The organism is Bradyrhizobium sp. USDA 4451 (genome assembly GCF_054822585.1).
Genome location: NZ_JBTRCH010000001.1, coordinates 1706154 through 1763647 on the forward strand (window position 1 = coordinate 1706154; position 57494 = coordinate 1763647).

General features: G+C 64.3%; 51 protein-coding genes, 1 tRNA gene and 2 pseudogenes (2 of these 54 cut by a window edge). 32 read left to right on the forward strand and 22 right to left on the reverse strand.

Annotation, left to right across the window (positions count from 1 at the left end; translation table 11 throughout):
- From ACVMB0_RS07830 to panE, 4 genes are all read left to right on the forward strand, one after another.
- Positions 1–318: the 3' portion of a DUF2239 family protein gene (locus ACVMB0_RS07830; RefSeq protein WP_456797009.1), read on the forward strand. The gene continues 270 nt to the left of window position 1, outside the view; the window shows 318 of its 588 coding nt (coding positions 271–588); its start codon lies off the left edge, out of view; the stop codon is at positions 316–318.
- 134 nt (positions 319–452) lie between these two features.
- Complete coding sequence (locus ACVMB0_RS07835; protein ID WP_456798936.1) at positions 453–1751, forward strand: MATE family efflux transporter; 1299 nt, start codon at positions 453–455, stop codon at positions 1749–1751.
- 106 nt (positions 1752–1857) lie between these two features.
- Complete coding sequence (locus tag ACVMB0_RS07840) at positions 1858–2472, forward strand: DsbA family protein (RefSeq protein WP_461345845.1); 615 nt, start codon at positions 1858–1860, stop codon at positions 2470–2472.
- Between the two features lie 96 nt (positions 2473–2568).
- Positions 2569–3489, forward strand: coding sequence for a 2-dehydropantoate 2-reductase (gene panE / locus ACVMB0_RS07845; RefSeq protein WP_461345846.1), 921 nt, complete (start codon positions 2569–2571; stop codon positions 3487–3489).
- Between the two features lie 113 nt (positions 3490–3602).
- Here panE and ACVMB0_RS07850 read toward each other — a convergent pair whose 3' ends face one another.
- The 4 genes from ACVMB0_RS07850 to ACVMB0_RS07865 all read right to left on the reverse strand — a co-directional run bounded on the left by ACVMB0_RS07850 (position 3603) and on the right by ACVMB0_RS07865 (position 6919).
- Complete coding sequence (locus ACVMB0_RS07850; RefSeq protein WP_461345847.1) at positions 3603–4181, reverse strand: c-type cytochrome; 579 nt, start codon at positions 4179–4181, stop codon at positions 3603–3605.
- A gap of 202 nt (positions 4182–4383) precedes the next feature.
- A complete protein-coding gene (locus ACVMB0_RS07855; protein ID WP_461345848.1) occupies positions 4384–5661 on the reverse strand; it encodes a PQQ-dependent sugar dehydrogenase in 1278 nt (425 codons plus the stop codon).
- A 268-nt stretch (positions 5662–5929) separates the two neighbouring features.
- Positions 5930–6442 carry a DUF2865 domain-containing protein gene (locus tag ACVMB0_RS07860; RefSeq protein WP_461345849.1) on the reverse strand — a complete coding sequence of 171 codons (513 nt, stop codon included), beginning with the start codon at positions 6440–6442 and terminating at the stop codon, positions 5930–5932.
- Positions 6443–6844: 402 nt separating this feature from the next.
- Positions 6845–6919: transfer RNA gene (locus tag ACVMB0_RS07865), tRNA-Gly, on the reverse strand.
- A 439-nt stretch (positions 6920–7358) separates the two neighbouring features.
- On the opposite strand from ACVMB0_RS07865, the gene trxA reads away from it, so the two are divergent.
- Both trxA and ACVMB0_RS07875 read left to right on the forward strand, forming a co-directional pair.
- Positions 7359–8279, forward strand: a complete 921-nt coding sequence (gene trxA / locus ACVMB0_RS07870; protein ID WP_461345850.1) for a thioredoxin — start codon at positions 7359–7361, stop codon at positions 8277–8279.
- A gap of 30 nt (positions 8280–8309) precedes the next feature.
- Positions 8310–8984 carry an LON peptidase substrate-binding domain-containing protein gene (locus ACVMB0_RS07875; protein ID WP_461345851.1) on the forward strand — a complete coding sequence of 225 codons (675 nt, stop codon included), beginning with the start codon at positions 8310–8312 and terminating at the stop codon, positions 8982–8984.
- Between the two features lie 169 nt (positions 8985–9153).
- Here ACVMB0_RS07875 and ACVMB0_RS07880 read toward each other — a convergent pair whose 3' ends face one another.
- The 4 genes from ACVMB0_RS07880 to ACVMB0_RS07895 all read right to left on the reverse strand — a co-directional run bounded on the left by ACVMB0_RS07880 (position 9154) and on the right by ACVMB0_RS07895 (position 13400).
- Complete coding sequence (locus ACVMB0_RS07880; RefSeq protein ID WP_461345852.1) at positions 9154–9711, reverse strand: cytochrome b/b6 domain-containing protein; 558 nt, start codon at positions 9709–9711, stop codon at positions 9154–9156.
- Positions 9712–9721: 10 nt separating this feature from the next.
- Positions 9722–10003, reverse strand: coding sequence for a PepSY domain-containing protein (locus ACVMB0_RS07885; RefSeq protein ID WP_461349618.1), 282 nt, complete (start codon positions 10001–10003; stop codon positions 9722–9724).
- A 327-nt stretch (positions 10004–10330) separates the two neighbouring features.
- Complete coding sequence (locus ACVMB0_RS07890; RefSeq protein WP_456751381.1) at positions 10331–12865, reverse strand: bifunctional diguanylate cyclase/phosphodiesterase; 2535 nt, start codon at positions 12863–12865, stop codon at positions 10331–10333.
- A gap of 184 nt (positions 12866–13049) precedes the next feature.
- Entirely contained in the window at positions 13050–13400 is a 351-nt protein-coding gene (locus ACVMB0_RS07895; RefSeq protein WP_461345853.1) for a hypothetical protein, read from the reverse strand.
- Positions 13401–13493: 93 nt separating this feature from the next.
- On the opposite strand from ACVMB0_RS07895, the gene ACVMB0_RS07900 reads away from it, so the two are divergent.
- From ACVMB0_RS07900 to ACVMB0_RS07910, 3 genes are all read left to right on the forward strand, one after another.
- Entirely contained in the window at positions 13494–14030 is a 537-nt protein-coding gene (locus tag ACVMB0_RS07900; protein WP_461345854.1) for a TetR/AcrR family transcriptional regulator, read from the forward strand.
- Positions 14031–14076: 46 nt separating this feature from the next.
- Positions 14077–14274, forward strand: coding sequence for a Trm112 family protein (locus ACVMB0_RS07905; RefSeq protein ID WP_018269337.1), 198 nt, complete (start codon positions 14077–14079; stop codon positions 14272–14274).
- 225 nt (positions 14275–14499) lie between these two features.
- On the forward strand, positions 14500–15414 hold the full coding sequence (locus tag ACVMB0_RS07910; RefSeq protein ID WP_461345855.1) for an alpha/beta hydrolase family protein: 915 nt from the start codon (positions 14500–14502) through the stop codon (positions 15412–15414).
- A gap of 115 nt (positions 15415–15529) precedes the next feature.
- Here the strand turns inward: ACVMB0_RS07910 and ACVMB0_RS07915 are convergent, their stop codons facing one another.
- Positions 15530–16750, reverse strand: coding sequence for a ubiquinone biosynthesis hydroxylase (locus ACVMB0_RS07915; RefSeq protein WP_461345856.1), 1221 nt, complete (start codon positions 16748–16750; stop codon positions 15530–15532).
- Between the two features lie 206 nt (positions 16751–16956).
- Between ACVMB0_RS07915 and tesB the strand changes: the two genes are divergently transcribed.
- Positions 16957–17817 carry an acyl-CoA thioesterase II gene (gene tesB, locus ACVMB0_RS07920; RefSeq protein ID WP_456797008.1) on the forward strand — a complete coding sequence of 287 codons (861 nt, stop codon included), beginning with the start codon at positions 16957–16959 and terminating at the stop codon, positions 17815–17817.
- 30 nt (positions 17818–17847) lie between these two features.
- On the opposite strand, the gene ACVMB0_RS07925 is transcribed toward tesB, so the two are convergent.
- Together ACVMB0_RS07925 and ACVMB0_RS07930 are read right to left on the reverse strand one after the other, a co-directional pair.
- Positions 17848–18444: a GYF domain-containing protein gene (locus ACVMB0_RS07925; RefSeq protein ID WP_461345857.1), complete on the reverse strand. Its 597-nt coding sequence runs from the start codon at positions 18442–18444 to the stop codon at positions 17848–17850.
- 111 nt (positions 18445–18555) lie between these two features.
- Positions 18556–19467 carry a DUF4339 domain-containing protein gene (locus ACVMB0_RS07930; RefSeq protein WP_456797006.1) on the reverse strand — a complete coding sequence of 304 codons (912 nt, stop codon included), beginning with the start codon at positions 19465–19467 and terminating at the stop codon, positions 18556–18558.
- Between the two features lie 280 nt (positions 19468–19747).
- On the opposite strand from ACVMB0_RS07930, the gene ACVMB0_RS07935 reads away from it, so the two are divergent.
- From ACVMB0_RS07935 to ACVMB0_RS07990, 12 genes are all read left to right on the forward strand, one after another.
- Positions 19748–20086, forward strand: a complete 339-nt coding sequence (locus ACVMB0_RS07935; protein ID WP_021082522.1) for a P-II family nitrogen regulator — start codon at positions 19748–19750, stop codon at positions 20084–20086.
- Between the two features lie 75 nt (positions 20087–20161).
- Positions 20162–21478 (forward strand): ammonium transporter, encoded by a 1317-nt coding sequence (locus ACVMB0_RS07940; RefSeq protein ID WP_461345858.1) that lies wholly within the window; start codon positions 20162–20164, stop codon positions 21476–21478.
- A gap of 134 nt (positions 21479–21612) precedes the next feature.
- Positions 21613–21927 carry an ArsR/SmtB family transcription factor gene (locus ACVMB0_RS07945; RefSeq protein ID WP_212019742.1) on the forward strand — a complete coding sequence of 105 codons (315 nt, stop codon included), beginning with the start codon at positions 21613–21615 and terminating at the stop codon, positions 21925–21927.
- The gene (locus ACVMB0_RS07950) at positions 21924–22274 is read left to right on the forward strand and encodes an SRPBCC family protein (protein WP_461345859.1); all 351 of its coding nucleotides are present in this window, start codon (positions 21924–21926) and stop codon (positions 22272–22274) included. Before ACVMB0_RS07945 ends, ACVMB0_RS07950 begins: the two co-directional genes overlap by 4 nt.
- Positions 22275–22324: 50 nt before the next feature.
- Positions 22325–22927, forward strand: coding sequence for an ATP-dependent Clp protease proteolytic subunit (locus ACVMB0_RS07955; RefSeq protein ID WP_456751370.1), 603 nt, complete (start codon positions 22325–22327; stop codon positions 22925–22927).
- 317 nt (positions 22928–23244) lie between these two features.
- The gene (locus ACVMB0_RS07960; protein WP_024583097.1) at positions 23245–23583 is read left to right on the forward strand and encodes a P-II family nitrogen regulator; all 339 of its coding nucleotides are present in this window, start codon (positions 23245–23247) and stop codon (positions 23581–23583) included.
- Positions 23584–23622: 39 nt separating this feature from the next.
- Entirely contained in the window at positions 23623–25071 is a 1449-nt protein-coding gene (locus ACVMB0_RS07965) for an ammonium transporter (protein ID WP_456751369.1), read from the forward strand.
- Between the two features lie 244 nt (positions 25072–25315).
- Positions 25316–25720, forward strand: coding sequence for a GFA family protein (locus ACVMB0_RS07970; protein WP_456751368.1), 405 nt, complete (start codon positions 25316–25318; stop codon positions 25718–25720).
- Between the two features lie 366 nt (positions 25721–26086).
- Positions 26087–27313, forward strand: coding sequence for an aminotransferase class I/II-fold pyridoxal phosphate-dependent enzyme (locus ACVMB0_RS07975; RefSeq protein ID WP_461345860.1), 1227 nt, complete (start codon positions 26087–26089; stop codon positions 27311–27313).
- A gap of 16 nt (positions 27314–27329) precedes the next feature.
- Positions 27330–29807 carry a DNA translocase FtsK gene (locus ACVMB0_RS07980; protein WP_461345861.1) on the forward strand — a complete coding sequence of 826 codons (2478 nt, stop codon included), beginning with the start codon at positions 27330–27332 and terminating at the stop codon, positions 29805–29807.
- Between the two features lie 100 nt (positions 29808–29907).
- The gene (locus ACVMB0_RS07985) at positions 29908–30717 is read left to right on the forward strand and encodes an outer membrane lipoprotein carrier protein LolA (RefSeq protein WP_456751365.1); all 810 of its coding nucleotides are present in this window, start codon (positions 29908–29910) and stop codon (positions 30715–30717) included.
- 157 nt (positions 30718–30874) lie between these two features.
- Complete coding sequence (locus tag ACVMB0_RS07990) at positions 30875–31690, forward strand: exodeoxyribonuclease III (RefSeq protein WP_461345862.1); 816 nt, start codon at positions 30875–30877, stop codon at positions 31688–31690.
- A gap of 130 nt (positions 31691–31820) precedes the next feature.
- Here ACVMB0_RS07990 and ACVMB0_RS07995 read toward each other — a convergent pair.
- The 3 genes and pseudogenes from ACVMB0_RS07995 to ACVMB0_RS08005 all read right to left on the reverse strand — a co-directional run bounded on the left by ACVMB0_RS07995 (position 31821) and on the right by ACVMB0_RS08005 (position 34545).
- Positions 31821–33153 (reverse strand): annotated as a pseudogene (locus ACVMB0_RS07995) (IS1182 family transposase).
- 207 nt (positions 33154–33360) lie between these two features.
- Positions 33361–33801 (reverse strand): Crp/Fnr family transcriptional regulator, encoded by a 441-nt coding sequence (locus ACVMB0_RS08000; RefSeq protein WP_050627983.1) that lies wholly within the window; start codon positions 33799–33801, stop codon positions 33361–33363.
- Positions 33802–33858: 57 nt separating this feature from the next.
- On the reverse strand, positions 33859–34545 hold the full coding sequence (locus ACVMB0_RS08005) for a response regulator transcription factor (RefSeq protein WP_016841446.1): 687 nt from the start codon (positions 34543–34545) through the stop codon (positions 33859–33861).
- A gap of 240 nt (positions 34546–34785) precedes the next feature.
- Between ACVMB0_RS08005 and ACVMB0_RS08010 the strand changes: the two genes are divergently transcribed.
- A complete protein-coding gene (locus ACVMB0_RS08010; protein WP_461345863.1) occupies positions 34786–35325 on the forward strand; it encodes a L,D-transpeptidase family protein in 540 nt (179 codons plus the stop codon).
- Positions 35326–35476: 151 nt separating this feature from the next.
- Positions 35477–36262 carry a 2-keto-4-pentenoate hydratase gene (locus ACVMB0_RS08015; protein ID WP_461345864.1) on the forward strand — a complete coding sequence of 262 codons (786 nt, stop codon included), beginning with the start codon at positions 35477–35479 and terminating at the stop codon, positions 36260–36262.
- Positions 36263–36523: 261 nt separating this feature from the next.
- Here ACVMB0_RS08015 and ACVMB0_RS08020 read toward each other — a convergent pair whose 3' ends face one another.
- Positions 36524–37228, reverse strand: a complete 705-nt coding sequence (locus ACVMB0_RS08020; protein ID WP_461345865.1) for a YggS family pyridoxal phosphate-dependent enzyme — start codon at positions 37226–37228, stop codon at positions 36524–36526.
- A 109-nt stretch (positions 37229–37337) separates the two neighbouring features.
- On the opposite strand from ACVMB0_RS08020, the gene ACVMB0_RS08025 reads away from it, so the two are divergent.
- The 5 genes from ACVMB0_RS08025 (at position 37338) to holA (ending at position 46636) form a co-directional block, all read left to right on the forward strand.
- Entirely contained in the window at positions 37338–39029 is a 1692-nt protein-coding gene (locus tag ACVMB0_RS08025; protein ID WP_456751360.1) for a sensor domain-containing diguanylate cyclase, read from the forward strand.
- Positions 39030–39388: 359 nt separating this feature from the next.
- A complete protein-coding gene (locus ACVMB0_RS08030) occupies positions 39389–41992 on the forward strand; it encodes an MASE1 domain-containing protein (protein WP_461345866.1) in 2604 nt (867 codons plus the stop codon).
- A gap of 306 nt (positions 41993–42298) precedes the next feature.
- The gene (gene leuS, locus ACVMB0_RS08035) at positions 42299–44923 is read left to right on the forward strand and encodes a leucine--tRNA ligase (protein WP_456751358.1); all 2625 of its coding nucleotides are present in this window, start codon (positions 42299–42301) and stop codon (positions 44921–44923) included.
- Positions 44910–45467, forward strand: coding sequence for an LPS assembly lipoprotein LptE (gene lptE / locus ACVMB0_RS08040; RefSeq protein WP_456751357.1), 558 nt, complete (start codon positions 44910–44912; stop codon positions 45465–45467). The genes leuS and lptE overlap by 14 nt, the downstream gene beginning before the upstream one ends.
- Before the next feature lie 137 nt (positions 45468–45604).
- Positions 45605–46636, forward strand: coding sequence for a DNA polymerase III subunit delta (gene holA / locus ACVMB0_RS08045; protein ID WP_461345867.1), 1032 nt, complete (start codon positions 45605–45607; stop codon positions 46634–46636).
- Positions 46637–46755: 119 nt separating this feature from the next.
- Here holA and ACVMB0_RS08050 read toward each other — a convergent pair.
- The 7 genes and pseudogenes from ACVMB0_RS08050 to hemJ form a co-directional block, all read right to left on the reverse strand.
- Positions 46756–47647, reverse strand: a pseudogene (locus ACVMB0_RS08050) (ParB/RepB/Spo0J family partition protein).
- A 144-nt stretch (positions 47648–47791) separates the two neighbouring features.
- Positions 47792–48643 carry a ParA family protein gene (locus tag ACVMB0_RS08055; protein WP_456751354.1) on the reverse strand — a complete coding sequence of 284 codons (852 nt, stop codon included), beginning with the start codon at positions 48641–48643 and terminating at the stop codon, positions 47792–47794.
- A 33-nt stretch (positions 48644–48676) separates the two neighbouring features.
- Positions 48677–49342, reverse strand: a complete 666-nt coding sequence (gene rsmG, locus ACVMB0_RS08060; RefSeq protein WP_461345868.1) for a 16S rRNA (guanine(527)-N(7))-methyltransferase RsmG — start codon at positions 49340–49342, stop codon at positions 48677–48679.
- A gap of 132 nt (positions 49343–49474) precedes the next feature.
- Positions 49475–51358, reverse strand: a complete 1884-nt coding sequence (mnmG, locus tag ACVMB0_RS08065) for a tRNA uridine-5-carboxymethylaminomethyl(34) synthesis enzyme MnmG (RefSeq protein ID WP_461345869.1) — start codon at positions 51356–51358, stop codon at positions 49475–49477.
- A gap of 196 nt (positions 51359–51554) precedes the next feature.
- Positions 51555–52880, reverse strand: a complete 1326-nt coding sequence (gene mnmE, locus ACVMB0_RS08070; RefSeq protein ID WP_461345870.1) for a tRNA uridine-5-carboxymethylaminomethyl(34) synthesis GTPase MnmE — start codon at positions 52878–52880, stop codon at positions 51555–51557.
- A 310-nt stretch (positions 52881–53190) separates the two neighbouring features.
- Positions 53191–54456: a transcription termination factor Rho gene (gene rho, locus ACVMB0_RS08075; RefSeq protein WP_021078151.1), complete on the reverse strand. Its 1266-nt coding sequence runs from the start codon at positions 54454–54456 to the stop codon at positions 53191–53193.
- A gap of 251 nt (positions 54457–54707) precedes the next feature.
- Entirely contained in the window at positions 54708–55130 is a 423-nt protein-coding gene (gene hemJ, locus ACVMB0_RS08080) for a protoporphyrinogen oxidase HemJ (protein WP_456756368.1), read from the reverse strand.
- 463 nt (positions 55131–55593) lie between these two features.
- Here hemJ and ACVMB0_RS08085 point away from each other — a divergent pair, with 463 nt between their 5' ends.
- The 3 genes in view from ACVMB0_RS08085 to coaE are tightly spaced (at most 44 nt apart) and all read left to right on the forward strand, a layout consistent with a single transcriptional unit that may run on beyond the window.
- Positions 55594–56430, forward strand: coding sequence for a pyruvate, water dikinase regulatory protein (locus ACVMB0_RS08085; protein WP_461345871.1), 837 nt, complete (start codon positions 55594–55596; stop codon positions 56428–56430).
- A gap of 10 nt (positions 56431–56440) precedes the next feature.
- Positions 56441–57049 (forward strand): Maf family protein, encoded by a 609-nt coding sequence (locus ACVMB0_RS08090; RefSeq protein WP_461345872.1) that lies wholly within the window; start codon positions 56441–56443, stop codon positions 57047–57049.
- Positions 57050–57093: 44 nt separating this feature from the next.
- Positions 57094–57494, forward strand: the 5' portion of a protein-coding gene (gene coaE / locus ACVMB0_RS08095) for a dephospho-CoA kinase (RefSeq protein ID WP_456751348.1). It continues 199 nt past the right edge of the window; the window shows 401 of its 600 coding nt (coding positions 1–401); its start codon is at positions 57094–57096; its stop codon lies off the right edge, out of view.

A 57494-nucleotide genomic window follows, 5' to 3' on the forward strand; every position in this document is an offset into this window, starting at 1 on the left:
GTCGTCGCGCGCGAGATCACGCTGCTGCCGCGGCACTGGGACTGGCTCGCGCAGCAGAAGGGCGGCGCCTCGGTTGCGATCCGCAAATTGATCGACGAGGCCCGGCGCTCGAGCGGCGACAAGGACCGCACGCGCGCAGCACAGGATGCCTCCTATCGCTTCATGACCACGATGGCCGGCAACCGGCCGAACTACGAAGAGGCGATCCGCGCCCTGTTCGCGCATGACCGGCGTCGCTTTGCGACGCTGATCGCGGACTGGCCGGCCGACATCCGCGATCACGCGATCAGGCTCGCCCATAGCGATCAAGCGGACTAGCCCGCTCTCGCGCGACATGGTGGCCGCGCGGGTCGTGATTCGACCTGCGCGCCGTCCTGGCAACTCAGATCTGGAAGTTCAACGTGTCCAAGCCCCCGTCCCTGCGCAAAGCCTTCCTGTCGTTCCTGGCGCCGATGCTGCTCAGCAACGTGCTGCAGTCGCTGTTCGGCACCATCAACGGCATCTATCTCGGCCAGATGATCGGCGTCGACGCGCTCGCGGCGGCGTCGGTGTTCTTCCCGGTGATGTTCTTCTTCATCTCCTTCGTGATCGGGCTGAGCGCCGGCGCCTCGGTCATGATCGGCCAGGCCTGGGGCGCCGGCGAGCCCGACCGCGTGAAGGCGGTCGCCGGCACCACCATGACCGTGACGCTGCTGCTGGCGCTGGCGATCGCGATATCAGGCGGCCTGTTCACCCGTCCGCTGCTGATCGCGCTGGCGACGCCGCCTGACGTCCTCGACGCCGCGGTGTCCTATGCGCGGATCATGATGATCGCGATGCCGGTGACGTTCGCATTCCTGCTGCTCACCGCGATGATGCGCGGCGTCGGCGACACCGTGACGCCGCTGGTGGCGTTGACGGTCTCGACCATCGTCGGCCTCGTCGTCACGCCGGCGTTGATCCACGGCTGGCTCGGCCTGCCCAGGCTCGGCGTCGCCAGCGCGGCGGTCGCCTCCGCGGTTTCGGGCGTGGTCACGCTGCTGTGGTTGCATGTCCATATGCTCAGGCACAAGCATGCGCTCGCCTTCGACGCCGCATTCCTGCGCGCGATGCGGCCGAACGGCGGCCTGCTGCGCATCGTGCTGCGGCTCGGCATTCCCACGGCGATCGGCATGGTTGTGGTCTCGCTCGCCGAATTGGTGCTGCTCGGCCTCGTCAACGGCTTCGGCTCCGACGCCACCGCGGCCTATGGCGCGGTCAACCAGGTGATCGGCTATGTGCAGTTTCCGGCAATCTCGATCGCGATATCGGTCTCGATCTTCGGCGCGCAGGCGATCGGCCGCGGCGAGCCCGCCCGGGTCGGCGCGATCGTCAGAACCGGCATCGAGATGAATCTCGCGCTGACCGGCGGACTCGTCCTGCTCGGCTATCTCTTTGCACGGCCGCTGATGGGCTTCTTCATCGTCGACGGCGCGGTGCTCGCACTGGCGCAGCAGCTTTTGTACATCGTGCTCTGGAGCATGGTGCTGTTCGGCATGGCGACCGTGTTCTCGGGCGCGATGCGCGCCGGCGGCACGGTGTGGATGCCGCTATTCATCTCGATCCTGGCCATCGCGCTGGTCGAGGTGCCGGTCGCGATCCTGCTCAGCCGCACCATCGGCATCAGCGGCATCTGGATCGCCTATCCCGCCACCTTCGCAACCATGTTCGTGCTGCAGATGGCCTATTACGCCCTGGTATGGCGCAAGCAGACCATCGAGCGGCTGATTTGACATCGCTCGCCGCGGCTCACATGATGAGTATCATATTCTCCGGACGACGCCTGCCGCAGCAGGCTCATCCTGGAGAAATGCCCAACAAGCCGAGGGAGAAACCGCCGTGAGCCAGAAACCGCAATTCCTGTTCGATTTCGGCAGCCCCAACGCCTTCCTCAGCCATGAGGCGATCCCCGCGATCGAACAGCGCACCGGCGTCAAGTTCGAATATGTCCCGGTCCTGCTCGGCGGCATCTTCAAGGCCACCAACAACAAGTCGCCGGCCGAGACGCTGGCGGGCGTCAAGAACAAGCCCGAGTTCATGAAGATCGAGACCGAGCGCTTCCTCAAGCGGTTTGGCGTCAAGCCCTACACCTGGAACCCGTTCTTTCCGGTCAACACACTGAACCTGATGCGTGCGGCGGTCGCGGCCCAGTTCGAGGGCGTGTTCGAGAAGTATGTCGAGGCCGCCTTCCATCACATGTGGGTCGAACCGAAGAAGATGGACGACCCGGAAGTCGCCGGCAAAGCGCTGGCGTCCTCCGGCCTCGATGCGGCAAAGCTGTTCGCCCGGGCGCAGGACGCCGACGTGAAGGGCAAGCTGATCGAATACACCCAATCCGCCGTCGAGCGTGGCGCGTTCGGCTCGCCGACCTTCTTCGTCGGCAAGGAGATCTTCTTCGGCAAGGAGCAGCTGCGCGAGGTCGAGGAAATGATCAAGGGAGCGAATGGCGAATAGCCAGTAGCGAATGGTGCGCCGGCATCTATATCTATTCGCTACTCCCCATTCGCTATTCGCCCGCGGGCAGCGAACAACAAAGAAGGACAAATTCCCATGCGCGTTCTCGTGGTCGGCGCCGGTGCGATCGGCGGTTATTTCGGCGGCCGGATGCTTCAGGCCGGCCGTGACGTCACCTTCCTGGTGCGCCCCCGCCGCGCCTCCGAGCTCGCCTCGGCCGGGCTTGTGATCAAAAGCCCGAACGGCGACGTCACGCTGACCAATCCGCCGACCGTGCAGGCCGACAAGCTCTCGGACAAGTTCGACGTCGTGCTGTTGAGCTGCAAGGCGTTCGATCTCGATGACGCGATCAAGTCGTTTGCGCCAGCGGTCGGCGACAACACCGCGATCATCCCGCTGCTCAACGGCATGCTGCATCTCGATGCGCTCGACAAGGCATTCGGCGCCCGGCATGTGCTCGGCGGCCTCTGCGCCATCGCGGCGACGCTGAACGAGAAACGCGAGGTGGTGCAATTGCAGCCGATGCAGTCGCTGGGCTTCGGCGAACGCGCCGGCGGCACCTCGGACCGGGTGCGCGCGATTGCCGAGACGTTCTCCGCGATCAACGGTGCCAACGCCAGCGAGCACGTGATGCAGGACATGTGGGATAAGTGGGTGTTCCTGGCGTCGCTCGCCGCCTCCACCAGCCTGATGCGGACCTCGGTCGGCAACATCCTGGCCGCGCCCGGTGGCAAGGAATTCCTGCTCGGCATCCTCGACGAATGCAGCGCGATCGCCGCCGACGCCGGCCATGAGCCGGGCGGTCCGTTCTTCCAGCGCACCCGTGGGCTGCTCACCACCGAGGGCTCGCCGATGACCGCATCGATGTTCCGCGACATCAAGGCGGGGCTTCCGGTCGAAGCCGACCACGTGATCGGCGACCTGATCGTGCGCGCCGACGCCGCCAAGATCCCGGTGCCGAAGCTGCGCACGGCGTATACGCATCTCAAGGCGTATGAGAAGCAGCGGAGCGCTTAAGTCCTGTAGCCCGGATGAAGCGAAGCGAAATCCGGGTACGGTCGTTCAACTGAGACAGCGGCCCCGGATTGCGCTTCGCTGCATCCGGGCTACGCACGTCCCCGTCGTTGCCGCTACAAATGCGCCAGGTAATGCGCGAGCGCGGTGATCTCTTCATCGCTCAGCGGATAGGCCACGTCGGCCATCACGGCTTGCGCACCGCCGGAGCGTTGTCCGGACTTGTAGTCGTGCAGCGCCTTGACGAGATATTCCTCGCGCTGGCCGGCGATGCGGGCGACCGCCTTGGTACCGGCAAAGGTATCGCCGTGACATGAGGCGCAGCGGCGGCCGGCGGCGGCCTGCTTGCCCTTCTCGGACAAGTCCGGATTGTCGTCCTTGCCGCCCTTGGGCGGCGTCAGCGAGGCGAAATAGGCGCCGAGATTGCGGATGTCCTCATTGCTGAGCTGCTCGACGATCGGCTGCATCTGCTCGTTCTTGCGCGCGCCGGCGCGGAAGAACACCAGCTGCCATTGAATATACTGGTCGAGCTGGCCGGCCAGCGAGGGAATGTTCTCGGTCTGCGAGATGCCGTTGTCGCCGTGGCAGCCGGCGCACATCTCAGCCTTCTCCTTGACGGCGGCATTGTCCGCGGCTTGGGCGGACGACGCCAGCAGGATGGCCGCTGACAGAATTCCAAGCGACGCATGACGCATTGTCAGTTTCTCCGGCTGTCATTGCCGGGCGCCTGTCCTCGACCCGATCGAGGATGCTCCGACAATCCATCTGGTTTGAAAGGGTTTTTGTTTGGATGGCTGCCCGAATCAAGTCCGGGCATGACGGCTGGTTCCGTCATCTGATCGCAAGCGAGGCTGCGATTGCCTCATCGGCCACCGCAGCCCCGCATTGGCTCGACCGTTACTTCTTGTTGTAGCTGATGCGATAGATCGCACCGGCCCAATCGTCGGCGACGAGGATGGAGCCGTCCTTGTCGAGCAGGATATCGGCGGGACGGCCGAGATATCCCTGGTCACCCTCGATCCAGCCGGAGGCGAAGATCTCCTGCTTGGCATTCTTGCCATCGGGGCTCGCAGTGATCTTCACGATGCGGCCACCCTGGTACTTGTGCCGGTTCCAGGAGCCGTGCTCGGCGATCAGGATCGCGTTCTTGTAATCGGCCGGGAATTGGCTGCCGGTATAGAACTTCATGCCGAGCGGAGCCACGTGTGCACCGAGATTGTACACCGGCGGGGTGAACTCCGAGCACTTGTGACCCATCGCGAACTTGGTGTCTGGCAAATTGCCCTGGTGGCAATAGGGATAGCCGAAGTGCTCGCCGATCTTCGAGATCATGTTGAGCTTGTCGCTCGGCAGATCGTCGCTGATCCAGTCGCGGGCATTTTCGGTGAACCAGTACTTGCCGGTGCGCGGATCGACGTCGCCACCGACCGAGTTGCGCACGCCAAGCGCCCAGATCTCCGCATTGCCGGTCTTCGGATCGACACGGCGGATCTGCGACACCGAGGTCGGCGGGATGCCGATGTTGAAGGGCGGTCCGAACGGAATGTAGAACCAGCCGTCCTTGTCGACGGCGATGTATTTCCAGCCATGCGCCGCGTAGGACGGCATGTCGTCATACACCACCTTGCCGCTGCCGAGATTGTCGAGATTGGCTTCGGCATTGTCGTACTTGATCAGCTTGTCGACCGCGATGACGTAGAGTGCGCCGTCCTTGAAGGCGAGTCCCGTCGGCATGTTGAGGCCCTTGAGGATGGTCTTGACCTCTTTCTTGCCGTTGTTGTCCTTGATCGCATAGACATTGCCGAGGCCGAACGAGCCGACGAACAGCGTGCCCTTGTCGCCCCAGGCCATCTGGCGCGCCGCGAGCACGTTCGAGGCATAGACCTCGATCTTGAAGCCCGGCGGCAGCTTGATCTTCTTCATCATGCTGGCGAGTTCGGCGTCGGAGGCGCCGGTCGGCGGACCGGAGGGCGGGGCAAGGCCCTTCTGCGCCTCGGTCTCATCGCCGAGGAACCAATCGTCCGGCGGATGGGTCCAGAATTCCTTGGTGCCCGATTCGTACTTCTTCAGCGCACGGTTCTTGTCTGTTTGTTGCTGCGCACCGGCGAAGGTGGTCCCCGCCAGCAGCGCTATCGCCGCGAACGCAAGTATTGATCGATTGAAAGCGGACTTCATCGCGTCACTCCCCTACGCAAGCCGTTGCAGCTTGCCTGTTATTGATTTTGAACGCCCTGAGAGATGATGGTGGCGGTCTGTGAGGTAGGTCAGACGGCAAAATGGTAGCACATCCATCGACGCTGAAAAGCGCATGCCGCGGTGTGCGCTGCGTCAAAACAAGGTGAGACGAAAATTGAGACGAAATTTTCCCGCGCGCCCTGCCTGATAACAAGGCATTCTGCACCGCAACGTAATATCCGAATGAAGCTAACGCTCGCGATCGCCGCTAACGTGATGAAAGCCGCGCCAGGCCGAGCGCTTGCGCCTTGGCCGTCGGCAGCGGCCTAAACAATACGCTGCGCCCTTGTCCGCTGGAGATCGCCGCGACTTTGAAGCCGTCATCGGCGGCGATGATGTCGCCGGTCCGCAGCGTCATGTCGTCCTCGATCGGAATCGGCGACAGGCCGGTGGATGCGCTGGCGCTGCACGCGCATTGCGGCACGATCTCGCGCTGGAATCGGAATGCATTGGCGAGCTCCTTGTAGGTGTCGCCCGCTTCCGTCCTGGCGCTGTCGATATCGGAGCCGGAATACAGCTTCACCTCGGCGGCGGGACAGGCCGCCTCGCATGCCCTGAGATCCGCCGCCTCGCTGACGCGCGGCAGCGGGAAGAACCGGCCGTCGCAGGTCCGGACGCAGAACTGCTGTCGACCGCCCCAGTGCGACCGCGTCGTGATGTAGACCCGGGGCCGCGGCCGCCGTTCGGGCTCGAAGTCAGGCGCCGGCGTAAAGCCGGGCATGGCGGGAAAACTGGGTGCGGGCGTATATGCCGAATCGCTCGGCAACATCTGTGCCGGGGCCGGCGCGCATATCCAATTGCCGGCGAGCACGGCCAGCGCTGCAACAGATGCGCGCGCCACGCGGCGGTTCAACCCGGGATCTGGCGTCCAATTGATCGACATCATTCACTTGCGTGCCGCATCGAAGGACGAGCGGCAGCCATTCCGACACCGACACAACCACAGATTTCTTTCAGTTTTGAGAATGCACCGTTCGGTCATTGACGAAAGCCGGAACGGCCGTCGCCGGCCGCGGCATCTTGACCCCGAGACCGCGGCAATCACCAGAACCGCCGAGCAGCAAAAAGCCCGCACCAATGGGCGGGCCTTCATCAGACTGTCAGCTCGGTCAGCGAGATATTTTGGAGCGGGCGAAGGGGCTCGAACCCTCGACCCCGACCTTGGCAAGGTCGTGCTCTACCACTGAGCTACACCCGCATCCGAAATGGCGGCGATCGCTCGCCGGCAACGGCAGACCTATGCCAAAAGCCGTCTGTGAATGCAACACAAGAGCGCGGTCCGAACCTCACGAAATCGTCCGGTTTCCCTAAAAATTGACCCCAAATCGGCCGAAACCGACCGTGGCGACGATTTCTTTTTATGTTTCGGTCAGAACCGGCCCCAAAGCCATCTCATCGCGGAGCGATTCGAGCCGGCTCCCGACCGGCCAGCAGGCGCCAGGTCGCCGCGGCAAGCGGCGGCGTTCGATTTGGGCCGGGTCGTCAGGCTCACCCGATCGCCGATGGAACGGGACGGGCGGCAAGCGATTGAATTTTGTCTTCCGACCGCCATTTAGCCTGACAGAACGGCTGAACGTGCCGACCGGAGCGTGCTAGAACGCCCCGGATTTCCGACCTCAGAAGCAGGCGAGGACAACGTGACGATAATGGAGCAGGGCGGCCCCACGCCCCAGGCAGCGCCCGATCTGATCAAGGAGACGACGACCCAGACCTTCGTCAAGGACGTCATCGAGGAATCGCGCCGCCAGCCGGTGATGATCGACTTCTGGGCGCCGTGGTGCGGGCCCTGCCGTCAGCTGACGCCGATCCTGGAAAAGGCGGTCAAGAACGCCAAGGGCCGGGTCAAGCTGGTCAAGATGAACATCGACGAGCATCCGCAGATCCCCGGCCAGATGGGCATCCAGTCGATCCCGGCCGTAATCGCCTTCGTCAACGGTCAGCCGGCCGATGGCTTCATGGGCGCGGTGCCGGAGAGCCAGGTCAACGCCTTCATCGAGAAGATCACCAAGGGTGTGCCCGCCGCCGGCGAGCCCAATCTCACCGAGATCCTGGCCGAGGCCGAGGCCGTGCTGGCCGAGGGCGACGCCGCCCAGGCCGCACAGATCTATGCCGAGGTGCTGGCGCACGACGCCACCAACATCGCCGCACTCGCCGGCCTCGCCAAATGCTACATGACGACCGGTGCGGTCGAGCAGGCCAAGCAGACGCTGGCGATGGTTCCGGAAACCAAGCGCAACGATGCCGCGGTGAAGGCGGTGCAGGCCGCGATCGATCTCGCCGAACAGGCGCAGTCGGTCGGTCCGATCGCCGAGCTGGAACAGAAAGTCGCCGCAAACCCGCTCGATCATCAGGCCCGTTTCGATCTTGCGACCGCGCTCAATGCGATGAACAGGCGCACGGAAGCGACCGAGCAACTGCTCGCCATCGTCAAGCGCGACCGCAAGTGGAACGACGACGGCGCGCGCAAGCAGCTGGTGCAGTTCTTCGAGGCGTGGGGCGGCACCGATGAGGCAACCGTCGAGGGGCGCCGGCGATTGTCGACGATCCTGTTCTCGTAAAGCACGCCCGTCACAGCAGCGGGACCGCAGATGCCGATCAATGCCGAATATCGCGGGCCCGGCGAGCTCCCGGAGATCATCCCGGTGTTCCCGCTGCCCGGTGCGCTGCTGTTGCCGCGCGGCCAGATGCCGCTCAACATCTTCGAGCCGCGCTATCTGGCGATGGTCGACGACGCGCTGCGCGACGGCCATCGCCTGATCGGCATGATCCAGCCCGATGTGGCGCATTCGCAGAAAGAGGCCAAGCCGGTGCTGTTCCGCATCGGCTGCGTCGGCCGCATCACCCAGCTCGCCGAATCCGGCGACGGCCGCTACATCCTCGAACTGACCGGCGTCGCACGCTTCAAGGTGGTCGAGGAATTGAACGTGCAGACGCCGTATCGGCAGTGCAAGGTCGACTTCTTCTCGTTCGCCGGCGACTTCACCGCGCGCAAGGGCGAGGACGCGGTCGACCGCAAGGCACTGCTCGAGGTGCTCGCCGATTTCCTGGAGGCCAACAATCTGAAGGTCGATTGGGAAGGCATCGAATCCGCGCCCAACGAGGCGCTGGTCAACGCGCTGGCGATGATGTCGCCCTATGGCCCGGCCGAGAAGCAGGCGATGCTCGAAGCCCCCGACCTGAAGACCCGCGCCGAGATTCTGATCGCGGTCACCGAGATGGACCTCGCCAAGAAGCGCACCTCCGGCGACCCGCCGGTGCAGTAAATCAAACGTATGTTGTTTGGATCGGTTCGGCCCGCGATCACCCACCTCTCCCCGTCGGGGAGAGGTCAGATTTGCGCAGCAAATCGGGTGAGGAGCCGCGTTAACCCTCACCCGGCGCTGCGCGCCGACCTCTCCCAAGGGAGAGGTGAACTTCCGTTGCCGCGTCAGCTTAAGCGCGATTGCGCAGCTGCTTGCGTCCGGTGAACATCGCGCGCACCAAATTCTGCCGTTGTAATAGCCCCACCACGATCACGCCGAGCAGGTGCAGGCCAACAAGGATGATGACCGCATCCGAGGCATAGGCGTGGGTGTCCTCGACCCACCAGACCCCGAAGAAGGTCACTGTAACTTCCATTGCGCCGGTGATCGCGGATACCGCGAGCGTGAGCAGCAGCGCCACCAGCATCACGGTGCCCGCGGGATTGAGCCCGATATAGCGCCCGGTGACGCCGCGCCGGAGATTCCAGATGTAGCGTGGCGCCGCGCGCAGGCGAACGATGAGCTTGCCGAAACGCGCATAGCGCGTGCCGGCAAAGCCCCAGACCAGGCGAAACGCCAGCAGGCCGATCACGGCATAGCCCGCCAGCCGGTGCAGCCGGTCATGGACGTTGGGCGTCACCCACGCGACCAGAACGAGGATGGCGAGCGCCCAGTGCCAGAGCCGCAGCGGCAGGTCCCAGACCTGCACATGGGTCGCGCCGCGGGCGCCCGGCGCCGCCTCCGTCATCGCACTGGCTTCACTTCGCGATGGTGTGCTTCAGGCTGAGATCCTCCGGGCTGTAGAACAGCTCGTAGAGCTTGCCTTGCTTGACGCCGTACACTTCGTAGCAGGAGCCCTCGACCTTCGAGCGGCGCACCTCATATCCGGCCTCCTTGGCCTTGGCTTCGGCATCGGTTGCCGGCTTCCACGACGCCTTGTCGAGCTTGGTGCAGGTCTTGTAGCCGTCGGCGAACGCCGCCGATCCGGTCAGCCCAACAACGCCCCCAAGCACACCGGCTGCCAGTGCAGCGCTCAAAATCGTTCGCACGCGCAATCTCCCCTCCGTTGACGATGATGCCCACGACGTCGTCGCGCAGGGCACATCCGTGAACAATGCTGAGGCGATTGCCAAGTCAAGCAAGCGCGGCAGAGACCAGCTTTAGAGAAATTCTAACGATGGCGAAAACCGCTTTGCGATGCATGCGCAATTTGGCTTTGGCCGCGCGCTGCGGCCTAAAGCCTCATCCGCGCGTTTTCGAGCGACGTGGACACCGGTTCGCGTGAAGAAAACGCGCCAAAGCAAAAATCTGGAGCCTCGTTCCGGTTCAATTGGGAAGGAAAGGCTCTGGCCCGCGCGAGCCATCGGTCAGGACGCGGCGCCCGCCATGGCGCGACGAACCGCGGGGCGTTCGGCTGCAGCCTGGGCCCGCCCACCGATCATCTGCGCGACCTTCTCGCTCTGCACCGGCGGGCTGAAGTGGAAGCCCTGCACTTCCACGCAGGCATCGGCGCGCAGGATGTCGAGCTGCTCCCTGGTTTCGACGCCCTCGGCCGTCGTCGTCTTGCCGAGGCTGACCGCGAAGCGAACGATCGCGCGCGCGATCCGGCGCGACTCGTCGGTTGCGCTTGAGAGTTCGGAAACGAAGCTGCGGTCGATCTTGACCTTGTCGAACGGAAACTTCTGCAAAAAGCTCAGCGACGAATAGCCGGTGCCGAAATCGTCGAGCGCAATCCGCACCCCGAGATCGTGCAGCTGGCTGAGCGCCGCGAACACCGCTTCGGCGTCCTGGATGATGGCGGTTTCGGTGACTTCGAGCTCGAGCCGGTCGGGCGATATTCCCGCGCTCGCCAGCGCGTGGACGATCACCGGCACCAGCTCCGGGCTCCTGAACTGCACCGGCGACAGATTGATCGCGATCTTGAGATGGTCGGGCCATTTGGCGGCTTCCGCGCACGCGGTGCGCAGCACCCATTCGCCGAGCGGCACGATCAGGCCGGTCTCTTCCGCCAGCGGAATGAACTGCACCGGCGACACCATGCCGCGCTGCGGATGATGCCAGCGCAACAGCGCCTCGAAGCCGCAGGTCTCCCCGCTGGCGACATGGATGAACGGCTGATAGTGCAACTCGAACTCGCCGTTGGCGAGCGCACTGCGCATGTCGCGCTCGAGGCTGCGCCGGGCCTGCAGCAGCCGATCGAGCTCCGGCTCGAAGAAGCGGAACGAGCCGCGCCCGCCGCTCTTGGCCGAATAGAGCGCAAGGTCGGCGCTGCGCAGCACCTCGTCCGAATCGGTGCCGTCGCGCGGCGCGATCGCAATCCCGATGCTGGTGGTGGTGGTCACCCGATGATGGCCGAGATCGATCGGCTCGCTGAGCGCCTTTTTGATCTTCTCGGCGAGCAGGCCCGCTTCCGTAACCGGATCGGTGACATAGTCGATGACGGCGAACTCGTCGCCGCCGAGCCGCGCGACCAGCGTGGTTTCGGCAACGCACCTGCGCAGCCGTCCGGCCACCAGTTTGAGCAGCGCGTCGCCTGCCGGATGCCCGAGCGTGTCATTGACTTCCTTGAAGCGATCGAGATCGAGCATCAGCACCGCAAGACTCGGTCCGCCGCACCGCGCGCCGGACAGCGCCTGCTCCATCCACTCCCTGAGCAGCACGCGGTTCGGCAGATCGGTCAGCGCGTCATGTTGCGCCATATGGGTGATCTTGGCCTCGGAGCGCCGCTGCTCGGTGACGTCGCGATGCGTCGCCACCCAGCCACCGCCGGGCATCGGCTGCCGCGTCACGCAGATCAGGCGGCCGTCGGCAAGCTCGTCGACCCGGCTGCTGATCTCGTCGGCCGGCAGTGCATTCAATGTCGCGAGCACCTGCGTCGCGGCACGGTCGCTGGTCTCGCCCTTGAGAATGCCGTTGGCGATCCGATGCGTGATGATCGCGCGATGCGCGGTGCCGGGCAGCAGCAGTTCGGGCGGCAGCCGGTACATCTTGGCATAGCGCTCGTTGCACACCACGAGGCGTTTCTCCGCATCGAACATGCAGAGGCCCTCGCCCATGTGGTTGATCGCCGTATCCAGCCGCAGCCGTTGTTCCTCCAGCTCCTTCTGCGACGCCTCGACCTGCTGGCGTGCCAGCGACAACTGGCTGATGATCTCCTCGAAGCGGCGGGTGCGAAGCGCGAGGCGCCGGTCCGCGAGCACGCCGACCAGGCTCATCCCAAGCACCGAGAGCGCGACGCCGGCGATCACGATGGCGAGGAAGGCAGGCGAGAGCGACAGCGCCGCCGGCGCCTGCAGCGGGTCCGGAACGATCCCGACCGCGCCCATCGCGGTGAAATGATGCGACACGATCGCAAGCGTCAGCAGCAGCGCCGCGACCAGCGTCATCCAGCGATCCTGATGGCGGACCGCGACCCCCAGCGCAGCGTAGCCGAACAACATGCCGAGCACGATGGATGCCGCCACGAGGTCAAGCGACCAGACCACGTGGCCCGGCACTTCCAGCGCCCACATTCCGAGATAGTGCATGCTGGCAATGCCGGCACCGATCACCGCGCCGCCGACCGGTGCGCGCCATGGACTGGTATCGCTGGCGGCGAGGCCGAGGCCGCCGGACGTCAGCGTCATCGCCGCGGCGAGCGAGAGCGCCGTCAGGACGATGCCGTAGCCGGTCGGCACGCCCGGCTCGTAGGCCAGCATGGCGATGAAATGCGTTGCCCAGATGCCGTAGCCGATCGCAGCGCCCGCGATCGCGATCCAGATCAGCCGCGTCCGCGCTTGCGACGCGATCGCGCGGTGGAAGATGTTGACGGCAACGATGCTGGCGACGAAGCACACCAGCCCGGCGAGCAGAACGAGCCGCCAGTCATGCTCACCTGAAAGACACGTCAAAACACGAAACATGCATCGGTCCATGGTTGTCCGCGCGGACAAGCTAGGCCGATTGAATTGTCTTCTCGATAATTTTCTGCAACTTTCAGTGGCATGGTTATCCGCGCGTAAGCCGATTCCGCACGGAAATTGATGGCTCCATAAATTTCGCACACGGCTGCAAATGCACGTCTGCAGGCATTGAGGGCAGCGCGCGCTAGTAGCCGGCGGCGGCAAGCGCGACCACCGCGCTCATCGCCATCCAGCCGACATGGCGGAAGCGGGTCGCGATTGCATTTGCGAGTGCGGCGAAGCCGAACACAACGGCGAGCGTCGCCACGATCCAGTGCCGTGCGGCATCGGAGGCCATCGCGGGCGCGGCGATCAGCAGCACGCCGCCGCCGATCCAGGCGACGGTGCCGGCCTGGTAGACCAGACGAAGCAGCAGGCGCAGCCGCGGCGGCTCAACGGTGGCGCGCGCGAAGATCTTGATCTCGCCAAGGACTCCATGGATCAGGCTGACCAGGATGGCGATGACACCGGCGCCTTGCAGCAGAAGATCACGCATCGCGAAGGTCTCCATACAGCACTGTATGGATGAGACACCGGACGCTGGCGCCTGTCAATACACTTGTGTATGGTCCTCGTCGGACCGGGAACCATGACGGAACAGCTTTCAGCCAAGGATTGGCTCGATCAGGGCCTGAAGACGCTGGCGCGGCGCGGCTTCACGGCGCTGAAGGCCGAGCCGTTGGCCAAGGCGATGGGCGTCTCGCGCGGCAGCTTCTACTGGCATTTCGCCGACATCGGCGCCTACCGGGCGGCGATCCTCACTTATTGGCGCGAGGTCGCTGCCGAACAGGTGATCGCCGAGCTCGAGACCATCCCGGAAGGCGGCGATGCGCTGGCACTGCTGCTGCGCCGGAGCTTCTCGGCGCGGCTGGCGCTGGAGCGCGCGGTGCGCAGCTGGGCCACCGCCGATGCCGCAGCACGCGCCGCCGTGCTCGCGGTCGACCAGCGCCGGATCGGCTATATCGAGACCCTGCTGCGGCAGGCCGGATTCCCCGACGAGGCGGCACGCGGCCGCGCAGAGATCCTCTATTGGGCGTTCATCGGCTACGCGGTGTCCGAGCAGACGCTGCCGAAAGCACGGCAGCAGGCCGCAATCGACCAGCTGTTGCGCATCGCCAGGCGCTGACAGCGCGCGCCGGGATGTGCTACAGGACGGCGAGCCGGAGACCACAATGAATTCGACGACTGACCATCTCGAGAGCACCGCCGACCCAAAACTGCTCGAAATCCTGGTGTGCCCGATCACCAAGGGGCCGCTGGAGTTCGATGCCGCGCGGCAGGAGCTGATCTCGCGCTCCGCCAAGCTCGCCTATCCGATCCGCGACGGCATCCCGATCATGCTGCCTGAAGAGGCCCGCAAGATCGACTAGGTGTGCTGAATGCGAAGTTCGTGCGATCTCGCGGCAGCCACTTTCACGAACTTCGCATTCATAAAGCACACTAGAATCATAAGTCTGCTAGTGTCCTTATCGAATCTGAAGTTCGCTCCGAAGGTGCGGCAAATGATGCGAACTTCAGATTCGGGACGCTAGAGCATGATCCGGAAAAGTGTGAAGCGGTTTTCCAAAAAGCTCATGCTCCAGTAAGAGGACTGCATGCGCGCCCTCGTCACATGGCTGCTGCTGCTCGTCGCGCTGACGAGTGCGGCAGCCGACGAGAGCAGGCTGCGCGTCGGCCCGATCGATGCGGTGCTGACGGTCCCGCCGGATGTCGCAAGGCCGCCGGTGGCGCTCTTGATCGCCGGCTCCGGCTCGACCGATCATGACGGCAACGGGCCGCAGCTCAAGCCGGCAACGTTGAAGAAACTCTCCGAGCAACTGGTCGCGCGCGGCATCGCGACGCTGCGCTACGACAAGCGCGGCGCCGGCGAGTGGAAGAAGGAGTTCGGCCGACCCGAGGATTTTCGCTTCAAGGACTTCGTCGGCGATGCCGCGGCGCTGATCGACTATCTGCGCGGCAGCGGTCGGTTCGCGCATGTCGCGGTGGTCGGACACAGCGAGGGCGGCCTGGTCGCGATCCTCGCCGCGCAGCGCGTGCCGGTCGACCGGCTGGTGCTGCTCGCAACGGCGGCGCGCAAGCAGGGCGACCTGCTGAAGGCGCAGCTCGAGAAGCAGCTGCCGCCGGACAGATTCGCGCCGATCGGAAAAGCCATCGACGATATCATGGCCGGGCAGATCGTCGACCCGCCGCCGGCCGGGCTTGCGATCTCGCCGGCGCTGCAGCCCGCCATCGCATCGGCTTTTACCGAGGATCCGATCGAGCCGATGCGCAAGATCACCGGGCCGACGCTGATCATCGCAGGCGGCCGCGACCATCAGCTGGCGCGGCTCGACTTCCTCGCGCTCACCACCGCCGACATCGCCGCCAAATCCTTGTGGCTGCCGGACATGAATCACGTGTTGGTCGACGTCACCGACGCAGCGGATGATGTGGCGAGCTACAATGAGCCGGAACGGCCGCTCGACCCCGACCTGATCGACGCAGTCGCTACTTTCATTGCACCGAAGTGAGACGATGCGCGCATCCGTAGCCGGGATGGAGCGCAGCGCAATCCGGGACGGTTCATCCGCGGAAAATTCCCCGGATTTCGCTTCGCTGCATCCGGGCTACAGCGTCGAGCAAGCGCTACAGCGCCTCGCCCTTCAACAGCCGCGGCACCTCGCCTGACAGTCCCGCCGCCTGGCGGATGAACATGCTCTTCAGCGGCGGTGTCCGATCGACCAGGCCCAGCCCGATATCGCGCACGGTGCGCAGCAAGGTCGATTCATTGGAGAACAGGAAGTTCAGCGAGTTGGTCGCAACGCCCATCGCCATGGTGTCGAAGCGCCGCCAGCGCTGGTAGCGCTCGAGCACGTCGGCCTGACCGAGATCCATGCCGAGCCGCGCCGCGTCAACCACGACCTCGGCCAACGCGGCAACATCCTTCAGGCCCATGTTGAGGCCCTGCCCCGCGATCGGATGGATCACATGTGCGGCGTCGCCGATCAGCGCGAGGCGTTCGGCGATGAACGAGCGCGCGACGAAATAGCCGAGCGGGAAAGCGCGCGGCTTGTCGAGCGCCTTGATCTCGCCGAGATGCAAACCAAAACGCTGCTCGAGCTCGGCGTGGAATTCCTCTTCGCTCAGTGCCGTGATGCGCGCGGCATCCTTGCGCGTCTCGGTCCACACCAGCGACGAGCGGTTGCCGGTCAGCGGCAGGATCGCGAACGGGCCGGCGGGCAGGAAATGCTCCTCGGCGCGGCCATGATGCTCGCGCTCGTGCCCGACGGTGACCACGATGCCGGATTGGTCATAGTCCCAGCCATGGGTCGCAATGCCGGCGTGCTCGCGCAGCTTCGAGCGAGCGCCGTCGGCGGCGACCAGGAGGCTCGCATCGATCACGCCCCCATCGGCAAACGTGACGCTGACGCCGTCGGGCCGCGAGGCGAAGCTCGACACCGCAGTCGCGCGCAGCTCGACGCCCTCGGCCTCGGCACGCGCAGCCAGCGCATCGATCAGATAGCGGTTCTCGACCATATGGGCGAACGGCTCGCCGGGCTCGACATTGCCGGCGAAGGTCAGGAACACCGGGCGCGTCGCGTCCTCCAGCTTGGAGTCGGTCACCACCATGTCGGATATCGGCTGCGCGGTCGGCGCGACCTGGCCCCAGACCCCGAGGGTCTCGAACAGCCGCCGGCAGGCCGCCACGATGGCGGTGGCGCGCGGATCGCGGCTTGGACGCTGGCTCAGCGCCGGATCGGCCACGATGACCGGGACGTCCGGCCCGAGCCCCTGGCGCAGCGCCACCGCCAGCGCCAGCCCCGCAAACGCGCCCCCGCAGATCACGATACTTCGTTGTGCCGGCATGCCTTTTCCTTACGCGCCCGACGCCATCAGACTGTGCTTGCTACCTGATAATAGCTGGGCGAAACAGGGGGCAGAAACAAGCCCGATCGTCATTCCGGGGCTCGCGAAGCGAGAACCCGAAATCCATCAAGCCGCATCTTCGTGGACGAATGGATTCCGGGCTCTCGCTTCGCGAGCCCCGGAATGACGGATAGAGAGCATCACCGATGTCCAAAAGCCTGATCGACCTGCTGTCCATCCTCGATCTCGAGCAGCTCGAAGTGAATCTGTTCCGCGGCAACAGTCCGAAGACGAGCTGGCAGCGCGTGTTCGGCGGCCAGGTGATCGGCCAGGCCATGGTCGCGGCCTGCCGCACCGTCGAGGGGCGGCTGCCGCACTCGATCCATTGCTATTTCATCCTGCCCGGCGACCCGCAGATCCCGATCATCTACCAGGTCGAGCGGCTGCGCGACGGCAAGAGCTACTCGACCCGCCGCGTCACCGCGATCCAGCACGGCAACGCGATCTTCTCCATCATGGTCTCTTTCCATGCCGATGAAGCGACCAACTTCAATCATCAGGAGAAGATGCCCGACGTGCCGCCGCCGGAGAAGCTGACCGCGGAGGAAGTGTCGAAGCAGCCGATGTTCAAGGAGATGCCGGAGTTCATCCGCCGCTACTACGAGAGCGACCGGCCGATCGAGCTGCGCCCGGTCGAGCTCGGCCGCTATTTCGGCCAGCAGATCGACGACGGCCGCATCCATGTCTGGATCCGCACCGCGGCGAAATTGCCCGACGATCCGGCGCTGCATCTGTGCGCGCTGGCCTATGCCTCGGATTTCTCGCTGCTCGATGCTGTCATGGCGCGCTACGGCCGCACGCTGTTCGACAAGCGCATGATGCCGGCGAGCCTCGATCACGCGATGTGGTTTCACCGCCCCTTCCGCGCCGACGAATGGCTGCTCTACGCGCAGGATTCGCCGAGCGCACAGTCAGGCCGCGGCCTGACCCGTGGCCTGATCTTCAAGCCCGACGGCACGCTGGTGGCATCCGTCGCGCAAGAGGGGTCGGTGCGCGAACGCAAATAGCAATCGCGTCCCGCCGCGTCGCCGGCGCGCTCAGTCGCGCCCGGTCTCGCGCGGCAGCAGCGCGATCCTGAAGCCGCTGTATTTCTTTTCCAGCGCCATCCGCAGGCAGACGATCGACCAGATCAGGCCGACAACGGCGCCAGCCAGGCCGGTTGTGGATTGCAGCAGGGGTTTCGGCGCGCCGAGCACACCCATCACAAGGCCGATGACGAAGCCAATCGCCGCGCCGATCAGGACCGATCCGAGCAGCGACCGCCAGATAAACAGCCAGTAGATCCTCAGCAATCTCCCGAGCGTGATGTCCAGCTCCTGGATATGTCCAGCCGCCAACGCTTGACGCTGCGGAGCGCCGCCGGTGGCCAATGATGGACCGAACCCCGCCTCACCTTGAGCGAAGGAATTCACCGGCTGCTGCGCGTTGGTCAGGAGACCGGGAACGTCGCCGGCTTTGGCCCAGCCCGCCATGCCTTCGCTCCAGACCAGCGTATCCGCGGTCACCTTTCGCCTGGCGATGAGGTCGCGAAACTCGGCATCTGAGCACGGACCGTTTTGCTGGCCGTCGGATCCATAGAACCAGGACCTGTCAAACATGTCGGAGCCTCGAGGCGGGACGCTATGGCGGGACATCACCTAAGGAAAGCGGTGGGAGAAAGTCGGCGTTGCGCGAGCGCTTCCGGCTTCAATGAGGTGGCGGCCCCTCTCCCTGCGACGTGAAGGGAGAGGGAGCGCCGCAGGAGCTTACACGTTGGCGACGGCACCGCGCTCGGTCAGCGCGAATTGCGAGATGAACCAGTTGGCGTACCAGCGCAGCACCCACGGAATCGGGATCAGGAAGGCGAAGCCGACCGTGAACACGATGGTTCGCCACAGCACCTCGAGCCCCGTCGCATTGAAGCTGACCTCTCGGCGCGTGCCGTCGATGTTGCGGCAGATCCAGCGCATCCATGCGGTCATCACCCAGGCCCAGCCGATGATGGTGATGGTCGAGATCACGATCGCGACGTACCAGCCGACATAGGCAAGCGGGCTGCCCGTGAACGAGATCGGCAGATCCTGGCCGCGCGAGGAGAGATGGCCGATGATCCAGCGGACGATCATCCAGCTCAGGAAGCCCTGCAGCAGCAGCGACAGCAGCGTGACGATATTGCTGTTGGCCGCACCGGCATAGGTCAGCAGGCCGAGCACGATGAAGGCGTACCAGATGTCGAGCGGCTGCCCGGTGAAGGCGAGATGCGGCCGGCCCGGCACGCGGATATAGGGAATCGCAAAACGATACAGCCCGGTCGCGGTCCACGGCGCGGGGATGACGAAGATCTGGCCGATGAACATCAGCAGGCTGCGGCCGAACAGGCCCCAGATCGGGAAGTCGGCCGACAGCGCCCCGCCGCTATAGTCTCCGGATGCGGTCACCTGGGACGCCGCCACCTGCGGCGGTCCGCCGGCTTGCGGGAATGCCGGCGGTGCGGCGACGGCGGCGCTCGGGACGAGGCCCGGAATCTCCCCGGCCTTCTGCCAGCCGGCCATGCCCTCGGTCCACACCAGGGTATCGGCCCCCACCATGCCACGGGTGATCAGGTCGCGGAGCTGGGCTTCAGGCAGGGGGCCCTTTTGCTGGCCTTCGGATGCATAAAACCAGTTTCGGTTGGACATTATCTTGGTTCCTCGGGGGCGCGCGCACGCACACGCGGTAGCAAAGCAAGCCAGCGGGGGGCGCCGGCCGGGCGGGAAAGCCACATTGTGGCGGACGGTTGTCGTCCCGTACAGTGACGGAGTTCACCCGTTGCGTACGTTTTCCGCTTCAACCTGCAACTTTTTTATGCCATTTGCCCAGAAAGCTGCCAGATTTGGCGGGCGCGAATGCCGGGACGGCAAATTGCCGCGCCGGGGACAGGCGCACACGGAAAACCTCAAGGGAACGAAGGCCTGAACCATGAAACTCGTCGTCGCGATCATCAAACCGTTCAAGCTCGATGAGGTGCGCCAGGCGCTGACCGCGATCGGCGTCCACGGCATGACGGTGACCGAGGTGAAGGGCTATGGCCGCCAGAAGGGCCACACCGAGATCTATCGCGGCGCCGAATATGTCGTGAACTTCCTGCCCAAGCTTCGGATCGAGATCGCGGTCGATTCCAGCCTCGCCGAACAGGCGGTCAGCGTCATCACCCAGCACGCCCGCACCGGCCAGATCGGCGACGGCAAGATCTTCGTGACGCCGATCGACCACGCCTTGCGCATCCGCACCGGCGAGACCGACAACGACGCGCTCTGAATTTCACCGCCGGCAACGATGCCGGCGCACGCCAGACATCCACACCAAGAAACGACCACACGCCGGGGAATGATGATGGGGGCACGGGCTCTTCGTGCAGCGATATCAGCTGCGCCGATCACTGCTGCAATGCTGCTCGCGTGGGCCACGCCGGCGTCAGCACAAGACTCTGCCAATTCCGGCATCAACGCCGCCGACACCGCCTGGATGATCGTCGCCACCGCGCTGGTGCTGATGATGACGATCCCGGGGCTCGCGCTGTTCTACTCCGGCATGGTGCGCAAGAAGAACGTGCTGGCGACGATGGCGCAGAGCCTCACGGCGGTCGCGATCATTTCGATTCTCTGGGTCGCGTTCGGCTATTCGCTGACCTTCGTCGGCAATGGCCCATGGCTCGGCTCGCTCGACAGCTGGTTCCTGGCGGGCATCACGATGGACAGCGTCAACCCGGCGGCGAAGACCATCCCGGAGGCGCTGTTCATGCTGTACCAGATGACGTTTGCGATCATCACGGTGGCGCTGGTCGCAGGCTCGGTCGCCGACCGCATGCGGTTCTCCGCCTATGTGCTGTTCTCGATCGGCTGGTTCATCTTCGCCTATGTGCCGCTGGCGCATTGGATGTGGGGCGGCGGCTTCCTCGCCCAGGCGGGCGTGCTGGATTTTGCCGGCGGCCTCGTCGTGCATCTCTCCGCCGGCATCAGCGGCCTGGTGGCGGCCAAGGTGATGGGCAACCGGCACGGCTATGGCCATGATAATCTGTCGCCGTTCGACCTGTCGCTCGCCGTGGTCGGCACCGGCCTGCTCTGGGTCGGCTGGTTCGGCTTCAATGGCGGCTCGGCACTGGCGGCCAATTCGCGCGCGGTGTTGGCGATCACCGCGACCCATCTCGCGGCCTGCGCCGGCGCGCTGACCTGGGGCGCGATCGAATGGGCAACGCGGCGCAAGCCGTCGGTGCTCGGCATGATCTCGGGTGCGGTCGCAGGGCTCGGCACCATCACCCCGGCATCCGGTTTCGTGGCGCCGTGGCACGGCATCATCATCGGCATCATCGCCGGTCTGGTCTGCTTCTGGGCCTGCACCTGGCTGAAGCATCGCTTCCAGTATGACGATTCGCTCGACGTGTTCGGCGTCCACGGCATCGGCGGCCTGACCGGCACGCTGCTCGCCGGCATTTTCGCCACCGCGGCGATCGGCGGCACTTCCGGCCTGCTCGAAGGCAACCCGCAGCAGCTGCTGATCCAGCTCTACGGCGTCGCCGTCACGCTGGTCTGGTGCGGCGGCGTCACCTTCGCGCTGCTCAAGCTGGTCTCTGCCTTCGTCCCGCTGCGGGTGTCGATGCAGCAGGAGCTCGAAGGTCTCGACATCTCGCAGCATGGCGAGGCGTTGCAGTAGCAGCCCAGCTCGGCTCATGGGGCGCCGCGATGGCAAACTCGCAAAACAACCCCATGCAAAGGACCCGCGCGGCGCGACGGCACGCGGATAGTTCGGGGCTTGCGCAACACATAAGTGTATGCTTATGTGTCGGCATGATCGAAGCTGACATCTTCAAGGCGCTGGCCGATCCGACCCGACGCAAGGTCTTCGAGAAGCTGGCCGGCGGCAGCCTGAACGCCAGCGCCTTGCGCGACGGATTGGAGATCAGCCAGCCGGCGATGTCGCAGCATCTTGCGGTGCTGCGCGCGGCCGGGCTGGTGCGCGAGCAGCGGCAGGGCCGCTTCGTGAACTACGAGGTCGACCCGGACGGCATCGCCAGCATCGGGACCTGGCTGGCGCGCTACCGCGCCTATTGGCCGAAGCGCATCGAAGCGCTCGCCGACCTGCTGAAGGACATGGATCAATGAGCGACGCAGTGAAGCCTGATCACGCCGACGCAGCTCTGGTGATGGAATACGAACTCGATGCGCCGCCCGAAAAGGTCTGGCGTGCCGTCACGATTCCGGCGCTACGCGAGCGCTGGCTGCCGGATTCCGATCTCGCCGGCGCCGAGCCTGAATCAACGATCACGGGCGAAGAGGTGCGTTACCGGCTGCGCGAGTCCGAGCCGCCGTTTCGCGAAAGCCATGTCACGTTCCGGATCGAGCCGAACGAGGCCGGCGGCACACGGTTTCGCATCATCCAGCAGGCCTGCGAGAGCAAACAGCCGCCCGCGGCCAACAGCAACAACCGCGCCCTGATGCGCGCGGCCTGATCCCAACTTCACCCGCTGAACGTCATCACCTGCAGACATGGAGGTCGCCGATGCGCGACATGATGCAACTCGTCCCCATGGTCGTCGAACAGTCGAGCCGCGGCGAACGCTCCTTCGACATCTATTCCAGGCTGCTGCGCGAGCGCATCATCTTCCTCAACGGCGAGGTCAATGATGCGATGTCCGGACTGGTCTGCGCCCAGTTGCTGTTCCTCGAGGCGGAGAACCCGCACAAGCCGATCAACCTCTACATCAACTCCTATGGCGGCGTGATCACCAGCGGGCTGGCGATGTACGACACCATGCAATTCATCAAGGCACCGGTGCATACGCTCTGCATGGGCACCGCGCGCTCGATGGGATCGTTCCTGCTGATGGCCGGCGAGCCCGGTCACCGCGCCGCGCTGCCCAACGCCAGCCTCCACGTGCATCAGCCGCTCGGCGGCTTCCAGGGCCAGGCCTCCGATATCCTGATCCACGCGACCGAGATGCAGGAGACCAAGCGGCGCATCACCCGGCTCTATGCGCAGCATTGCAAGCGCACCGAGGCGGACGTGGAGCGGACCCTGGACCGCGATCACTTCATGTCGGCGCAGCAGGCGCTCGAATGGGGGCTGATCGACAAGGTGTTTTCCGAACGCGACGCCGCCTAATCCCCCGGCAGCACCTTATTTAAATACCTGCGCCTGCACCGCTGCTGGGCAGAATTGTGTTCGGACCCTGTCTTGCTCACGAATTGAGCCGGCCTGATTAGATTTTAGGCGCGACGGAATAGCGCAGCGGCACACCATTCCCGCAATGCGGGAAAATATCCGGATTCATAATCCATTAGCGAACTCCGACCGGTTGGCACGGCATTTGATTCTAAGGGTCCCGGCTGTGCCCGCGTAGTGGAAGTCCTCCGCGTGGTGAACCTCAGTCGAAACTCCCGGTGTCCGTTCGCACCGGGCCCAAGCGGGGATTAGGACTCATGAAAATTGTTATGGCGATCATTAAGCCATTCAAGCTGGAAGAGGTCCGTGACGCCCTGACCGCCATTGGCGTTCACGGTCTCACGGTGACGGAAGTCAAAGGCTACGGCCGTCAGAAGGGCCACACGGAAATCTATCGCGGCGCCGAATATGCCGTGAGCTTCCTGCCCAAGATCAAGATCGAAGTCGCAGTCAACTCCGATCAGGTCGACAAGACCATCGACGCCATCACCTCCGCCGCCAAGACCGGACAGATCGGCGACGGCAAGATCTTCGTCATCAGCCTCGAACACGCCGTGCGCATCCGCACCGGCGAGGCCGATGCCGCGGCCCTTTGATTTCGCGCTCAAACCTTAAGACCTCAGGAGTGAAATAACATGACGTTCAAGCGTCCCTATGGCGCGGGACTGGCGGCCCTTGCAGTCGGCCTGTTCGCCGCGACCGCCGCCTACGCCGAGCCAACCGTCAACAAGGGCGACAACGCCTGGATGCTGACCTCGACGGTGCTGGTGCTGTTGATGACCATCCCGGGCCTCGCGCTGTTCTATGGCGGCCTCGTCCGCTCCAAGAACATGCTCTCGGTGCTGGCGCAGGTTTTCTACACGGTCTGCCTCGTCACCGTGCTCTGGGCTCTCTACGGCTACAGTCTCGCTTTCACTGGCGGCTCCGACTTCATCGGCGGCTTCTCCAAGGCCTTCCTGATGGGCGTCACGCCGGACTCGAAGGCTGCGACCTTCTCGGTCGACGCCAACATCTCCGAACTCGTCTATATGTGCTTCCAGATGACCTTCGCGGCGATCACGCCGGCCCTCATCGTCGGCGCCTTCGCCGAGCGCATGAAGTTCGCGGCGATCGCGCTGTTCATCCCGCTCTGGGTGACGCTGATCTACTTCCCGATCGCGCACATGGTCTGGTACTGGCCGGGCCCGGACGCGATCCAGGATGCCGCCAAGGCGCTCGCCGCTGCGGCTGACGGTGCGGCGAAGACCGCGGCGCAGGCCAAGCTCGACGAGATCAACGCCGATGCCGGCTGGATCTTCAAGAAGGGTGCAATCGACTTCGCCGGCGGCACCGTCGTGCACATCAACGCGGGCATCGCCGGCCTGGTCGGCGCGCTCCTGATCGGCAAGCGCACCGGCTACGGCAAGGAGCTGATGGCTCCGCACTCGCTGACCATGACCATGATCGGCGCCTCGCTGCTCTGGGTCGGCTGGTTCGGCTTCAACGCCGGTTCGAACCTCGAAGCCAATGGCGGCGCTGCGCTCGCCATGACCAACTCCTTCGTGGCGACGGCCGCGGCGGCGCTGGCCTGGATGTTCGCGGAATGGATCATCAAGGGCCATCCCTCGCTGCTCGGCGCGCTCTCGGGCGCGGTCGCGGGCCTCGTCGCGGTGACGCCGGCGGCCGGCTATGCCGGTCCGATGGGCGCCATCGTGCTCGGCCTCGTGGTCGGCGTGGTCTGCCTGTTCTTCTGCACGGTCGTGAAGAACGCGCTCGGCTATGACGACTCGCTCGACGTGTTCGGCGTCCACTGCGTCGGCGGCATCGTCGGCGCGCTCGGCACGGGCATCCTGGTCAACCCGGCCCTCGGTGGCGCCGGCATCATCGACTACACCGCGATCCCGCCGAAGGTCGCCGATTACGACTTCGCGGCGCAGATGATCTCGCAAGTTTGGGGCGTCTGCACCACGCTGGTGTGGTCGGGCATCGGTTCGGCGATCCTCTACAAGATCGTCGACGTGATCGTCGGCCTGCGCGCCAACGTCGAGACCGAGCGTGAAGGCCTCGACATCACCGAGCACACGGAGCGCGCGTACAACATGTAGAATTAACGGCCCTTGAGGGCCGTTAATTCGGGGGTTCTCCCGGGGCGCGACCTCCCCAAGCGGTCGTTCCCAGAACTACGGTCCGGGCACATACCCGGCAATGTCCGGGCCGTTGAGGGGCTCCAGCGCAAGTTGGAGCCCCTTTCTTTTTTCTCCGGCTTGAGAAAATAATGTCGGAATTACCTGCCATTGTGGAATGACAGGCTACGAACAACGAAACCGACAACAAAAACGGGAGGACGTCATGAAGGTGCAGGGCAGGTGCTACTGCGGCAACGTGCGCTACGAGGCCGAGGGCGAACCGATGATGGCGGCGCAATGCCTGTGCCGCGAATGCCAGTACATCACCGGCGGCGGCCCGAACATGTTCATGGCAATGCCGACCACCGGCTTCAAATACACCGCAAGCCAGCCCAAGCAGTTCACCCGCAAGGATCTCGAGCGCGCGGTGACGCGCGAGTTCTGCCCGGAATGCGGCACCCATCTGGTGACCAAGGTGCCGGGCCTGCCCGCCACCATCCTGAAGGTCGGCACCTTCGACGATCCCAGCGTGTTCACCCCGCAGATGACGATCTACACCTGCGACAAGCAGACCTTCCACCACATTCCGGACGGCAAGCCGTCATTCGAGAAGCTGCCGGCGCGGTAGTCGTCACACATCGGGTGGCGTAGCCCGGATGAAGCGCAGCGCAATCCGGGTCAGGCCGATCCGCCGACGAAACGGCCCCGGATTTCGCTTCGCTTCATCCGGGCTACGCCGTCGCGCAAATAGCATTTGAGGATATCGGCAGGCGACAGCGACGTGAGGCTCTCCTGACGGCGCGGCGGTGGATCATGTCTCGGTGCAATTTTGGGTTCGATTTTTTGCGGTCGACGCTGATATCACGCGCCGGCCCATCGCGGGCGCCGCCGATGGTTAATCGCGTCTTAACCTCGCCCTATCTATGGTGATTTGATCGGTTTACGGTCGGCGCCCCACTCCTCCGACCGCAGTGAAAGTGCTGGCATTTCAATCATGGCAATGACCGCCTCATCCGGCTTGGCGCAGGGCGCCGCCGATGCCGCATCCGCCGGCCAGGCCGAGCGTTCTCCATTCGTGCGTACCACCGAGTTGCTGGCGCCGTATCAACCGGCTAAGCCATTGATTACGCTATCGGTCGGCGAGCCGCAGCACCCGGTGCCCGATTTCGTCGGGCCGGTGCTCGCCAAGCACACTGCCGAGTTCGGCCGCTACCCGATGGCCAAGGGCATCGAGCCGTTCCGCCGCGCGGCCGCGACCTGGCTCTCCAGCCGGTTCCAATTGCCGCGCCCGATCGATCCGGAGAACGAGGTGCTGGTGCTGAACGGCAGCCGCGAGGGGCTGTTCTTTGCCGCGATCACGGCGGCACGCACGGTCTCGCCGCGCAAGGGCCGCCCCGCGGTCCTGATGCCGAACCCGTTCTATCCGGCCTACGGCGCCGGCGCGCGCGCCGCCGGTTGCGAGCAGATCCATCTGCCGACCACGCTCGCCAACGGTTTCCTGCCCGATCTCGATGCGATCGACGAGGCGACGTGGGCGCGCACAGTGGCGTTCTTCATTGCCTCGCCGGCCAATCCGCAGGGCTCGGTCGCCTCACGCGCCTATTTCACGCGGCTGAAGCAGCTCGCCGATCGCCACGGCTTCATGATCCTCTCCGACGAGTGCTATTCGGAGATCTACACCCGCGAGGCACCGGGCAGCATGCTGGAATGCGCCGGACCCGACTTCACCAATGTGGTCGCGTTCCAGTCGCTGTCGAAGCGCTCGAACCTGCCCGGCATGCGCGTCGGCTTCGCCGCCGGCGACCGGAAGTTTCTCGCCGCATTCCTCGAGCTGCGCAATGTCGCAGCGCCACAGGTGCCGGTGCCGCTGCAACATGTCGCGGTCGCCGCCTATGGCGACGAGGCGCATGTCGAGGAGAACCGCAGGCTCTATCGCATCAAGTTCGATTTCGCCGACCAGATCCTCGGCAACCGCTACGGCTACAAGCGTCCCGCCGGCGGCTTCTGCGTCTGGCTCGACGTCTCCGATCGCGGCGGCGACGAGGAGACGACGGTCAGACTGTATCGCGATGCCGGCGTTCGCGTGATTCCCGGCAGCTATCTGGCGCGCCAGCAGAGCGACGGTTCCAATCCGGGCGCGGGCTATATCCGCCTTGCGCTGGTCTCCGACAGTGAATCAACGGCCGAGGCGATGCATCGCCTGGTCGAAACCCTGGGTTAATCGCGAAGCGCGAAGATTGAGTATGCCTGCGATCGAACGTGTCATCCCCCTGGTCGGCCATCTGCCGCTCTCGTTGCGCGAGGCGCTGGCGCGGCGGCTGCGCGAACTCACCGGGCTCGGCCTGATCGCGCTGTCGGGCGCCATCACCGCTGCGCTGATGACCTGGTCGGTGCAGGATCCGTCACTGAGCCACGCCACCTCCCGCGCGATCCGCAACGTGCTCGGCTATCCCGGCGCGATCGGCGCCGATCTCCTGATGCAGATCCTCGGGCTCGGCGCCATCATGCTGCTGCTGCCGGTCGCAGTGTGGGGCTGGCGGATGTTGACGCATCGGCCGTTCGACCGCGAGGCACTGCGGCTTGGCTGCTGGATCCTGTGCACGGTGATCGCGGCCGGCTTTGCCAGCTGCTGGCCGCACAACACCGCATGGCCGCTGCCGACCGGGCTCGGCGGCGTGGTTGGCGACGCCTTGCTGCGCGCGCCGGCCGTGGTGTTCGGACCGCCCGGCTTCATCTATCGCGTCGTGCTCGGCTTGATCCTGTTCGTCGCGATGGCGGCCTGCTTCCTGTTCGCCTGCGGCTGGGGCGCCAAGGAGCAGGACGAGGAGCTGACGCCGATCTCCGACGACGACGAGCCGTTCGTCGAGGAGGAAGACAACGACCGCAGCTCGGTCTCGCTGGGCTGGCTGTTCCACGCGCTGATGAGCGCGAAAGCGCGGCTCGGCTGGCTGTTCGCCACCGCCTATAAATCGCTGGTGTCGAGCGGCACGCAGGGCCGCAGCGCGGCGTTCGAGCGCCAGGAGCCCAATATCGGCGGCGGCCGCGCGGCGCCCTCGATCGCGCCGGCGCGTGACGATCACGACGAGGACGAGCCTGAGGCCTTCGACGACGAGGAAGAAGAGGACGACGAGGAGGAAGCTCCCGCCGCCCGTGCGCCGCGCAAGAAGGCCGAGCCGAAGCCGAAAAAGAAGAATTCCGACAAGTTCGAGCTGCCGTCGGTCTCGGTACTCAGCGCGCCCAAGGCGAGCGACCGCCAGCCGCTGAGCAAGGCCGAGCTGGAGAACAATTCGCGCGCGCTGGAAGGCGTGCTGCAGGATTTCGGCGTGCGCGGCGAGATCGTCAAGGCCAATCCGGGCCCGGTGGTCACGCTGTACGAGCTGGAGCCCGCGCCCGGCATCAAATCGTCACGCGTGATCGGACTGTCCGACGACATCGCCCGCTCGATGAGCGCGCTGTCGGCCCGCGTCGCCGTGGTCGCCGGTCGCAACGCGATCGGCATCGAGCTGCCGAATGCGCATCGCGAGAAGGTCTATCTGCGCGAGCTTCTGGTCGCGAAGGAGAGCACCGAGTCGGTGGCGAAACTGCCGCTGTGCCTCGGCAAGACGATCGGCGGCGATCCCGTCATCATCGACCTCGCGCGCACGCCGCATATGCTGATCGCCGGCACCACCGGCTCCGGCAAATCGGTCGCGATCAACACCATGATCCTGAGCCTGGTCTACCGGCTGCGGCCGGACCAGTGCCGCCTGATCATGGTCGATCCGAAGATGCTCGAACTCTCCGTCTATGACGGCATCCCGCATCTCTTGACGCCCGTCGTCACCGACCCGAAGAAGGCGGTGGTCGCGCTGAAATGGGCTGTGCGCGAGATGGAAGAGCGCTACAAGCGGATGGCCAAGCTCGGCGTCCGCAACATCGACGGCTACAATGCACGCCTGGTCGAAGCCAAGGCCAAGGGCGAAGAGCTGACGCGCACCGTGCATACCGGCTTCGACAAGGAGACCGGCAAGGCGATCTACGAGGAAGAGAAGCTCGACCTCGAGCCGCTGCCCTATATCGTCATCATCGTCGACGAGATGGCCGACCTGATGATGGTCGCCGGCAAGGACATCGAAGGCGCGGTCCAGCGCCTGGCGCAGATGGCGCGCGCCGCCGGCCTGCATGTGATCCTCGCCACACAGCGCCCGTCGGTCGACGTCATCACCGGCACGATCAAGGCCAACTTCCCGACCCGCATCGCCTTCCAGGTGACGTCGAAGATCGACAGCCGCACCATCCTCGGCGAGATGGGCGCCGAGCAGCTGCTCGGCCAGGGCGACATGCTCTACATGGCAGGCGGCGGCCGCATCAGCCGCGTGCACGGCCCGTTCGCCTCCGACGAGGAAGTCGAGAAGGTGGTGCGTCACCTCAAGACGCAAGGCGCCCCGGAATATCTCGAAGCCGTCACCGCGGAAGAGCCGACCGACGAGGACGGCGCCGTGTTCGATGCCACCGGCATGGGTGGCGACGGCGGCGGCGATCTGTTCACGCAGGCGGTTGCGATCGTCAAGCGCGACCGCAAGGCATCGACCTCCTACATCCAGCGCCGGCTGCAAATCGGCTATAACCGCGCCGCCTCGCTGATGGAGCGGATGGAACTTGAGGGCATCGTGGGACCGGCGAATCACGCCGGAAAGCGCGAAATCCTGGTCGGGGAGGAAGAAGGCCAGTTCTGATCGGGGATGATCATCACGGAAAAACCATATCTCCCTCGGAAGAGGCGGGATAAAATCCGGCCAAGCGGGACGAGCGTCGAACAGAGACCTGACATATCTGATGGCAAAACACCTCATTGACCGCGGCAGGCGCACTGCGCTGGCTGTTCTCGTCACCGCCGCGATCGCCGGCGCCGCGACGGCGCAGAATGCGCCGACGACGCCGAAACCCGCACCCAAGTCAGCGGCGAAGAAGGACGCCGGCGCGCAGAGCAATGCGGACAAGGGCCCGACCACCACGGGCGCAACCCAGCCGCCGCCGGATCCGGTGATCCCCGATCCGCGTCGCAACGTGCCCGCGAACATCTTCCAGACCTTCGACGCCAACCAGAAGGCGCAGGCCGCCAAGGTCTCGGCCTATCTGTCGTCGCTGCAGACGCTGGTCGGGAATTTCGTCCAGGTCGGCCCCGACGGCACCAAGACCAAGGGCGATTTCTACATCCAGAAGCCCGGCAAGCTGCGCTTCGAATATGACAATCCGAGCACCATCGAGGTGATCGCCGACGGCTCGTCGGTCGCGGTGCGCGACCGCAGGCTCGCCACCCAGGACGTCTATCCGCTGTCGCAGACCCCGCTGCGCTATCTGCTGTCGGACCGCATCGATCTGATGAAGGACACCAACGTCATCAGCGTCACCGCCGATGACGTGTTCATCAGCATCACGATCGAGGAGAAGCAGGCGCTGGTCGGCACCAGCCGCTTCCTGCTGATGATCGGCGCCAAGGACGGCAAGCTCAAGCAGTGGACCGTCACCGACCCGCAGGGCTACGACACGACGGTTGCGGTCTACAATCTCGACGCGACACAGAAGCCCGATCCGGGCCTGTTCAAGATCGACTTCACGACCTATCCGGGGTCGTCGCCGGGCTAACGACAGTGCCGTAGGGTGGGCAAAACGCAGCGTGCCCACCACTGCTTGCGAGCTCTTGATGGTGGGCACGTCGCTGCGCTCCTTTGCCCACCCTACGCACCGTTGCTGTGGACAAAGCGCCAACCCGCATCGAGAACCGTGCTAAGACGCGGCTCTCATGCGGTTCTCCGTCACCACCTGGAACATCAACTCGGTGCGCCTGCGCATCGACATCGTCGCCAAATTCCTGAAAAGCGCGCGGCCGGATGTGCTGTGCCTGCAGGAGACCAAGTGCATCGACGATGCGTTTCCGCTGAAGCGCTTCAAGCGGCTCGGCTATGAGCACGTCGCGCTGAACGGACAGAAGGGCTATCACGGCGTCGCCATCGTCTCGCGGCTGCCGTTCGAGACGACCGACATCAGGACGTTCTGCAACAAGATCGATTCGCGGCATATCTCGGTGTCCTTCGGCGACAAGGCGCAGCTTTCAAAACCGCTGGTGCTGCATAATTTCTACGTGCCGGCCGGCGGCGACATTCCCGATCCCGCACTCAATCCGAAGTTCGAGCACAAGCTGCAATTCCTCGACGAGATGAAGGCGTGCGAGCCGCTGCATCCGCGCGGCGACGACCGCCACATCCTGGTCGGCGACCTCAACGTCGCGCCGCACGAGAATGACGTGTGGTCGCACAAGCAACTGCTGAAGGTGGTTTCGCACACGCCGGTCGAGACCGAGAAGCTGCTCGCAGCCCAAGCGCATGGCGAATGGTTCGACATCGCGCGCGAACGAATCCCGCTGTCGGAAAAGGTCTACACCTGGTGGAGCTACCGCGCCGCGGACTGGACCGTCGGCGATCGCGGCCGCCGGCTCGACCACATCTGGGTCTCGCGCGCGCTGAAGGATCAGGTCAGCGATTTCAGGATCACCCGCGACGCCCGCAGCTGGGAGCGTCCGTCGGATCATGTGCCGGTGACCGCGGTGATGGAGGTTTGACGCCGCATCAACGCGAAGCTTGTCCGTCATCCTGAGAGCTTGTGACGGATTCGGCTCCTGCGGAGTTTTTGGCGGCTGTTCGTCGCAGCAATTGGCAGGTTTGAGTTCGAGTTCGGCGATGACCCGTTGTTTAGGCTCTGGAGAGGCGGTTGCCTTGCAGGATGTTGTTGACGAGGGCGTACCAGAGCACGACGGCACGGACCTTTTCGATGCCGCGCACGGTCAATTGCCGCAGGTCCCAATTGCGCCAGCGGGCATGGATGCACTCGCAGATCGACCGGGACCTGTATCGGGCCTTGCCCTCTTCGCTCGCCATTCGCGCACGCCAGGCCAACACCCCCGGACCGTCGCCGCGCCGCGGTAGATAGGGATCGGTACCGTGCTTGGATTGAGTGGGCGGACAAAAGATATCGATGCCCTCGGCATAGGCCCATTCGATGTCCTCGGCACTGCCAAAGCCGCCATCGACGAGATGGTCCTTGGGCAACCCTCCGGGGCCGCGCACGCTGCCGCTCCAGCATGGGGCGCATCAGGCCGCGATCGGATCCGATGTTGCAAATTCTGGTGTCGACGACGATCTGCTCCCCGGCCACGCTCGTCACCTGCACGTTGTAGGCGGGGCGGAAGCCGCCGTTCGCCATCTTCATGACCCGTGCATAGGCGTCCGTCGTGGAGGCCCGCGGCTCCTTCGGCGTCTTGCCGTTGCCGCGACTTTCTTCGCGCTCCTTGCGCTGCTGCTTGATCTCGGCGAGCGCCGTCTGCGCCGCCTTCACCCGCGCGCTGCGTTCCCGCGCGGCCCGCTCCTTGGCTGCCCGGGCACGCTTATTGCTGGCGTCCGAGCGTGTGTCGACCTCGCGCTTGAGGTCTTCCACCACGGCCTCAGCCTGCGCCAAATGCTTATCCAGCGTCGCCTCGCGCCGGAACGAGGCCGCCCCGGCGCTGGCCCGGACCCGCATGCCATCCTGCGCCAAGGTCTCCAGATCGACGAGACCGGCCTTTGCCAACGCTGCCAGATGCTCACTGAGCAGTCGGTCAAGCAGATCGGCGTTGCCGACCCGGAAGTCCGCCAGCAGGTGATAGTTCACCGACACCCCGCCGCACAGCCAGCGATAGGCATCGTGGCTCTCGCACAGCCGCTCCAACGCCCGCGCGCTGCCAACGCCTTCGCTGGCGGCATAGAGCCACAGCGCCAGCAAAAGCCGGGGCGAGGTCGCGGGGTGACCGGGACGATCGCCGCGAGCCTTGATCCGGTCCTCCAACTCACTCAGATCAAGCTCTTCGACATAAGACCAAATCAGCCGCACCGGATGGTCTTCCCCGATCAGGCTCTCAATATCAACCGCTCGCAGCGCAATCTGGTCGCGCTGGGGCTCACGCAGCCGCGGAGCGCCGGGCAAGCCCGCTTCGGCTGGTGGCTTCGCCTGCTCCGGCAGGTCCCCAAACAACTCATCGGCAGCCAACATCACCTCCCGCGAATCCATCATCGCCAGAGAATCACACCGCGCCGGCTTTCGGCTATAATGCTCGCTGAAACCCCAAAAAAATCACACCCTCTGAGGAGCGCGGAACGCGCGTCTCGAAGGATGAATCGGCCCGACTGGTGGCCGTCGACCCTTCGAGACGCGCGCAAGAGCGCGCTCCTCAGAGGGTGACGGGTAAATAAGCGGCAGCTACGTGCTCAGCTTCCCGCCCGCCATCAGAATATCGCTGGCGAGCTGGCTGGTGCGCAGCGCGAGTTCGTCGCGCAGGCGGCGGGCGGCGGCGGGATCGCTTTCCAGCACGCGCTGGAACAGGCTGCGCGCGACGCGGATCACCGAGCCGCGCTCCAGCGCGGTCGCGGTCGACGGCCGCTTCATCGCGACGATCAATGCGAGCTCGCCGATCAGTGCGCCGGGACCGGCGATGATCTCGGCGCCGCCTTCCTCGACGCGGAAGGTGCCGCGCTGCACGACATAGCCGGCGTCCGCCGTGTCGCCGGTCTTGAACAGCACTTCGCCTGCGTTGAAGTCGCGTTGCTCGGAGCCGATCGCCAGCATGCGCAAGGAACTGTCGCCCAACAGACGCATCGTCGGGACCCGCTCGAGCAGGGCTACGTCATCATCGATCGACATTCAGGTCCGGTAACCGCGGTGCGCCTCGATTTCACGAATCGTTGAGCGCGAAGCGTATCACGGCACCAGCTTGTAGCCACCGGCTTCCGTGACCAGGATTTCCGGGTTGGCGGCGTCCTTCTCGATCTTCTGGCGGAGGCGGTAAATGTGGGTTTCCAGCGTGTGGGTGGTGACGCCGGAATTGTAGCCCCAGACTTCCTGGAGCAGGGTCTCGCGCGACACCGGCATCTGGCCGGCGCGGTAGAGGAAGCGCAGGATCGCGGTTTCCTTCTCGGTCAGCCGCACCTTCCTGGCGTTGGCACCGGTCAGCATCTTCGAGCCGGGCCGGAACGAGTAGGGGCCGACCGAGAATACCGCGTCCTCGCTGGCCTCATGCTGGCGCAGCTGGGCCCGGATCCGGGCCAGCAGCACCGCGAAGCGGAACGGTTTTGCCACGTAGTCGTTGGCGCCGCTTTCCAGCCCCAGGATCGTGTCGGAATCGGTGTCATGGCCGGTCAGCATGATGATCGGGGCCTTGAAGCCGCCCTTGCGCAGGCTGCGGACCACTTCGCGGCCGTCGGTGTCGGGCAGGCCGACATCCATCAGAACCAGATCGGGGGAATTGGCTTTGGCGGCAGTGGCGCCCTTGGCGCCGGTGTCGACTGCGGAGGCTTCGAATTCCTCGTGCAGGGACAGCTGCTCGACCAGCGTATCGCGCAGATCGGTATCGTCATCCACGATCAAGATCTTGCGGGCATTGGCCATAGGTACATCCTTCGGGGCGGGGCGGTCAGAAGCGGAGGGCGCTTAGGGCCGTAACATCGGCTAGATATGTGCTCAGGTAGGCGATTGTTACCGATTCACAAGGCAACGCAGTCTACCTCAAATCCGGCGGGGCAGGACGTGAATGTCCTGTAATGCCGGGAGATAGAATGTTTGGGGCGTTCAAGGCAAGTTCAGTTTTGAACAATTCTTAAGGGAAGGTCAGCCATTTCAATCACTTATATGACAGCCAAACGTGATCGCCCGCTCTCCGCCATCGAGGTCCGGGCGGCCGCCGGCGATCCGCGCCGGGGCTGGCTGACAGCCGATGGCTGGACGATTCCCGTGGCGCTTGGACGCGGCGGAATCCTCGCCAACAAGCGCGAGGGCGACGGCGGCACGCCGCGCGGCATCTTCCATCCAAGGCAATTGTGGTGGCGCGCCGATCGGCACCGGCGCCCGGTGACCTTGCTGCCGACGCGGCCGATCCGCCGCGAGGACGCCTGGTGCGAAGATCCCGCCGACCGCCACTACAACCAGCCGATCCGGCTCGACCGCGAGCAGGCCGGCGACCGCCTGACCCGCGAGGATCATCTCTACGACTTCATCGTCGAGATCGATCACAACGCCGCGCCGCGTATCGCCGGCCGCGGCAGCGCCGTGTTCCTGCATCTGGCGCGGCCGAATTTTTCGCCGACCGCGGGCTGCGTCTCGATGACCAAGGCCTCGATGCTGCGGCTGTTGCGGCGGATGTCGCCAAAGACAAAGATCGTGATCGGGTAGATCCAACCTCTCCTGTCATTGCGAGCGAAGCGAAGCAATCCATCGCCCCGCAAATGCGGAAGCATGGATTGCTTCGTCGCTATCGCTCCTCGCAATGACGGGGCTGAGAGCTTTATGATATGGCAAGACCAATGCAGTTGGGACTTCAACCATGCTCGACAACAACCAGATCGCCGCCGCCGCAAAAGTCCTGAGCGAGCACTGGCGCGCGGGAACGAAACTCGGCGCGCTCGATAGCGCCATACGGCCGCGCGATCGCGCCGAGGGCTATGCGGTGCAGGCCCAGCTGGGAAAGACCTCGCGCGAAAAACTGTTCGGCTGGAAGATCGCGGCGACCAGCGCGGCCGGCCAGAAGCACATCAATGTCGCGGGGCCGCTGGCCGGACGCATCCTCGCCGAGACGGTGCTACCGGATGGCGGCACCGCGTCGATGACCGGCAACGAGATGCGGGTCGGCGAGCCGGAATACGCCTTCCGCATGGCGCACGATCTCGCGCCGCGCGCGACGCCCTACGGCGTGCAGGACGTTTTGGACGCAGTCGGCACGCTGCATCCGGCGATCGAGATTCCGGATTCGCGGTTCGCCGATTTCGTCTCCGCCGGCGAGGCCCAGCTGATCGCCGACAATGCCTGCGCGCATCTGTTCGTGCTCGGAGCAGCAACGTCAGCCGACTGGCGTGCGATCGACCTGGTCGAAGAGCGCCCGACCATCACGCTGCGCGGCGAGCGTTACATCGGGCACGGCAAGAACGTGCTCGGCGATCCCCGTGTCGCGCTCACCTGGTGCGCCAACGAGCTGCGCGCACTTGGGCTGACGTTGCGGGCAGGGGAGGTGGTCACCACAGGCACCTGCCATCCGCCACTGCCGATCGCCGCGGGTGATGCGTTCGCTGCCGATTTCGGCGCGATCGGCAAGGTGTCGGTGAAGTTCGCGTAGGCAGCGCACGCGCCGCACATACCGCTGTCGTCCCTGCCTGGTGCGCAATTGCGTACCAGGCAGGGACAACATCTCATTTGGGGTCACCATCGGGCTGAGACCGCTGGTCAGTGATGATCGCCAACACCGTCATCCTGAGGTGCGAGCGGAGCGAGCCTCGAAGGATGCACGGCCCGGCCGGTGGCCGTCGATCCTTCGAGACGCCGCTTCGCGGCTCCTCAGGATGACGGGTTTACGGACCAAGCGAACGCCGCAACGCCACTACGCGTGCGGCACCGTACGCGTGCCGAAGATCGCCGAGCCCACCCGCACATGGGTCGCACCCATCGCGATCGCCACCGCGAAATCGGCGCTCATGCCCATCGAGAGATTCTTCAAGCCGTTGCGCGCGGCGATCTTGGCGCAGAGTGCGAAATGCGGCGCCGGCGCCTGGTCGACCGGCGGGATGCACATCAGTCCTGAAATCTGCAGGCCATATGCCTCGCGACACGCCGCGATGAAGGTATCGGCGTGCTGCGGCGCGACGCCGGCTTTCTGCGGCTCCTCGCCGGTGTTGATCTGGACGAACAGGTCCGGGTGTTTCCCTTGATTTTTGATTTCCTTGGCTAACGCTTCGCAAATGCTGGCGCGGTCGACCGAATGGATCGCATCGAACAGCGCGACGGCCTCCTTGGCCTTGTTCGATTGCAGCGGCCCGATCAGGTGAAGCTTCAGTCCGGGATGAGCCTGGATTAACTCCGGCCATTTGCCCTTGGCTTCCTGCACGCGATTTTCGCCAAATACGCGCTGTCCGGCGCCGACAATCGGCAAAATTGCGTCGGCCGCGAATGTCTTCGACACCGCGATCAAGGTCACCGAGGCGCGGTCGCGCCGCGCTTCCTTGCAGGCGTGCGCGATCTCCTGCTCAACGGCGGCGAGACCATGTGGTGAATCAGCCGATAACGGCGCGGTCGGGCTTTGGGTCATGCTTGTGCCGTTCTCTGACAGATGCCGGGGTTGGCTCGAATTTTACCAAATTCGGGAAAGGCTTTTTGAAGCCCTGCATTCTACCTTGGCGCACGGGCAAGGGACTAGAATGTCGGGCGTCACTTTCAACCGCAACCGGATCAAACTCAAGAAGGTTCTGGGCATTCGCGCCCGGCTGGCCTTGCTTGCGCTGATGCTGGTCGCGCCCCTGATGCTCGATCGGATCCGCACGCTGGAGAATTTCCGCACCTCGCAGATCGCGCAGGCCGCGGCCGGCTACGCCAACCTCACCGCGCACGCCGCCGAAACCCAGCGCGAAGTGGTCTCCTCGGTCGAGACCATGCTGAAATCCGCCGCCTATATCCGCGCCTCCGGCGGCATCGCGCAGAGCTGTGAGGTGCTGCGCGCCAGCCTGCCGACCGTGCTGCCCTGGATCCGCAGCATCATGTTCGTCTCGAGGGACGGGCTGGTGCAGTGCTCGACCCTCAACGTCCAGGTCGGCCTCAATGTCGGCGACCGCGAATATTTCAAGAAAGCGCAGGACAATCGCGGCTTCGTGTTCAGCGATTACCTGCGCGGCCGGACCAACGGTCGTCCCATGATGATGGCGGCCTATCCGGTGGCCGCGATCAATCCGGAGCAGGATGCCGTCGTCGTCGCCGGCATCAACATCGACTGGCTGTCGCAGATCATGGCCAATCTCGGCGGCCAGCCCGGCATGTCGGCGGTCCTCGTCGACTCGACCGGCGTCGTGATCGCAGCACCCGCGGATCATGCCAGCCTGATCGGCCGCTCGCTCGACACCATCCCGTTGATGGCGGCGATTGCCGAGAAGGCGCTGAGCTACGACGAACCATCAGGCTCGGTGTCATTCACCGCATCCGACGGCGCCCAGCGCACTCTGAGCTTCGCGCGCATCGCCGGCACGCAGTCACGGCTGATCGTCAGCATGGACGAGGCCAAGGTGACGGCGGCGATCAACCGCGAGATCCGCACCGCCTATCTGCAGCTCGGCTTCGTCTGCCTGTTCGTGCTGTTGGGTGCGCTGGTCGGCGCGGAGCGGCTCGTCATCCATCCGATCGAGCTGATGACCAGCATGGCGCGACGGTTCGGCGAAGGCGACTGGTCGGCGCGCGTCGCCAAGCACAAGCTGCCGGCGGAATTCGTGCCGCTGGCGCGCGCCTTCAACGCGATGGCGGCACAGCTCAGCCAGCGCGAGCGCGAGCTCGTCGCCTCCAACGACCGTCTCACCGTGATGGCCTCGATCGACGCGCTGTCCGGCCTCGCCAACCGCCGTGGCTTCCAAAGCCGGCTCGATTTCGAGTGGATGCGGGCACAGCAATATGAGTGCGAGCTGTCGCTGATGATGATCGATGTCGATCACTTCAAGCTCTACAACGACACCTACGGCCATCCCGAAGGCGACGCCTGCCTGACCCGGATCGGCGAAACGCTGGCCGGAATCGCCGCCGACACGATGGGCTTTGCCGGCCGCTATGGCGGCGAGGAATTCTGCCTGCTGCTGCCGAATACCGACGCCGCGCATGCGCTCGCGATCGGCGAGACGGTGCGTACCGCGGTCCTTGGCCTCGCCGTACCGCATGCGCCGTCGAGCCATTGCGTCGTCACCGTCAGCGTCGGCGTCGCGACCACAAAGCCGAACGAGACCCAGCGCCCCGGCGATCTGATCGAAGCCGCCGACGCCGCCCTCTACGCCGCCAAGCGCCGCGGCCGCAACGCCGTGATCGAGCACGGCTTCCTGCAGACGCTCGATGAAGCCGGGATGGCGCTGGCGAGCTAACTGCATCGCCCGGTGCAGGCGGGGCAGCATCGCGAGTTCATCCGTCGCGCAACCGGGAAAATGACGCTGGTGCTCTCATCGACACGCAGCGCGATCGTACCCATTTTGTAGTCCGGATGCCGCCCGTGACCCGTTCCCGGTGCGTCACTGCTATTAGGTCAATGATGCTGCCCGATAGCCCCTCGTTTGCGAAGTTGCCCGCGCACTTCTACTCACCATCGTGCGGCCATGCTTTGGTCAAAACTGCGTTGAGTGCTTGGCGGGAACATCGACGTCATGACAACGCGATTCTTTGGTGACACTGGATCAGGGGACAGGTCACCACAGCATTCTTGAGGCGCCCTCGGCAAAGGCTTGCGATGGAAAGGGCAACGTTCGACAAAGCCAGGGTCCTCGCTTTTGGCGACGCGCGGAGCATTGCGACCTACGCGGTCGAAATCCTGCTCATTGCCGCGATTTATGGCGGCCTCGCCGAGGCCGCGCGGCTGCTTCCCGCGATCAATCCAACCGCGACACCGCTGTGGCCACCGACCGGGCTTGCGCTCGCGCTGGTCCTGCTGCGCGGCTACCGGGTCTGGCCGGCAATCCTGCTGGGGGCCGTTTCTCCTTACCTTATGGCCGACCGATCGCTCCTGGAGTTTGCCGCCGCCGGGATCGGCAGCCTGCTTGCGGCATGTGCCGGAACTTGGCTGATCGACCGTTGGTCGAACGGCCGCCAGACCTTTGCCACGCCTGTCGGTGTCGTGAAGTTTGCAATCATTTGCTTCGCGCCGACCGCGATCATCAGTTCGACCATCGCGTTGACCGGCTTCGCACTCGCCAACGAATCGAGCTTTTCCGATTCCGTCGTTGCCGGGGTGACCTGGTGGCTTGCCGACGCTGCCGCAGCCTTGGCGATTGCTCCGGTCATCGTGCTCTGGGCGACGATGCCCTTACGCATTCCTTCCAAATGGAGGCTGCTGGAATCGATCGTTGTCCCGGCTCTCGCTGCTATCATCGGGATCGTTGCTTACAGCCCGCTCATTGGTAGCGACCTCGTCAGCACCGACCTCGACGTGTCGCTGCCGCACCGGAGCCTGCTGGGCTTTCTGGTCGTACTCCCCTTGATCTGGGCCGGCCTGCGCGGTGATCGATGCACCGCGTCGACGGCTGCGTTCTTTTTTATCGGAATGGCCGTGTGGGGGTTCTCGGCGGGAAATGATCCATTTCCGAGAACGGATCCGAATGGCGCACTGCTATCCTTGCTCGTGCTCTCGATCACCGTATCGGCAGCTCCCCTTGCCTTGGCTACGGCAATCGCGACGCGACAGACCACGGAAGCCGATCTGCTTTCTGTTCGGGACCAACTGAACGGTCAGCTTGAACGGAAGGCCTTGGCGCTCGACAGCATCAGGCGGCACTTCCAAACCCTTATCGAAGGCGTCGTCGACTATGCGATCTTTGCGCTTGATCGAGAGGGACACGTCACGAGCTGGAACAGCACAGCTCAAAAGATCATCGGCTACAGCTCGGAAGAAATCATCGGCAAGCATTTTGGAATATTTTATCGGCCGGACGAACGCCGCGCGGGTTCGCCGGCACACGCGCTGGAGACGGCAATCGAAAGGGGCAAGTACGACGTCGAGGGTTGGCGCATCAGAAAGAATGGGACGCCATTCTTCATCACGGGCTCCGTTTCGTCGAGCCATGACGACGCAGGACATCTGATCGGCTTCATCAGCATCCTGCGCGACGCAACCGAGCGTCGCGACGCGGAGGAGAAGCTGGTTCAGGCCCGCGAACAGCTCGCGATGTCGCAGAAGATGGAGGCGATCGGCAAGCTGACCGGCGGCATTGCGCACGACTTCAACAATCTATTGATGATCATCGGCGGCAGCGCCCAGATCTTCACGCGCCTGCTCGATCCGAAACTGCCCAAAGCCATCGAAGCCATCCAGACCGCGGCGAAACGCGGCGAGAGCCTCACGCGCCAATTATTGACCTTCTCCCGTCATCAGCATCTCAGCCCGACGGTCGTTGATCTCAATGCGTCCATCAAGAACATGCGGACCATGATCGAGAGCTCACTGCGTGGCAACATCGTGTACAACGAGAACGTCGGGGAGGGCACAGCGTCGGTCAAGGTGGACCTCGCCGAGCTGGAGCTTGCGATCGTCAACATCGCCGTCAATGCGCGCGATGCAATGCCGAACGGCGGCACGTTCACCCTGTCCGTCCATGCGGTGACCGCGAACCAGGAAACCGGCGGCGATCGCCGCGCAAAGGCGTTCTTTGCGATAGCGCTCAGCGATACCGGCACCGGCATTCCGCCACATCTCCTGTCCAAGATGTTCGATCCGTTCTTCACGACCAAGGAAGTCGGCAAGGGGACCGGGCTCGGTCTGTCCCAGGTCTATGGTTTCGCCCACCAGGCGGGCGGAACGGTGACGGCAGATAGCAAGGTTGGTCAGGGAACGACGATTACAATCTACCTGCCGTCCAGTGCAGACGAGCAAACCGCCAGCAAGGACCTCGCCGCCGCCAGAGCAAGACCGAGGCAGCCGCAGCGGCAGACGGTCCTCGTTGTCGACGACAGCCCCGAAGTGGCTGACGTGACATCCTCGCTGTTCGAGCATCTGGGTTATGAAACGATCTATCGGGATTCGGCCGAAGCGGCGCTAAAACTGCTCGATGCCGGCACAAGAATCGATCTCGTCTTCAGCGATATCGTCATGCCCGGAACCATCGATGGCGTCGGGCTCGCGAGAGAAGTGCGGGCGCGCTACCCGGGTTTGCCGATCGCGCTGACAACCGGCTACAGCGATGCTGCGAATGCGGCTCCGCCAAGCCTGAAAATACTCCGCAAGCCGTTCGACACCGAGGCACTGAGAGATTTCATCCAGGATCTCGCGCCTCCGAGATCGGCGCGCTCATCCGTCGTACCTTTGGCGTCAAACACGACCGACGCGTTGCGCAGACATTGACCGGTCGCGCCCCACATAGCGCTGTCATCGCCCGGCTCGACCGGGCGATCCAATATTCCGGAGGCGGCCGTAACTGAGCCGATGGGCCGCGGCGTACTGGGTCACCCGGTCAAGCCGGGTGACGACACCCAGCAGGTTCCTGACGGGGTGCCCAACCCAGCCAACCCCCAACGCACTCCGACGGCGAGCCATGAGTATTTGCCAGCCCCCAAGCCGTTGACCCCATGGGCGTTTTTGTGGCCTAGTCCGCCGTCCCCGGATGGGACCCGAAAATCACCCGAAGCCACCCCGAATTCCTGCGATTTCATGACCGCCGAACGCTACAACGCCCGTGAATCCGAGCCCCGCTGGCAAGCCATTTGGGACGAAAAGGCGATCTTCGCCTCCAAGAACGACGATCCGCGGCCGAAATACTACGTGCTCGAGATGTTTCCCTACCCGTCGGGGCGCATCCATATCGGCCATGTCCGCAATTACACGCTGGGCGACGTGCTGGCGCGATTCATGCGCGCCAAGGGCTTCAACGTGCTGCACCCGATGGGCTGGGATGCGTTCGGCCTGCCGGCGGAGAATGCCGCGATCGAGCGCAAGGTGGCGCCGAAGGCCTGGACCTACGACAACATCGCCGCGATGAAGAAGCAGCTCAAGTCGATCGGGCTGTCGCTCGACTGGAGCAGAGAGTTCGCGACCTGCGACCCCAGCTACTACAAGCATCAGCAGAAGATGTTTTTGGACATGCTGGCTGCCGGCCTCGCCGAGCGCGAGAAGCGCAAGCTGAACTGGGACCCGGTCGACATGACCGTACTCGCCAACGAGCAGGTGATCGACGGCCGCGGCTGGCGCTCGGGCGCCGTTGTTGAACAACGGGAAATGAGCCAGTGGGTGTTCAAGATCACCAAGTACTCGCAGGAGCTCCTGGACGCGCTGGATGGTCTCGACCGCTGGCCCGACAAGGTGCGTCTGATGCAGCGCAACTGGATCGGACGCTCCGAGGGCCTGTTGATCCGCTTCGCGCTGGATCCGGCGACCACGCCGGCGGGCGAGAGTGAGCTGAAGATCTTCACCACGCGGCCGGACACGCTGTTCGGCGCCAAGTTCATGGCGATCTCGGCGGATCATCCGTTGGCGCAGGCGGCTGCGGCGAAGAACCCCAAGCTCGCCGAGTTCATCGCCGACATCAAGAAGATCGGCACCGCGCAGTCGATCATCGACACCGCCGAGAAGCAGGGTTTCGACACCGGCATCAAGGCGGTGCATCCGTTCGACCCGAACTGGAAGCTGCCGGTCTATGTCGCCAACTTCGTGCTGATGGAATACGGCACCGGTGCGATCTTCGGCTGCCCGGCCCACGACCAGCGCGACCTCGACTTCGTCAACAAGTACAATCTCGGCAACACGCCGGTGGTCTGCCCCGAAGGCCAGGACCCAAAGACGTTCGTCATTACTGACGTCGCCTATGACGGCGACGGCCGGATGATCAATTCGCGCTTCCTCGACGGCATGACGATCGACGAGGCCAAGGAAGACGTCGCGAAACGCCTGGAAAGCGAAGTCCGCGGCAATGCGCCGGTCGGCGAGCGGCAGGTGAATTTCCGGCTGCGCGACTGGGGCATTTCACGGCAGCGCTATTGGGGCTGCCCGATCCCGGTGATCCACTGCCCGACCTGCGACGTGGTGCCGGTGCCCGACGACCAGCTGCCGGTGACGCTGCCGGAGGATGTCTCGTTCGACAGGCCGGGCAACGCGCTCGATCACCATCCGACCTGGAAGCACGTCAGCTGCCCGAAGTGCGGGGCTAAGGCGGTGCGCGAAACCGACACGATGGACACCTTCGTGGACTCGTCCTGGTACTTCGCGCGCTTCACCGATCCCTGGAACAAGGATGCGCCGACCACGCTTGCGGTCGCCAACCGGATGATGCCGGTCGACCAGTACATCGGCGGCGTCGAGCACGCGATCCTGCATCTGCTGTACAGCCGCTTCTTCACCCGCGCGATGAAGGCGACCGGCCACATCGACATGTCGGAGCCGTTCGCCGGCATGTTCACCCAGGGCATGGTGGTGCACGAGACCTACCAGAAGGCCGATGGCGCCTGGGTCACCCCGGCCGAGGTGAAGATCGAGGTTGATGGTAACGCCCGCCGCGCGGTGCTGCTGGCGACCGGCGAGGACATCGAGATCGGCCCGATCGAGAAGATGTCGAAGTCGAAGAAGAACACCGTCGACCCCGACGACATCATCGCAAGCTACGGCGCCGACGTGGCGCGCTGGTTCATGCTGTCGGACTCGCCGCCGGATCGCGACGTGATCTGGAGCGACGAGCGCGTGCAGGGCGCCGCCCGCTTCGTGCAGCGGCTGTGGCGGCTGGTCAACGAATCGGCCGAGATCGCCAAGCTGGCACCGGCGGCGCGACCGGGCACCTTCGGGCCCGAAGCGCTGGCGCTGCGCAAGGCCGCCCATGGCGCGCTCGACAAGGTGTCGTCCGGAATCGAGCGGCTGCATTTCAACGTGTGTCTCGCCCATATCCGCGAATTCGCCAACGCGCTGGCCGAGGTGCTGGCGAAAGGCGACACGCCGGCGCCGGACGTCGCCTGGGCGGTCAAGGAAGCCGCGGCCATCCTGGTCCAGCTGTTCTCGCCGATGATGCCGCATCTGGCGGAGGAGTGCTGGATGGTTCTGGGCCAGCAAGGGCTGGTTTCCGAGGCCGATTGGCCGCAAATCGAACGCGATTTGTTGGTCGAAGACAGCGTGACCCTGGTCGTTCAGGTCAACGGTAAAAAGCGAGGTGATGTTACCGTGCCACGGACGGCGCAAAATGCGGATATAGAGGCTGCCGTTTTGGCGCTCGATGCGGTAAAAGCCGCACTGGGCGGCAAACCCGTCCGCAAGGTGATCGTGGTGCCCATGAGGATCGTCAATGTTGTCGGCTAGGATTGGGATCGCCGCCCGGCTTGTAGCCGTGGCCGCCTTGGCCGCGCTGACGGCCGGATGCTTCCAGCCGATGTATGCCGAGCGCACCCTCGACGGTCAGTCGTCCGCCCTGCGCGAAAAGCTGCTGGGCGTCGAGGTTCCGCCGGTCGACAAGCCGAACGCCTCGCGCGAGGCCCGGGTCGGCGTCGAGGTTCGCAACGCCCTCGCCTTCAAGCTCTACGGCAATGCCACCGGCGCGCCGCCGACGCACCGGCTGGTGTTGCGCTTCACCACCAGCCGCTCCTCGCTGATGATCGACCCGACCACCGCGCTGCCGACCAGCGAGAACTATGGCATCGACGCCCAGTTCAACCTGGTCGAGATCGCATCAAACAAGTCGGTCATGACCGGCACCACGTTCTCGCGCGTGTCCTATGACATGCCGGGCTCCTACCAGCGCTATGCCCGCGCCCGCGCCTTCCGCGATGCCGAGGACCGCGCCGCGCAGGAGATCGCCGACAACATCCAGACCCGGCTCGCCTCGTTCTTCTCCAGCGGAACCTGAGGCACCGACGTCATTCCGGGGCACGCCAGCGGCGCGAACTATGGTGCGCGATTGCGCACCTGAGAATCTCGATCCATCATCTCCAGATTCCGGGTTCGCCTCTGACGAGGCGCCCCGGAATGACAGCACAAGGCTAGATGGTCGCACTTCGCGGAAAAGAGATCGACACCTTCCTCGCCCGGCCTGATGCCGGCCGACCGATCATCCTGCTTTACGGCCCGGACCTGGGCCTGGTGCGCGAGCGCGCCGACGCGCTGATGGCCTCGGCCGTCGACGATCCCAACGATCCGTTTTCGCTGGTGCGGCTCGACGGCGACGAGCTCGCCGCCGAACCGTCGCGGCTGGTCGACGAAGCGATGACGGTGCCGCTGTTCGGCGGCCGCCGCGCCATCCGCGTCCGCGCCGGCTCGCGCAATTTTTCGAGCGGCGTCGAGACGCTGACCGGGACCACAGCCCTGAAGGATTGCCGCATCGTGATCGAGGCCGGCGAGCTCCGGCCGGAATCGCCGCTGCGCAAGATCTGCGAGCGGGCCAAGAACGCGGTGGCGATCGGCTGCTATCCCGACACCGAACGCGACTTGACCAAGCTGATCGAGGATGAGCTGCGGCTGTCGAACCTGCGGCTCGCGAACGATGCCCGCGCGGTGCTGATGTCGCTGCTCGGCGGCGACCGCATGGCTTCGCGCAACGAGCTGCGCAAGCTCGCGCTGTTCGCGCACGGTAAGGGCGAGATCACGCTCGACGACGTCATGACCGTGGTCTCCGACGCCTCCGAGCTGAAGCTCGATCCGATCGTCGACGGCGCGTTCGCCGGCAATGCCGCGCTGGTCGAGAGCGAGTTCACCAAGGCGATGGTCGCCGGCACCTATCCCGGCGTGATCATCTCGGCCGCACAGCGCCAGGCCGCATGGCTGCACAAATCGGCGCTGGCGATCGCGGACGGCACGCCGGCATCGGCCGTGCTCGAAGGCGGTTTCCCGCGGCTGCATTTCTCGCGCAAGCCGGCGGTCGAGATCGCGCTGCGCAATTTCACGCCGCCGCGGCTGGTGAACATCATCGACCAGCTCGCCACCGCCGCGCTCGACATGCGCAAGCAGGCCCCCCTCGCCGCCGTGATCGCACAGCGTGCGCTGCTGGCCATCGCGGTGAATGCGAAACGGCGGGGGTAGCCGAATTTTCCCGCCTCGTCATTGCGAGGAGCGAACGCGACGAAGCAATCCATTGCACAGCATATTCCGCACCATGGATTGCTTCGCTTCGCTCGCAATGACGGAAAGAGCCCTACGAACTAACCGCCCTCGAGCCGCCGCACCACCTCATCGAGCTGCTCGAGGTTGCGGTAGTTGATCTGGACGGTGCCGCCGGGATCGCGGTGGCTGACGGTGACGGCGAGGCCGAGCGCATCGCTGACGCGCTTCTCCAGCGCCAGCGTGTCGGCGTCCTTGTCGACCTTGGGCGCGCAGCCCGCTCGCGCCTTCTGCGGCTTGCGCTCCGGCACGCCCTCCTCGTGCGCCAGCGCCTCGGCCTGGCGGACGTTGAGACCCTCGGCGACGATTCGCTTCGCGGCCGTCAGCGGATCCGGCACGCCGATCAGCGCGCGGGCGTGGCCGGCGGAGAGATCGCCCTTCGAGATCAGCGCCTGCACCTCGGCCGGCAGCTTGGTCAGCCGCATCATGTTGGCGACGTGGCTGCGGCTCTTGCCGACGATCTTGGCGATGTCTTCCTGGCTGCGCTTGAACTCGTCGGCGAGCGAATGGTAGCCCAGAGCCTCTTCCATCGCGTTGAGGTCTTCGCGCTGCACGTTCTCGATGATCATGATCTCGAGCGCGTCGGAATCAGAGACCTCGACCGGCACGATCGGCACTTCATGCAGGCCGGCCCAGCTGCGAGGCGCGCCAGCGGCGTTCGCCGGCGATGATCTCAAAGCGGTCCTGCGCGCCCTTGATCGCGCGCACCACGATCGGCTGGATAACGCCGCGCGCCTTGATCGAATCGGCGAGCTCGCCGAGCTCGGCATCGGCGAAGCTCCGCCGCGGATTGCGCGGGTTGGGCTTGAGGAATTCGATCGGCACCTTGCGCTGGTTGCGCGGCCGCTCGACATGCGCGGCCGCCTCGCCGCCGACATCTCCGATCAGGCTTGCCAGCCCGCGCCCCAGTCGCGAACGCGCTTCATCGGCCATTGTTGCGAGCTCCCTTGGATTCACGCGCAGTACTCCAGACTTGAATTTCAGAATCGTAGGATGGGTAGAGCGCAGCGAAACCCATCACTCTCGTTGCGTGCCGCGATGGGTATCGCTTCGCTCCACCCATCCTACGCATCGCTGTCAATGCGCGCGCAGCTCGCGCTCACGCTGGATCACTTCGGTGGCGAGCTTGAGATACGCATCGCTGCCGGCGCATTTCAGATCGTAGACCAAGACCGGCTTGCCGTAGGACGGCGCTTCCGAGATGCGCACATTGCGCGGGATCATGGTGTCGTACACCTTGTTGCCCATGAACTGGCGCACGTCGGCAACCACCTGGTTGGAGAGGTTGTTGCGCGAGTCGAACATGGTCAGCACGATGCCGTGGATCGACAGCGTCGGATTGAGCGTCGAACGCACCTGCTCCACGGTCTGCAGCAATTGCGACAGACCTTCGAGCGCAAAGAACTCGCATTGCAGCGGCACCAGGATCGCGTCCGACGCGGCCATCGCATTCACGGTCAGCAGATTGAGCGAGGGCGGGCAGTCGATCAGCACATAGGTGTAGTCCGAGTCGGGCGAGACGTTGTTGTTCAGCCCGGCGATCGCATCGCGCAGCCGGAAGGCGCGGCCCGGCGTGGTGCCGAGCTCGAGCTCGAGACCGGAGAGATCCATGGTGGAGGCAGCGATATGCAGCCGCGGCACCGCGGTCGCGACCACCGCATCGCGCAGTGGCGCTTCGCCGATCAAGACGTCGTAGGTCGAGCAGTTGCGGCTGCGGCGATCGATGCCGAGGCCGGTCGAGGCGTTGCCCTGCGGATCGAGATCGACGATCAGGACGCGCTCGCCGATCGCGGCGAGTGCGGTACCAAGATTAATCGCTGTAGTTGTCTTGCCGACGCCGCCCTTCTGGTTGGCGAGCGACAGGATGCGCGGCTGGCCGGGCGGCTGCGACGTCCTATCTTCTTGATAAACCTCGTCCATCACAGTCATACCAAAATACCGTTTACTCTCGCGGAGTCCCCTTTAGCGCCGCTCGATTGATCCGAGTTCGACGATCCAGCCTTGTCCGCCCGTCCGGCTGGAGTGTAGCTTTGGCTCAATATTCCAATATTTAGTGGCCTCGGTCAATTCGGCCTCTACATCTTGACCCTTCAAAAACAGCGCCTTGGCGCCCTTTTTGACCCACGGCTCCGCAAAGCCGATCAGTTGATGTAACGGAGCCAGCGCCCGCGCGGTGACGCAATCGATCGGGCCGGCGATTCTATCCACAGTATCCCCGATATCAGCCAGATGCACCGTCCCGGGAGATGCCGTGACGCGAATCGCCTCCCGCAAGAATGCGGCCTTCTTGGCGATTCGCTCAACCAGATGGATGGATGCGCCCGGTGTCTCGGCCAGAGCGCAGGCAAGCACGACGCCGGGGAAGCCGCCGCCGCTGCCGAGGTCGACCCAGAACTTTGCCGTCGGCGCGAGACTCAGGATCTGCAGCGAATCGGAGATATGGCGGGTCCAGAGGTTCGGCAGCGTCGAGGGCGCGACGAGATTGGTCTTGGCTTGCCATTCCAGGAGGAGCGCGACGTAGCGATCGAGCCGTGTCTCTGTTTCACGTGGAACAGGAGTTAGCGAGAGCGCCGCCGCCTTGTCCTTAGGGGAGACGGTAAGTTCGGCGGATTGTGGAGCTGGAGCCATTCTCGGAAACGCCGGTCGAGCTCGCCATTGCGAGCGAAGCGAAGCAATCCATCGTGCCACCCGCGGAAGCGATGGATTGCTTCGTCGCTTCCGCTCCTCGCCATGACGAGGCCGCCCGTTTCACGTGAAACGTCAGGCGCTCGCCTTGGCTGATTTTCGCCGCGCCTCGCGCCGCAGATAGGCGGCCAGAATGCCCAGCGCCGCTGGCGTCATGCCATCGATCCGGCCCGCCTGCCCGACCGTCCGCGGCTGCGCTTTCTGCAGCTTGGCGCGCGCCTCATTCGAGAGACCGGGCACGTCGGCATAGTCGACATCGGTCAGGACCAAGCCCTCGTCGCGCCGGAAGGCGTCGACATCAGCGGTCTGGCGCTTCAGATAGACATCGTACTTGGCATCGATCTCGAGATGCACCGCGATTGCGGGGTCAATCGCCGACAGCTCCGGCCAGATCGCCTGGACCATTGGCCACTCGATCTCCGGATAAGCCAGCAATTCAAAGGCGGAGCGGCGATGGCCGTCGCGATTGAGCGTGAGGCCGTGCTTGGCGGCTTCATTCGGCGTGATCGCGAGCGACTTCGCCATGGTCTTGGCCGCGTCCAGTGCCGCCATCTTGGTCCGGTGGTGCTCCGCGCGGGCCGATCCGACGCATCCGAGCGCGATGCCTTTGTCGGTCAGCCGCTGATCGGCATTGTCGGCCCGCAGGGTCAGCCGATACTCGGCGCGCGAGGTGAACATGCGGTAGGGCTCGGTGATCCCGCGGGTCACGAGGTCGTCGATCATCACGCCGAGATAGCCGTCAGCGCGGTCGAACACGATTGGATCGGCATCGCCGGCAACCAGTGCGGCGTTGAGCCCGGCGACGATGCCCTGCCCCGCCGCTTCCTCATAGCCCGTGGTGCCGTTGATCTGACCGGCCAGGAAGAGTCCGCGCAGACGCTTGGTCTGCAAGGTGGGATCCAGCTCCCTGGGATCGACATGGTCATATTCGATCGCATAGCCCGGCCGGACCATCTTCACCCGCTCGAGGCCCGGAATACTGGCCAGGATCGCGAGCTGGACCTCCTCTGGGAGTGAGGTCGAGATACCATTCGGGTAGACCGTGGTGTCGTCGAGCCCTTCCGGCTCGAGGAAGATTTGGTGGCCATCGCGGTCGCCGAAACGGACGATCTTGTCCTCGATCGAGGGACAATAGCGGGGTCCGGAGCTCTTGATCTGGCCAGAATACATCGGCGAGCGATGCACATTGGCCCGGATCACCTCATGGGTCGCCGGCGTGGTCCGGGTGATGCCGCACTGGATCTGCGGGGTCGTGATCCGGTCGGTCATGACCGAAAACGGCTCCGGAGGCTCGTCTCCGGGCTGCATTTCGACCGCGGACCAGTCGATCGTGCTGCCGTCCAGGCGCGGCGGCGTCCCGGTCTTGAGCCGGCCGAGCACAAAGCCCGCCCGCTCGAACGAGTTGGACAGGCCCATGGCCGGTGCCTCATCGACCCGGCCCGCCGGCCAGTTCCTCTCGCCCAGATGGATCAAACCACGAAGGAAGGTGCCGGTCGTGATCACAACCGCACCCGCAGCTAGCTGACGGCCGTCACCCAGACGAATGCCGGTCACGCGCCCATCGACCACGATCAACTCATCCGCCTCGCCCTCAATGACGCGGAGGTTGGCGGTCTCGGTGATGGCGGCCTGCATTGCCGCCGCATAGAGCTTGCGATCGGCCTGGGCCCGCGGGCCACGGACCGCCGGACCCTTGCGGCGGTTGAGCATGCGGAACTGGATGCCGCCGGCATCGGCGACCCGGCCCATCAAACCATCCAGCGCGTCGACTTCGCGGACCAGATGGCCCTTGCCGAGGCCACCGATGGCGGGATTGCAGGACATTGCGCCGATGGTCGCAAAACGATGGGTCACCAGGGCGGTTTTCGCGCCCATCCGGGCGGACGCGCTCGCGGCCTCGCAGCCGGCATGGCCGCCGCCGATGACGATGACGTCGAATGAGTCTGCCCTGAAAGTCATGGCGGGACTTCTATCGTGGAGTGATGAAAGGCGGAAGAACGAAGTAGGGTCTGCCTAAGGGGAGACCGACCATTCAAGACGAATATGGACCGGTTCTTCTCGCTCGCAATGCCGGACTGTGGCTGTTTCACGTGAAACGGGAGAGTTCCTTAAACAGCTCGAAACCATGTTTCACGTGAAACAGCTGCGTGTCGGCTCACTTACCGACGCAGAACTCGCGGAAGATGACGTCCAGGATGTCCTCGACATCGACCCGGCCGAGCAGACGGCCGAGTGACATTGCCGCCCTGCGGAGTTCCTCCGCCGCCAGCTCCTCGCCCTGCCCGACGACCTCGATGCTGTGCCGAAGCGACTCGACCGTCTCCTCAAGCAATCCGCGTTGCCGGGTCCGGCTGATCAAGCCGCCCTCGCTGGTCGCGAAATAGTCGTGCGCAAAGCCGACCAGCGCGGCAATCAGTTCGGAGAGGCCATCGCCGCGGGCCGCCGAGATCCGGAATTCGGGATAATTGCCACCCTCGCCCGCCGGGGTCCTGACCAAGTCGATCTTGTTTCGCACCAGCCAGGTCGGTGTGGTGCCACCATGCCCAATCTTCGCGCCGCCACTGTCGGCGAGCCACAGCACGAGGTCGGCTTCGGCGGCACGAACCCGAGCGCGGCGGACACCTTCCTGCTCCACAGGATCGATGGTCTCGCGGATCCCGGCGGTGTCGATCACCGTGACGGGATAGCCGTCGAGATCGAGCTGCACCTCGATCACGTCGCGGGTCGTGCCGGCATGCGGTGAAACGATCGCGACCTCGCGCTTCGCGAGCTGATTGATCAGGGTCGATTTGCCGACATTCGGCGGACCGGCGATCGCGACCACCAGGCCGTCGCGCAACCGTTCGCTTTGCCCCTGCCCCGCAAGCACCTGCTTGATCTCGTCATGCAACGCCCGGACCTTCTCGAGCGCCGGCGCGATCAGCTCCGCCGGCACATCGCCTTCATCGGAGAAATCGATGCCGGCCTCGATCAGCGCCGACGCCGCAATGATCCGCTCGCGCCAGTCACGCGCGCGATCGCCGAGCAACCCCTTCAGCTGGCGCAGCGCCTGGCGCCGCTGGCGGTCGGTGTCGGCGTGAATCAGATCGTCGAGACCTTCGGCCTCGGTCAGGTCGAGCTTGCCGTTCTCGAATGCCCGCCGGGTGAACTCGCCGGGTTCGGCCAGCCGCACATTCTCGAATGCCGCGATGGCGTCGAACATCGCCGACAGCACCGCACGTCCGCCATGGACATGAAACTCGGCCACGTCTTCGCCGGTGGCGCTCCCCGAGCCGGGGAACCACAACACGACAGCATCGTCGATCGGCTGATGGTTTGAATCATGGAGCAACGCGCGGGCCGCCTTCCGCGGCGTCGGCATCTTGCCCGCCAATCCTTCAATGACCGATGCGGCCATTGGGCCAGACAGCCTGACAATGGCGATCGCACTCGGCGGACGTCCGGAGGACAATGCGAAGATGGTCTGATCGCGCGGATGCATCGCCTATCTTCCAAAGCAAACCGGCAAAGGCAATGCCTTCCACCTCGCACACCTAAGCAAAATGCTGCAGTGCAATATGTCGATAATCAGATACAGCAACCGCGCAGCAATCTTGCTGCAAAAAAGTGTGAATCTGCCTATGACGTAGGATTATAATTCTGAATTATATCAATAAGTTAAACGAAAATTCCACGAGCGCCGCCAGCCTAATTCGTGTTGCACTTTGCTGCAGCAAATCCGCAGCATGAAAAAGGCGCCCCGTTTGTGCGGAGCGCCCTATTCGTTTCGGCCTCGCTATTTGTCCGCGGCCTCAGGTGTTCATGGAATCGAAGAATTCCGAATTGCTCTTCGTGTTCCGGAGCTTGTCGAGCAGGAAGTCGATCGCGTCCATGGTGCCCATCGGATTGAGGATGCGGCGTAGGACATACATCTTCTTCAGCACCTGCGGATCGGTGATCAGCTCCTCCTTGCGGGTGCCGGAGCGGGCGATGTCGATCGCCGGGAAGGTCCGTTTGTCCGAGACCTTGCGGTCGAGGATCAGTTCGGAGTTACCGGTGCCCTTGAACTCTTCGAAGATGACTTCGTCCATGCGGCTGCCGGTATCGACCAGCGCGGTCGCGATGATGGTCAGCGAACCTCCCTCCTCGATGTTACGCGCGGCACCGAAGAAGCGCTTCGGGCGCTGCAACGCGTTGGCGTCGACACCGCCGGTCAGCACCTTGCCGGATGACGGCACGACGGTGTTGTAGGCGCGGCCGAGACGGGTGATCGAATCGAGCAGGATCACGACGTCGCGGCCGTGCTCGACCAGGCGCTTGGCCTTCTCGATCACCATCTCGGCGACCTGGACGTGACGCACGGCGGGTTCGTCGAAGGTCGACGACACGACCTCGCCCTTCACCGAGCGCTGCATGTCCGTGACTTCTTCCGGACGCTCGTCGATCAGCAGCACGATCAGATAGCAGTCGGGATGATTGGCGGTGATCGAGTGCGCGATGTTCTGCATCAGCACCGTCTTGCCGGTGCGCGGCGGCGCCACGATCAGCGCGCGTTGGCCCTTGCCGATCGGCGCGACGATATCGATCACGCGGGCAGACAGGTCTTTCTTGGTGGAATCCTCAAGCTCCATGCGGAAACGCTGATTGGGAAACAGCGGCGTGAGGTTGTCGAAATTGACCTTGTGCTTCGACTTTTCCGGATCTTCGAAATTGAGCGTGTTGACCTTCAGCAGCGCGAAATAGCGTTCGCCCTCCTTCGGGCTGCGAATATGGCCTTCGATCGTATCGCCGGTGCGCAGGCCGAAACGGCGGATCTGCGACGGCGAAACGTAGATGTCGTCGGGGCCCGGCAAATAGTTCGCGTCGGGCGAACGAAGAAAGCCGAAGCCGTCGGACAGCACCTCGACAACGCCTTCACCGATAATGTCGGTCTCGGCGATCGCGAGCTGCTTGAGAATTGCGAACATCAGCTCCTGCTTGCGCATGGTGCTGGCATTCTCGACCCCATTCTCTTCCGCGAACGAGACGAGCTCGGCCGGCGTTTTCGATTTGAGGTCCTGGAGTTTGATTTCCCGCATCGGGGTCGTCCTGTGAGGAAGTAAGTAGGGAAGGGTGCGAGGTGGCTCTGGAAAAAGCGGACGCCATAGGAAGGTCCGCAGGTCTCAGCCAGGAAAGTGCCGTTTGGGCTTTCAAACCTGATGCGGCGCCGGCCCGAAAAGAACCGGAACGCGACCACATCCGCCTGCGTGGGGTGGGATAAAACCTATATAGAAAATCGATCCGTCCTTCGCAAGAAGGAGTGAAGCATGCGTCTTGGGCATCGCAAAGTCTAGAACGGCTTCACGACCACCATGATGACGATCAGGATCATCAAAACTGTCGGCACCTCGTTGATAATACGATAAAATTTCTGGCTTCGCTGATTCCGGTCGGCGGCGAAATCCTTCACGCAGCGAGACAAAAAGCCGTGGATACCCGACATGATCAGCACCAGCGTAAATTTGACGTGAAACCAGCCGGAAAGGTACCAGTGTCCGGCCCAGACCAGATAAAGCCCGGCGAGCCAGGTCACGATCATCGCGGGATTGATGATCGCTTTCAAAAGTCGGCGCTCCATGACCTTGAAGGTCTCGGATTGCTTCGAGCCGGCCTCGGCCTCGCAATGATAGACGAACAGCCGCGGCAGATAGAGCATGCCCGCCATCCAGGAGATGACGGCAATGATGTGCAGCGCCTTGATCCAGTCATACAACATCGCAGCGATGCCTTTCAGGGAACAGCTCGGCAGGGAACAGTCGGACCGCCTCGGCGTCGCGGACAAAGCTCCGCAAGCGAGGGACGGATACATATCCGCACACACGGCTCTCCTAAACCTAATTAATTTTAGAATCTAAGGTTTGAGTCTTAATGGCGGTGAATTTGACTCATGCAATGCGGTCCAGCGGCTTTCGCGGGCTTGTTCACATCCCTCAACATTCCGGCAGGCGAGGGCGGATATCCGGAATCCGCCGCTCGGCTCAATCGGTTGCGCAGCTCTGTGGCCAGCTTATGAAGAGACAAATCCACATCGGTTCACTATCATCCTGGCCATGATGCCGACTTATCCTTTCACGGGGTGCTGTGAAGAAAGGGATGAGATATTCACGGGCCGGGCGGCGGACCCGGATTCTTGTCCTCGACCTCCACAGGGATTCACAGGATAGACAGGGGCTCTGGTGCCGACGACTTCCAACTATTTCCACCTCCATCTGGTGTCCGACTCGACCGGCGAGACGCTGATAACAGTGGCGCGCGCGGTCGCCGCGCAATACGCCAACGTGACCGCGGTCGAGCATGTCTATCCGCTGGTGCGCAGCCAGAAGCAGCTCGACCGGGTGCTCGACGAGATCGAGGAATCGCCCGGCATCGTGCTGTTCACGCTGCTGGAGAAGGACCTGGTCGGCCGGCTCGAGGGCAAGTGCAAGGAAATCAACGTGCCGAGCCTGTCGATCATCGGGCCGGTGATGCAGTTGTTCGAGGCGTATCTGGGCGCCGCGACGACCGGTCGCGTCGGTGCGCAGCACGTGCTGAATGCGGAATATTTCAGCCGGATCGACGCGCTGAACTACACGATGATCCACGACGACGGTCAGCATGTCGAAGGCCTCGAGGAGGCCGATATCGTCCTGGTGGGGGTGTCCCGGACCTCGAAGACGCCGACCTCGATCTATCTTGCCAACCGCGGCATCAGGACTGCGAATGTGCCGCTGGTGCCCGGCATTCCCTTGCCGCACCAGCTCGAGACCTTGAAGAAGCCGCTCGTGGTCAGCCTGCATGCGACGCCGGAACGATTGATCCAGGTCCGGCAGAACCGCCTGCTCACCATGGGCGACCGCGACAACGACACCTACATCGACAAGCAGGCGGTGGCCGACGAGGTCGCGTTTGCCCGGCGCCTCAGCGCGAAGTTCAATTGGGCCCTGCTCGACGTGACGCGTCGCTCGATCGAGGAGACGGCGGCCGCGATCATGAAGCTCTACAACGACCGCCAGCGCGCCCGGCCGTCGGAATAATCGTCGTGTCATGAACATCTGGCGCGGACCACAGAAGCTCATTCTGGCATCGCAAAGCCGGGCGCGAAGGATGCTGCTGGAAAACGCCGGCCTCCATTGCGAGGCGCTGCCGGCGGATATCGACGAGCGCGCGGTGCAGAAGAATTCCGGCCTCTCCGCGCCCGGCGAGATCGCTTCGCTTTTGGCGCGCGAGAAGGCGCTGTTCATATCCAGGCATAAGCCCGCTCAATACGTGGTCGGCGCAGATCAAACGCTAGCGCTTGGCCAGCGGATGTTCAGCAAGCCGGCCGGCCGCGCGCAGGCTGCCGAGCAGCTCGGTCTGCTTGCCGGACAAACCCACGAACTGCATTCCGCCGTCGCGGTCGCGCGTGAGGGGAAAGTCTTATTCAACGACGTCAGCGTGGCTCGCATGACCATGCGGCGGCTCGCCGCCGGCGAAATCGAGGCCTATCTCGACCAGGCCGGGGAAGCGGTGACGACCAGCGTCGGCGCCTACCAGCTCGAGGGCCTCGGCGTGCACCTGTTCGAGCGGATCGAAGGCGACCATTTCACCATCCTCGGCCTGCCGCTATTGTCACTGCTCGCATTCCTGCGCCGCGAGAAGCTGCTCGCGGTGTGAGATGCGAAGGCGAGGCGACGAGATACTGAACCGATGTTGATGGCATGTTGATTGTTGGACTGACCGGCTCGATCGGGATGGGGAAATCCACCACGGCCAAATTGTTCATGGAGGCCGGCGTGCCGGTGTACGATGCCGATGCGGCCGTGCATCAGCTCTACGAGGGTGAAGCCGCACCGGCGATAGAGGCCGCGTTTCCCGGCACCACTACGGGCGGCAAGGTCGATCGCGCCAAGCTGTCGGCGCGCGTGGTGCACGATCCCGCGGCGATGAAGCAGCTTGAGCAGATCGTGCATCCGATGCTCGGCGCATCGCGGCAGAAATTCTTCGCCGACGCGGAAGCCGCAGGCAACCCGATCGTCATTCTCGACATCCCGCTGCTGTTCGAGACCGGCGGCGAGAAGCGTGTCGATGCCGTCGTCGTCGTCACCACCTCGCCGGAACT

Bases quoted from the DNA above. Each gene is read 5' to 3' on its own strand.
- ACVMB0_RS08090 (WP_461345872.1), top strand. From the start codon at position 56,441: ATGAACATCTGGCGCGGACCACAGAAGCTCATTCTGGCATCGCAAAGC.
- ACVMB0_RS08015 (WP_461345864.1), top strand. From the start codon at position 35,477: ATGCTCGACAACAACCAGATCGCCGCCGCCGCAAAAGTCCTGAGCGAG.
- rho (WP_021078151.1), bottom strand. From the start codon at position 54,456: ATGCGGGAAATCAAACTCCAGGACCTCAAATCGAAAACGCCGGCCGAG.
- tesB (WP_456797008.1), top strand. From the start codon at position 16,957: ATGTCCAAAAGCCTGATCGACCTGCTGTCCATCCTCGATCTCGAGCAG.
- ACVMB0_RS08010 (WP_461345863.1), top strand. From the start codon at position 34,786: ATGACAGCCAAACGTGATCGCCCGCTCTCCGCCATCGAGGTCCGGGCG.
- ACVMB0_RS07950 (WP_461345859.1), top strand. From the start codon at position 21,924: ATGAGCGACGCAGTGAAGCCTGATCACGCCGACGCAGCTCTGGTGATG.
- ACVMB0_RS07875 (WP_461345851.1), top strand. From the start codon at position 8,310: ATGCCGATCAATGCCGAATATCGCGGGCCCGGCGAGCTCCCGGAGATC.
- ACVMB0_RS07935 (WP_021082522.1), top strand. From the start codon at position 19,748: ATGAAACTCGTCGTCGCGATCATCAAACCGTTCAAGCTCGATGAGGTG.
- ACVMB0_RS07965 (WP_456751369.1), top strand. From the start codon at position 23,623: ATGACGTTCAAGCGTCCCTATGGCGCGGGACTGGCGGCCCTTGCAGTC.
- ACVMB0_RS07940 (WP_461345858.1), top strand. From the start codon at position 20,162: ATGGGGGCACGGGCTCTTCGTGCAGCGATATCAGCTGCGCCGATCACT.
- ACVMB0_RS08025 (WP_456751360.1), top strand. From the start codon at position 37,338: ATGTCGGGCGTCACTTTCAACCGCAACCGGATCAAACTCAAGAAGGTT.
- ACVMB0_RS07900 (WP_461345854.1), top strand. From the start codon at position 13,494: ATGACGGAACAGCTTTCAGCCAAGGATTGGCTCGATCAGGGCCTGAAG.
- ACVMB0_RS07855 (WP_461345848.1), bottom strand. From the start codon at position 5,661: ATGAAGTCCGCTTTCAATCGATCAATACTTGCGTTCGCGGCGATAGCG.
- ACVMB0_RS08020 (WP_461345865.1), bottom strand. From the start codon at position 37,228: ATGACCCAAAGCCCGACCGCGCCGTTATCGGCTGATTCACCACATGGT.
- ACVMB0_RS07960 (WP_024583097.1), top strand. From the start codon at position 23,245: ATGAAAATTGTTATGGCGATCATTAAGCCATTCAAGCTGGAAGAGGTC.
- ACVMB0_RS07970 (WP_456751368.1), top strand. From the start codon at position 25,316: ATGAAGGTGCAGGGCAGGTGCTACTGCGGCAACGTGCGCTACGAGGCC.
- ACVMB0_RS08030 (WP_461345866.1), top strand. From the start codon at position 39,389: ATGGAAAGGGCAACGTTCGACAAAGCCAGGGTCCTCGCTTTTGGCGAC.
- ACVMB0_RS07945 (WP_212019742.1), top strand. From the start codon at position 21,613: ATGATCGAAGCTGACATCTTCAAGGCGCTGGCCGATCCGACCCGACGC.
- panE (WP_461345846.1), top strand. From the start codon at position 2,569: ATGCGCGTTCTCGTGGTCGGCGCCGGTGCGATCGGCGGTTATTTCGGC.
- ACVMB0_RS07985 (WP_456751365.1), top strand. From the start codon at position 29,908: ATGGCAAAACACCTCATTGACCGCGGCAGGCGCACTGCGCTGGCTGTT.
- ACVMB0_RS07955 (WP_456751370.1), top strand. From the start codon at position 22,325: ATGCGCGACATGATGCAACTCGTCCCCATGGTCGTCGAACAGTCGAGC.
- ACVMB0_RS07990 (WP_461345862.1), top strand. From the start codon at position 30,875: ATGCGGTTCTCCGTCACCACCTGGAACATCAACTCGGTGCGCCTGCGC.
- ACVMB0_RS08000 (WP_050627983.1), bottom strand. From the start codon at position 33,801: ATGTCGATCGATGATGACGTAGCCCTGCTCGAGCGGGTCCCGACGATG.
- ACVMB0_RS07835 (WP_456798936.1), top strand. From the start codon at position 453: ATGCTGCTCAGCAACGTGCTGCAGTCGCTGTTCGGCACCATCAACGGC.
- lptE (WP_456751357.1), top strand. From the start codon at position 44,910: ATGTTGTCGGCTAGGATTGGGATCGCCGCCCGGCTTGTAGCCGTGGCC.
- ACVMB0_RS07975 (WP_461345860.1), top strand. From the start codon at position 26,087: ATGGCAATGACCGCCTCATCCGGCTTGGCGCAGGGCGCCGCCGATGCC.
- mnmG (WP_461345869.1), bottom strand. From the start codon at position 51,358: ATGACTTTCAGGGCAGACTCATTCGACGTCATCGTCATCGGCGGCGGC.
- ACVMB0_RS07915 (WP_461345856.1), bottom strand. From the start codon at position 16,750: ATGCCGGCACAACGAAGTATCGTGATCTGCGGGGGCGCGTTTGCGGGG.
- leuS (WP_456751358.1), top strand. From the start codon at position 42,299: ATGACCGCCGAACGCTACAACGCCCGTGAATCCGAGCCCCGCTGGCAA.
- ACVMB0_RS07860 (WP_461345849.1), bottom strand. From the start codon at position 6,442: ATGCCCGGCTTTACGCCGGCGCCTGACTTCGAGCCCGAACGGCGGCCG.
- ACVMB0_RS07850 (WP_461345847.1), bottom strand. From the start codon at position 4,181: ATGCGTCATGCGTCGCTTGGAATTCTGTCAGCGGCCATCCTGCTGGCG.
- ACVMB0_RS07895 (WP_461345853.1), bottom strand. From the start codon at position 13,400: ATGCGTGATCTTCTGCTGCAAGGCGCCGGTGTCATCGCCATCCTGGTC.
- ACVMB0_RS07905 (WP_018269337.1), top strand. From the start codon at position 14,077: ATGAATTCGACGACTGACCATCTCGAGAGCACCGCCGACCCAAAACTG.
- ACVMB0_RS07910 (WP_461345855.1), top strand. From the start codon at position 14,500: ATGCGCGCCCTCGTCACATGGCTGCTGCTGCTCGTCGCGCTGACGAGT.
- ACVMB0_RS07930 (WP_456797006.1), bottom strand. From the start codon at position 19,467: ATGTCCAACCGAAACTGGTTTTATGCATCCGAAGGCCAGCAAAAGGGC.
- ACVMB0_RS08005 (WP_016841446.1), bottom strand. From the start codon at position 34,545: ATGGCCAATGCCCGCAAGATCTTGATCGTGGATGACGATACCGATCTG.
- ACVMB0_RS08055 (WP_456751354.1), bottom strand. From the start codon at position 48,643: ATGACTGTGATGGACGAGGTTTATCAAGAAGATAGGACGTCGCAGCCG.
- ACVMB0_RS07890 (WP_456751381.1), bottom strand. From the start codon at position 12,865: ATGTTTCGTGTTTTGACGTGTCTTTCAGGTGAGCATGACTGGCGGCTC.
- ACVMB0_RS07880 (WP_461345852.1), bottom strand. From the start codon at position 9,711: ATGACGGAGGCGGCGCCGGGCGCCCGCGGCGCGACCCATGTGCAGGTC.
- mnmE (WP_461345870.1), bottom strand. From the start codon at position 52,880: ATGCATCCGCGCGATCAGACCATCTTCGCATTGTCCTCCGGACGTCCG.
- holA (WP_461345867.1), top strand. From the start codon at position 45,605: ATGGTCGCACTTCGCGGAAAAGAGATCGACACCTTCCTCGCCCGGCCT.
- rsmG (WP_461345868.1), bottom strand. From the start codon at position 49,342: ATGGCTCCAGCTCCACAATCCGCCGAACTTACCGTCTCCCCTAAGGAC.
- ACVMB0_RS07925 (WP_461345857.1), bottom strand. From the start codon at position 18,444: ATGTCCCGCCATAGCGTCCCGCCTCGAGGCTCCGACATGTTTGACAGG.